The 57671-nt window shown below is 42.4% G+C and carries 51 protein-coding genes, 1 tRNA gene and 1 pseudogene (1 of these 53 running past the window's edge); 30 read left to right on the forward strand and 23 right to left on the reverse strand.

The annotated features are described in order from the left end of the window. On the reverse strand, positions 1–987 hold a 987-nt coding region (locus tag FMM05_RS19265), incomplete at its 3' end, for a hypothetical protein (protein ID WP_221932289.1). 468 nt (positions 988–1455) lie between these two features. Between FMM05_RS19265 and FMM05_RS19270 the strand changes: the two genes are divergently transcribed. Beyond that, complete coding sequence (locus FMM05_RS19270) at positions 1456–1893, forward strand: hypothetical protein (RefSeq protein ID WP_143375059.1); 438 nt, start codon at positions 1456–1458, stop codon at positions 1891–1893. An 11-nt stretch (positions 1894–1904) separates the two neighbouring features. On the opposite strand, the gene mobC is transcribed toward FMM05_RS19270, so the two are convergent. From mobC to FMM05_RS19290, 4 genes are all read right to left on the reverse strand, one after another. Further along, on the reverse strand, positions 1905–3890 hold the full coding sequence (gene mobC, locus FMM05_RS19275) for a conjugal transfer protein MobC (RefSeq protein ID WP_143375060.1): 1986 nt from the start codon (positions 3888–3890) through the stop codon (positions 1905–1907). A 16-nt stretch (positions 3891–3906) separates the two neighbouring features. Further along, positions 3907–5193 carry a relaxase/mobilization nuclease domain-containing protein gene (locus FMM05_RS19280; protein WP_143375061.1) on the reverse strand — a complete coding sequence of 429 codons (1287 nt, stop codon included), beginning with the start codon at positions 5191–5193 and terminating at the stop codon, positions 3907–3909. Next, a complete protein-coding gene (locus tag FMM05_RS19285) occupies positions 5181–5570 on the reverse strand; it encodes a plasmid mobilization protein (RefSeq protein ID WP_143375062.1) in 390 nt (129 codons plus the stop codon). Before FMM05_RS19285 ends, FMM05_RS19280 begins: the two co-directional genes overlap by 13 nt. 200 nt (positions 5571–5770) lie before the next feature. After that, a complete protein-coding gene (locus FMM05_RS19290; protein ID WP_143375063.1) occupies positions 5771–6709 on the reverse strand; it encodes a toprim domain-containing protein in 939 nt (312 codons plus the stop codon). Between the two features lie 156 nt (positions 6710–6865). Here FMM05_RS19290 and FMM05_RS19295 point away from each other — a divergent pair, with 156 nt between their 5' ends. From FMM05_RS19295 to FMM05_RS19305, 4 genes are all read left to right on the forward strand, one after another. Further along, positions 6866–7150: a hypothetical protein gene (locus tag FMM05_RS19295; RefSeq protein ID WP_143375064.1), complete on the forward strand. Its 285-nt coding sequence runs from the start codon at positions 6866–6868 to the stop codon at positions 7148–7150. A gap of 231 nt (positions 7151–7381) precedes the next feature. Continuing rightward, the gene (locus FMM05_RS19300; RefSeq protein ID WP_143375065.1) at positions 7382–8269 is read left to right on the forward strand and encodes a LytTR family transcriptional regulator DNA-binding domain-containing protein; all 888 of its coding nucleotides are present in this window, start codon (positions 7382–7384) and stop codon (positions 8267–8269) included. A 272-nt stretch (positions 8270–8541) separates the two neighbouring features. Next, on the forward strand, positions 8542–8718 hold the full coding sequence (locus tag FMM05_RS21050; RefSeq protein WP_185965635.1) for a hypothetical protein: 177 nt from the start codon (positions 8542–8544) through the stop codon (positions 8716–8718). A 453-nt stretch (positions 8719–9171) separates the two neighbouring features. After that, positions 9172–9483 (forward strand): hypothetical protein, encoded by a 312-nt coding sequence (locus FMM05_RS19305; RefSeq protein WP_143375066.1) that lies wholly within the window; start codon positions 9172–9174, stop codon positions 9481–9483. 43 nt (positions 9484–9526) lie between these two features. Here the strand turns inward: FMM05_RS19305 and FMM05_RS19310 are convergent, their stop codons facing one another. The 5 genes from FMM05_RS19310 to FMM05_RS19330 form a co-directional block, all read right to left on the reverse strand. Next, positions 9527–10864 carry a TlpA family protein disulfide reductase gene (locus FMM05_RS19310; protein ID WP_143375067.1) on the reverse strand — a complete coding sequence of 446 codons (1338 nt, stop codon included), beginning with the start codon at positions 10862–10864 and terminating at the stop codon, positions 9527–9529. 37 nt (positions 10865–10901) lie between these two features. Beyond that, positions 10902–12296, reverse strand: coding sequence for a RagB/SusD family nutrient uptake outer membrane protein (locus FMM05_RS19315; RefSeq protein ID WP_143375068.1), 1395 nt, complete (start codon positions 12294–12296; stop codon positions 10902–10904). A gap of 19 nt (positions 12297–12315) precedes the next feature. Further along, positions 12316–15807, reverse strand: a complete 3492-nt coding sequence (locus FMM05_RS19320; RefSeq protein ID WP_185965636.1) for a SusC/RagA family TonB-linked outer membrane protein — start codon at positions 15805–15807, stop codon at positions 12316–12318. A gap of 301 nt (positions 15808–16108) precedes the next feature. Beyond that, positions 16109–16489: a hypothetical protein gene (locus FMM05_RS19325; RefSeq protein WP_143375070.1), complete on the reverse strand. Its 381-nt coding sequence runs from the start codon at positions 16487–16489 to the stop codon at positions 16109–16111. A gap of 321 nt (positions 16490–16810) precedes the next feature. After that, on the reverse strand, positions 16811–17974 hold the full coding sequence (locus tag FMM05_RS19330) for a FecR family protein (protein ID WP_143375071.1): 1164 nt from the start codon (positions 17972–17974) through the stop codon (positions 16811–16813). Between the two features lie 1112 nt (positions 17975–19086). On the opposite strand from FMM05_RS19330, the gene FMM05_RS19335 reads away from it, so the two are divergent. After that, the gene (locus tag FMM05_RS19335; RefSeq protein ID WP_143375072.1) at positions 19087–19368 is read left to right on the forward strand and encodes a hypothetical protein; all 282 of its coding nucleotides are present in this window, start codon (positions 19087–19089) and stop codon (positions 19366–19368) included. A 108-nt stretch (positions 19369–19476) separates the two neighbouring features. Here FMM05_RS19335 and FMM05_RS19340 read toward each other — a convergent pair whose 3' ends face one another. Together FMM05_RS19340 and FMM05_RS19345 are read right to left on the reverse strand one after the other, a co-directional pair. Next, a complete protein-coding gene (locus FMM05_RS19340) occupies positions 19477–20082 on the reverse strand; it encodes an RNA polymerase sigma factor (protein ID WP_143375073.1) in 606 nt (201 codons plus the stop codon). 108 nt (positions 20083–20190) lie between these two features. Further along, positions 20191–20565 (reverse strand): hypothetical protein, encoded by a 375-nt coding sequence (locus FMM05_RS19345; protein ID WP_143375074.1) that lies wholly within the window; start codon positions 20563–20565, stop codon positions 20191–20193. Between the two features lie 146 nt (positions 20566–20711). Between FMM05_RS19345 and FMM05_RS19350 the strand changes: the two genes are divergently transcribed. The 3 genes from FMM05_RS19350 (at position 20712) to FMM05_RS19360 (ending at position 23662) form a co-directional block, all read left to right on the forward strand. Next, entirely contained in the window at positions 20712–21563 is an 852-nt protein-coding gene (locus tag FMM05_RS19350) for a LytTR family DNA-binding domain-containing protein (protein WP_143375075.1), read from the forward strand. 291 nt (positions 21564–21854) lie between these two features. Next, a complete protein-coding gene (locus tag FMM05_RS19355) occupies positions 21855–23111 on the forward strand; it encodes a hypothetical protein (RefSeq protein WP_143375076.1) in 1257 nt (418 codons plus the stop codon). Between the two features lie 8 nt (positions 23112–23119). Next, a complete protein-coding gene (locus FMM05_RS19360; protein ID WP_143375077.1) occupies positions 23120–23662 on the forward strand; it encodes a hypothetical protein in 543 nt (180 codons plus the stop codon). Between the two features lie 64 nt (positions 23663–23726). On the opposite strand, the gene FMM05_RS19365 is transcribed toward FMM05_RS19360, so the two are convergent. Beyond that, positions 23727–24122, reverse strand: coding sequence for a winged helix-turn-helix transcriptional regulator (locus FMM05_RS19365; protein ID WP_143375078.1), 396 nt, complete (start codon positions 24120–24122; stop codon positions 23727–23729). 131 nt (positions 24123–24253) lie between these two features. On the opposite strand from FMM05_RS19365, the gene FMM05_RS19370 reads away from it, so the two are divergent. Continuing rightward, complete coding sequence (locus tag FMM05_RS19370; RefSeq protein WP_143375079.1) at positions 24254–24694, forward strand: nuclear transport factor 2 family protein; 441 nt, start codon at positions 24254–24256, stop codon at positions 24692–24694. A 418-nt stretch (positions 24695–25112) separates the two neighbouring features. Here the strand turns inward: FMM05_RS19370 and FMM05_RS19375 are convergent, their stop codons facing one another. The 3 genes from FMM05_RS19375 to FMM05_RS19385 all read right to left on the reverse strand — a co-directional run bounded on the left by FMM05_RS19375 (position 25113) and on the right by FMM05_RS19385 (position 26362). Then, the gene (locus FMM05_RS19375) at positions 25113–25412 is read right to left on the reverse strand and encodes a hypothetical protein (RefSeq protein ID WP_143375080.1); all 300 of its coding nucleotides are present in this window, start codon (positions 25410–25412) and stop codon (positions 25113–25115) included. Positions 25413–25641: 229 nt separating this feature from the next. Continuing rightward, positions 25642–25920, reverse strand: coding sequence for a hypothetical protein (locus tag FMM05_RS19380; RefSeq protein ID WP_143375081.1), 279 nt, complete (start codon positions 25918–25920; stop codon positions 25642–25644). 214 nt (positions 25921–26134) lie between these two features. Next, complete coding sequence (locus tag FMM05_RS19385) at positions 26135–26362, reverse strand: hypothetical protein (protein ID WP_143375082.1); 228 nt, start codon at positions 26360–26362, stop codon at positions 26135–26137. 291 nt (positions 26363–26653) lie between these two features. Here FMM05_RS19385 and FMM05_RS19390 point away from each other — a divergent pair, with 291 nt between their 5' ends. From FMM05_RS19390 to FMM05_RS21315, 19 genes and pseudogenes are all read left to right on the forward strand, one after another. After that, entirely contained in the window at positions 26654–27124 is a 471-nt protein-coding gene (locus FMM05_RS19390) for a hypothetical protein (protein ID WP_143375083.1), read from the forward strand. Positions 27125–27319: 195 nt separating this feature from the next. Next, a complete protein-coding gene (locus tag FMM05_RS19395; RefSeq protein WP_143375119.1) occupies positions 27320–27610 on the forward strand; it encodes a DUF4134 domain-containing protein in 291 nt (96 codons plus the stop codon). 11 nt (positions 27611–27621) lie between these two features. Beyond that, positions 27622–28059, forward strand: coding sequence for a DUF1896 family protein (locus FMM05_RS19400; protein WP_143375084.1), 438 nt, complete (start codon positions 27622–27624; stop codon positions 28057–28059). Between the two features lie 26 nt (positions 28060–28085). Beyond that, a complete protein-coding gene (locus tag FMM05_RS19405) occupies positions 28086–33629 on the forward strand; it encodes a helicase-related protein (protein ID WP_143375085.1) in 5544 nt (1847 codons plus the stop codon). 19 nt (positions 33630–33648) lie between these two features. Beyond that, positions 33649–33975 carry a DUF4133 domain-containing protein gene (locus FMM05_RS19410; protein WP_143375086.1) on the forward strand — a complete coding sequence of 109 codons (327 nt, stop codon included), beginning with the start codon at positions 33649–33651 and terminating at the stop codon, positions 33973–33975. A gap of 22 nt (positions 33976–33997) precedes the next feature. Continuing rightward, positions 33998–36466 (forward strand): TraG family conjugative transposon ATPase, encoded by a 2469-nt coding sequence (locus FMM05_RS19415; protein WP_143375087.1) that lies wholly within the window; start codon positions 33998–34000, stop codon positions 36464–36466. A 9-nt stretch (positions 36467–36475) separates the two neighbouring features. Further along, on the forward strand, positions 36476–36865 hold the full coding sequence (locus FMM05_RS19420) for a hypothetical protein (RefSeq protein ID WP_143375088.1): 390 nt from the start codon (positions 36476–36478) through the stop codon (positions 36863–36865). 7 nt (positions 36866–36872) lie between these two features. Further along, complete coding sequence (locus tag FMM05_RS19425) at positions 36873–37553, forward strand: conjugal transfer protein TraI (RefSeq protein WP_143375089.1); 681 nt, start codon at positions 36873–36875, stop codon at positions 37551–37553. Positions 37554–37564: 11 nt separating this feature from the next. Beyond that, entirely contained in the window at positions 37565–38002 is a 438-nt protein-coding gene (locus FMM05_RS19430; protein WP_143375090.1) for a hypothetical protein, read from the forward strand. Continuing rightward, complete coding sequence (locus tag FMM05_RS19435; RefSeq protein WP_235894435.1) at positions 37999–38652, forward strand: hypothetical protein; 654 nt, start codon at positions 37999–38001, stop codon at positions 38650–38652. The genes FMM05_RS19430 and FMM05_RS19435 overlap by 4 nt, the downstream gene beginning before the upstream one ends. Further along, a complete protein-coding gene (locus tag FMM05_RS19440) occupies positions 38649–39287 on the forward strand; it encodes a TerB family tellurite resistance protein (protein WP_143375091.1) in 639 nt (212 codons plus the stop codon). The genes FMM05_RS19435 and FMM05_RS19440 overlap by 4 nt, the downstream gene beginning before the upstream one ends. Before the next feature lie 11 nt (positions 39288–39298). Beyond that, positions 39299–40480 (forward strand): conjugative transposon protein TraJ, encoded by a 1182-nt coding sequence (gene traJ / locus FMM05_RS19445; RefSeq protein ID WP_143375092.1) that lies wholly within the window; start codon positions 39299–39301, stop codon positions 40478–40480. 26 nt (positions 40481–40506) lie between these two features. Beyond that, positions 40507–41115: a conjugative transposon protein TraK gene (gene traK / locus FMM05_RS19450; protein ID WP_235894436.1), complete on the forward strand. Its 609-nt coding sequence runs from the start codon at positions 40507–40509 to the stop codon at positions 41113–41115. Positions 41116–41125: 10 nt separating this feature from the next. Continuing rightward, on the forward strand, positions 41126–41632 hold the full coding sequence (locus FMM05_RS19455) for a hypothetical protein (RefSeq protein WP_143375094.1): 507 nt from the start codon (positions 41126–41128) through the stop codon (positions 41630–41632). A 29-nt stretch (positions 41633–41661) separates the two neighbouring features. Next, complete coding sequence (gene traM, locus FMM05_RS19460) at positions 41662–42888, forward strand: conjugative transposon protein TraM (RefSeq protein ID WP_235894437.1); 1227 nt, start codon at positions 41662–41664, stop codon at positions 42886–42888. A gap of 20 nt (positions 42889–42908) precedes the next feature. Then, the gene (gene traN, locus FMM05_RS19465; RefSeq protein WP_143375096.1) at positions 42909–43742 is read left to right on the forward strand and encodes a conjugative transposon protein TraN; all 834 of its coding nucleotides are present in this window, start codon (positions 42909–42911) and stop codon (positions 43740–43742) included. Between the two features lie 10 nt (positions 43743–43752). Next, the gene (locus FMM05_RS19470; RefSeq protein ID WP_143375097.1) at positions 43753–44898 is read left to right on the forward strand and encodes a hypothetical protein; all 1146 of its coding nucleotides are present in this window, start codon (positions 43753–43755) and stop codon (positions 44896–44898) included. 3 nt (positions 44899–44901) lie between these two features. Further along, positions 44902–45186, forward strand: coding sequence for a hypothetical protein (locus FMM05_RS19475; protein WP_143374988.1), 285 nt, complete (start codon positions 44902–44904; stop codon positions 45184–45186). Between the two features lie 220 nt (positions 45187–45406). Beyond that, positions 45407–46195: pseudogene (locus tag FMM05_RS21315) on the forward strand (recombinase family protein); the annotation flags it as partial. Positions 46196–46920: 725 nt separating this feature from the next. On the opposite strand, the gene FMM05_RS19485 reads toward FMM05_RS21315, so the two are convergent. The 5 genes from FMM05_RS19485 to FMM05_RS19505 form a co-directional block, all read right to left on the reverse strand. Next, positions 46921–46994: transfer RNA gene (locus tag FMM05_RS19485), tRNA-Asp, on the reverse strand. A 624-nt stretch (positions 46995–47618) separates the two neighbouring features. Next, a complete protein-coding gene (locus FMM05_RS19490) occupies positions 47619–48596 on the reverse strand; it encodes an aldo/keto reductase (RefSeq protein WP_143375098.1) in 978 nt (325 codons plus the stop codon). Positions 48597–48634: 38 nt separating this feature from the next. Beyond that, the gene (locus FMM05_RS19495; RefSeq protein ID WP_143375099.1) at positions 48635–49480 is read right to left on the reverse strand and encodes an aldo/keto reductase; all 846 of its coding nucleotides are present in this window, start codon (positions 49478–49480) and stop codon (positions 48635–48637) included. Positions 49481–49547: 67 nt separating this feature from the next. Beyond that, on the reverse strand, positions 49548–50345 hold the full coding sequence (locus FMM05_RS19500) for a putative quinol monooxygenase (RefSeq protein WP_185965638.1): 798 nt from the start codon (positions 50343–50345) through the stop codon (positions 49548–49550). A 46-nt stretch (positions 50346–50391) separates the two neighbouring features. Continuing rightward, the gene (locus FMM05_RS19505; RefSeq protein ID WP_143375101.1) at positions 50392–50964 is read right to left on the reverse strand and encodes a TetR/AcrR family transcriptional regulator; all 573 of its coding nucleotides are present in this window, start codon (positions 50962–50964) and stop codon (positions 50392–50394) included. 241 nt (positions 50965–51205) lie between these two features. Here FMM05_RS19505 and FMM05_RS19510 point away from each other — a divergent pair, with 241 nt between their 5' ends. Continuing rightward, a complete protein-coding gene (locus FMM05_RS19510; RefSeq protein ID WP_143375102.1) occupies positions 51206–56053 on the forward strand; it encodes an ATP-binding protein in 4848 nt (1615 codons plus the stop codon). A gap of 209 nt (positions 56054–56262) precedes the next feature. On the opposite strand, the gene FMM05_RS19515 is transcribed toward FMM05_RS19510, so the two are convergent. Both FMM05_RS19515 and FMM05_RS19520 read right to left on the reverse strand, forming a co-directional pair. After that, on the reverse strand, positions 56263–57042 hold the full coding sequence (locus tag FMM05_RS19515; RefSeq protein WP_143375103.1) for a GIY-YIG nuclease family protein: 780 nt from the start codon (positions 57040–57042) through the stop codon (positions 56263–56265). Positions 57043–57133: 91 nt separating this feature from the next. Further along, positions 57134–57671, reverse strand: partial view of an AAA family ATPase gene (locus FMM05_RS19520; RefSeq protein WP_143375104.1) — the 3' end only. It continues 1805 nt past the right edge of the window; only the last 538 of its 2343 coding nucleotides appear in the window; its start codon lies off the right edge, out of view; it ends in the stop codon at positions 57134–57136.

The raw sequence follows: 57671 nt of genomic DNA on the forward strand, positions 1-57671 counted from the left end.
CGCCTGGGTTTGTGGATTTGGAGTTGTATGGTAGGTAAGTGCTTTTCTTGTCGTTACCTCCGTTACATCCTGGTAGGTAATTGAAAGTAATTGATTCCCATTATTGTCTTCGATGCTCGACAGATGAAAACTGCTGATATACGTTAAAGGATCTACCTGTTGCGGCTGTTCTGCATCACTATAAGCCCAACCCGTTGTGACATTCATAACAGTTTCAGTTGTAGTTTCAGGTGTTGTAAATATGTATTTATAACCTTTGTCATCATAGATCGTAAAACCCGTAAACACGTATGGTGTTGCGTTGTATTGACTGTGCGTATAGGCAAATTGAATTTGTAAAGCATTATCATTGTCAAGCTTTATAACCTCCAATTGATTGTTAGCCGTATTTTTTTTGATATAAAACCTGCCGGTATGCCCCATGAAGTTGTATTGGTATAGATCATGTTCACTATCAAATATCCCTTTTTCAAAAGCGCTCCATAGATACTGCGCTCTATCTGCCGCGGAAGCGGTGTTGTTCATCACCTGATAGTATTTATTGGGCGAGTTTGAAATATCATAATTATATATACCTACCCTGGGAGGAATAAAATCGTTGGCATTACCCGGACGGCAGATCTCGTCAGGCAGGCCTTTTACAGTCCTTGATACCGTTCCGCCGGCCAGCAGGTTCCATCCCAAGCCGGTGTATGCTGCCACCTCTTTCACAGCAATGGATGAGGGATGGTATTTTAAGGAAAGATTTAGCGCTATATCTTTAGATAAGGTTTCTATACTATAGAGTGGTATAGAAATATCCGGTATTCCAGTATAATTGTTTACAGGTACCTCTTCAAATTTCATAAGGGCAGCGACCGTAGGGGACGCTGGCGATATATTGGGCATTTCAGACGTTATAGAAGCTGTAGATCCACCACCTGTGGATAACTGGCTGAAGGCGTTCGTAAAACAAAATGCTACAAGAATTAAACAGAGTTTTTTCATGATAAAGGCGGTTAGGTATTAAATTTTTACACCAGCTTTTATATTAGCGTCGTATCAGGATTCAACTAATAAGTTCTTAAGATTGCAGATGTAATAGAGTAATGTCTGACTGGTTAAATCAAGACTATACTTCTTTGAGTCGAAAATTAGGGAAGATGTATATAATGGCAATACCCATTGATGGGGATTTTTTAAAGAATTATTAACAAGAATTTATATTGTATTAAATTCATAAAAATTAATTAAATAGGTAAAATTCGATGTAATATTTGAACAATTGAGTGGATTTTAACAACTATCAGCCTTTTTGTCTCTCTCTATCCTTATATTATGAATCATGCAAATTTCAAATTGTTAATAACTCTAAATTGTATCCAGTCGCATCGTTTGTCAAATGCTTAAAAATAACCACATATATATGTGTGTTTCTTCGTAATATATAAGCGTCCTTTCCTCTTTTAATTTTTTATGGAAGAGGAACTTTTTGAGATTATTATATTGGAACTTGATTACTTTATTATAGAAAGAGTAAGGGAGATGCGTATCAAACATAAACCGTACTTATCCATGCTTAAGCTCTCCCAGGAAATAGATCTTGGCGACAGTTACGTTAGCAGTGTCGAGAATTTGAAGTCAAGAGTTAAGTACAACATTAGGGCTCTTCATAAAATTGCTACCTTTTTTAAGCTAAGGTCATATAATGAACTCTTCCCCTCAAGAGTTTTAAAAAATGATATAGTACGAATGCGATTAAAAAAGTTACCTATTAAAAAAGGAAAACTAAACGTGAATGATGATGGAACAGTGGACAAAGCCTATGAAATAATATCAATTACTCCGCTTAACGAGAAGGAATTACAACTTTGGAAATCTAATAAGCTCGACTATCTAACCATCATTAAATAAGTCACTCAGTATTACTTTTTCTTAATTACAAGATGTGATTTCGCCGGATCATTAAGTAATGCCTCCATTTCAAACCGGATAATATAATGAATATCCTGTTTGATTTGAAGATAGTTTCGCTGGACGATGGTATTATCCAGCTTGCGAATTACTTCAATCTCTTTGTAATTGTCCTGCTCTTTTTTGAGTGCCGCGTGGTCATTCAATATCTCGCTATGAAAAGCTTTTAGCTCGATTTTTTCATCAGGATCATCAGCCACCATACCGACAAATTCACCGGAACTTAGGGCTGAAATTTTAGAGGGCGGGATAGCTGATTCCAGTTGCTTTGAGCGGCTGATGGAAGTATCGCCGCTATTGATCGAAAGGCTTTCCCTGTCCTGCATGATTTTACCAAAACGCTCCGACAATTGCTTGGCCGTGTCCCCGGTTACCTGACCACTTACAATATTGCCGGTAATATTCATTATAACATCAGCCTGCTCACGTCCGTAATCCTTGCGCAGCTGGCTGAAGTCCTGTATGCCTAAACAAGTAGAAACTTTGTTACTCCTTGCGGTTGCTATTAAGCTATCCATATTATTAAGATAAATGGTTGGGAACTCATCAAATATGAGGCTACTTTTTTGCCTGCCTTTTTTGTTGACAAGCTTTACCAGGCGCGTTACATATAGTGCTAGCACTGCTCCATAAATCTGTATTTTCTGCGGGTTGTTGCCCATACAAACGATCTTTGGGTCGTCAGGGTTATTAATATCTAAAGAAAAATCATTCCCTGATAATACATAATATAGTTGCGGCGAAGAAAGCCGAGCCATTGCCACTTTGGCTGAGGCAATTTGCCCCTCTAATTGCTCCATCACATCTGCGAGGTAAGCGTTTACAAACGGATTGATGAGTACTTCAATTTCCTTTTCTGTCCTGAGTAGGGTAAAGAGGCTATCGTAGTCCACCTGCATCAGTTCGATCACATGGGGCAGGGTACAGAACTCACCATCCTTGTAGCGCTTTAGATACCAAATTATTGCCGTTAGAAAGTTGATGGGTGATTCCACGAAGAAGTCGCCCTGTTTCTTTATCCATTCGCGGTTCAGGCCCATTAGTATAGTGCGCGCTGATTCCGCTGCGTCCGTAATATCGGTCATATCCGATGGCTCCAAGGGGTTACATCTGTGGGTACGCGATAAATCATCAAAATTGATGACATAAAATGATGGCACTTTCTTATATTTGTCTTTATTATTCAGCCATGTATTGTAGGCAATGCGCGAAAGGTCATCGAACTTAAAATCATAAATAAACATGGTAAATCCTTTGCGGATGTGCTGGGTAATAATGTGCCTGATCACAAAATAAGATTTACCGGAACCTGGGGTGCCCGATACCAAAATTCCCCTGAATGGATTGATGATGTTTATCCAGCTTTTTCTTTGCTTGTCCTTTAACATGTACTGCGCTGGCAGGTTGATTGAATATTCATTTTCCAAGAGGCGCTCTTCTTGGGGGAAAGTTTCATTTTCTTTGTTGAAAATATCCTTATTATTGAGCCTGTTCTTAATAATACGGGAAAGCAAGGTGCCACCGGTAAGAACAAGCAAGTAACCAATGCCGGTTAAGCACATATATACGATAGCGAGATAGTCTACTTCAAGCGCCATCTTCAGGGCAAGGTAACTGGCAAAGTATAAAAGCAGCCCGGTAAACACATAGGCAAATGCCGTCTTATGGTTCAGCTTTTCATCCTTACGACCTTTGGCACCCATTAAGGAAATGCACAAAAAGCCCAAGGCGATTAGCTTGGATTTATAAAAATTGGAAAGCAAGCCCGTCCTGTAGACATTGCCGAGCAGGCGGTCGCTAAACGTACTGGTCAGCCCCCAGTATTGAAAAGCTGTATAGCAAATGTAGTAGCAATGGATCACTAAGATCACAATGCTTATCAGGCGGGTCATATCCAATATCTTCCTCAGCGCCTGTTCGTTTTCTCCGGTTTGCATGGCCATAGCTTTAGATTTACAGGTTGTTATTATTACGTTTATTTTTCCTTCTCTTTTTCTTCTTGCCTTTTAATTGGTGCGGCAAGTAGTCCGGGATAAACTCAGGCTGCATCAATGCATCTAAAAGGTTAGCAGCACCTGTTGAAATTTCTTCGTCTTTGGTTTCTGCCGCACCGGCGCCAGCGTGCGGTTGTAACCCAGTTTGTGTAGGGACTGCTTGCCCCGGCAATTGCTGTCCCGGCAGTACTTCTTGTAGGCATCTTTCCGGAATAGCTTTAGCACTGTATTGCTTTCCGAGGGCGCTGCCATTGAATACACATTTAGTGGTATGGTCAACATAAGTGATACCATAGATCAGCCCAGATTCATTTTGACGTAGGGCAACATGGATCCCCTGCTTTTCAAGGGCACTAATAAAGCCTCTAAGGCTTGTCTTCCCACCAAGCAAAGCAACGTCGATAGCATTCTTGACCCTTCCTTTGTGGGGAATGCGCTTTACTTCGTTGCTGTTGTATTTTTCCTCCAAGCTTTTAAGAGTTGGCTTGTTGTAAAAAGCGCTGGCCTTGATAGGAACACCCACGGGTTTTCCACCCGAATCCAGGATATGGTAGACTAATCCGCCGGTCTTGAATATCCTTGATCCTTCGGTGCCACGGTCAGCCTGAACATTGTATTGTCGAAGCACGGCATTAAGCTCTGCAAGGCTGGTATATCTGTAATCTGCTACAATATTTTCCAGTACCAATTGAAGTGCTTTTTTTGATTCCACGCGTCCATAAGTAACCTTACCTATCGAAATAGGCTGGAGCTTATTTGCTGCGCTTTCCTTCTGCCCCTGGGCTGCAATAAGGCCAAAGCGCTGCTCAACTTCCCTGCGTGCTGGTTCTGATTTTTCTATACCGATATGATGCAGGCTAATTCGCTTGCTATCCGCTGTAATATTGGTGGTAACCAGGTGCAGGTGCGGATGCCCTGCATCGTGGTGCTGGTACACTAAAAATGGCTGGTTCCCAAAGCCCAGTTTCTCCATATAAGCCTCTGCAATTTGCATTAGTTTTTCTTTAGGCAAGTTGATTTCCGAGGGGTCAAAATTGAGTGAAATATGTACGCTGTTTACCTTTACATCGGGCCTCAATTCCATCTGCCAGAGCAGCCTGTTTAGCCGCATTGTGATAGTTGTTTTCTCAGGGTCAAAGGGATAATTTCCGGCACCAATTATTTCCGCTTTTCCTTCCTTAACCTTGTTCTCATTGTAGTTGAAAATGCGGTGGACGGAGCGCCCTGTTTTGACTACCGCAACCATGACTCAGATAGTTTTAGTATGTGCTCTTTTATGCTGTCGATCTTGTTGGAAAGTGTACGTTTTTCCACCTCAAAAACCATTAGCCAGTTCCTGAATTCCGGAAGCTCATCTATAGTGTGGAGGCGCTTGACTACCTGATTAAAATTGTTTCCGACTGCATTAAGTTCCTGTCGTAGCTTGCCCATCTCTGCTAAATAGTCATCCTTTGTGCCGTCGCGATAAACTGTTACTATGGGTTTATCAAATAAGCAGTGCCTCAAATAATCACTGAGGTTTTTGCAGGTAGAGGCATTTGACCTTCGCTCGATCTTTTGGTATTCCTCCGGGCTCATTCGGAAGATAATACGTTTTGTCCTGTTTGAATTTTCATTTTTCATCACATCATCATTTATCACATTTCAAACTCAAAAATCTATTCATCAGCCCCGCCCACGACTCCGGAGTAAAGGGCGGCAAGATATCCGGTGTATGACACCGGTTCATCTTGCCGTTTGCTGGTACAGGCAAACTGATTGCTTCCAGATTATCCCGGAAAGCTTAAAAAAATATCTGTTAGCTGTAAAAGCCCAATTGGTGGCTATAGTACATTTGGAGGTTTTTCAGACATAGGGCTGCCTGCTGTAATTTGGGAATGCTGGTACTTTTGCGCCTGCGGAGAATTAATAAGCCAGTCATTAAGATCGCCATAACCTTCATAAAGTCTGCTTTCATACTCATATTGCTTACCCCATTTGAGTGCCAGTTTAACAGCATTGTTGCCAGCGTCATCATTATCCAAAAAGAGGCTTACATTTTTATAGCTGTTTAATGTTGGATGGATAGCCTTTAAGAAGGCAAGGGAATTTAGTACAATATAATCGGCATCAATAAATTCATCTTTTGGGAGAATTACCATGAAAGATAAGAAGTCAAAAAAGCCCTCGAAGACCAATACGTTTTCTGCGCCGTTTTGAATGGTAGTAATTCCCTTTGGCGAGCTGCTTAATTTATGGTAAGTACTACGAATCTCACAGCCTCCGAGGTCGTTCTTAAAGCCGATGCCATACCATGTTTTTTCACTAAATTCATAACGTACTTCACAGCAAAACCGGGTTGCAATTTCGGAAGGGATTTTGCGCTGCTGAAGGTAAAGTTGCAGGGGCCATGAAGACAATAAAAAGCTGTCTAAAATTTTAATTTTTCCTAGATGCTCAGCACCTGATCTGACCGGCAGGATTCGTTGCTGTTGAAAGGAAAAATCACCGGATAGTTTTACCAGTGCATCTGCGACGCTGCACTCCCAAAACAGCACACCAAAATCTACAAGGTTACCGCCCTTGCCGATGCCGTGGTCATACCACCTGTTGAGTGCCGAGTTGATTTTAAAAGATGGCGTCCTTTCCTCACGTAATGGTGAGTGGTACCAATGATCATTACGGATGATCTTAACCGGTTCAAAACCTAAATGGGACAGGCAATGTACCATGTCCATTTCTTTGGCTTCTCTTATCGTAAGCCGCTTTTTCCTGAATTCCATAACCGCACATTTTCACTTTCACATTCAGTTCTCATAAGCAAAAGTAAAGCGGTCTTTTCGATTTTACCCATCATGGTCGAATTTCGATTAGGTTGCGTGTTTACAGGCTCGCTACTTTTGTACAGTTATTTATTGTTCAATTAAACACGTGTAATTATGACGGCAAATGTAGTGGCCCAGGTATTCGATACGATATTGAGTACTCCTGGAATGAATGATGTAGTGAAGATCGACCTTAAGATTTCACGAAAAGATGTATTGCTCCTTAACGCAATTATTGAAAAGGGATTATCCGATAAAGGAGATGATAAGATCGGGATACTGGCAAATGTTCCTGCTGATGATTTACAGAAGCTAAAATCACTTGCCGATGAGGCTCTTCAAAAGGCGGGTTTGGTAGAACTTAGCCAAAGGCTAAGCGAGCTTGATAGTGCAAAGTAATCCTGATCTCTAACAGGCTGCACATTGCAGCCTGTTATTAATGATTTGACCGATTGAACATACCCTTTATCCGATTTAAGCGCAATTGTTTTTATAAAATACTATGTGTGCATATATTTATTATCCAAATATCTATCACTGTAATAATTAACCAGGCCGCTTTACCCTTGCTTCGATATTTTCGTCTGCTCTCTTATTTTCGTCGGTAAGCGCAAAAAGTAACGTTCGCTTATGGAAAATGTAGATTACAAAAACAAACCTTTTCTTGTAATGGCTGCTATTGCAGCGGCCATCTATAGTTGCCTTCACGGTCGTTGGTCGGAAATAGATATTGCTATCAGATCTTGGCGCTTTTATTTCGCCTTGATAATTAGCTTGTTCATTGCCCTGGTACTTGTCTTTTTCGTGCACAATACATCAATTCGCCTCGATGCAAAGTACAGCTGGCGTAACCACTTTTTAGAAAGAGTATCCTACCAAATCTGCCTTGGTATATTTGTAGCAGCGTTTATTGACTTTTTGTTTATTAGCGTGTATTTCCTGGCAATCGGACAAAACGTATGGTACAATGGCTATTTCCGCTCTGGCCTGCCCGTTGTTATGATTTTGCTGTTTTTATTAAATTGTTATTATTGGATACACTACCTGATGCTGACGTCAAAGAGCAAAGAATTTTCCAGCTCTTCTGAAGAGAAACAAACGGAGGAAATGCCATCCGAGGATAATAGCTATGTAGAACCTCTGCTTGAAGGTGTTTATAGGGGCCAGAGCTTTTGTTACCGGGTATCGAGAGATGTGCTTTATTTTTATCGGGAGGAAAAATTCGTACGCTTTGTGACGATGTACGATGACAATTTACCACTTGCAATAACCATCGAAAGTTTAGCAGATAAATATGCGGAAGCAGGTATATATCAGGTTAGTCGAGGGGTATTAATTAACTGTCGCATCATAGAAGGTTATCAATCAGAATCGCGCGATAAACTGACAATTATCATCCAGCAACAATATCTATCACTGATCCAAAATTTAAGTCCCGACTTTTTTTCAGTTACGAAAAAGTACATCGAGAGCTTTAAAAAACAATTCGGGGAAAATAAAGCAGGTAAACAACAGTAAAAATGGTTGAATTAGCGCAGATATAGATGTTTTTTCGCATCCATTGCATATGTTTTGTAACGGATTTATTTGTCTTTTGCTTGAAAGGTCATGTTGACTGGTATCTTTTTACCGACAACTGGCACCCCGTTAAAATTTGTGCTTGTTTAGAATTAAAATATTGCCATACATTTGACATACCGACAATTACAGCGTTTCAAGACTTTGAACCTGAACACTCAACAGCATTTCTTCTATCAATAAACTAATCTGATATTGAAAAAAGTGGTGGTATGTATACTAAATGCGAAGCTAAAGGTAAAGCAGTTTTTCCATCAGCAGAGGAAGCCCGGAATCTGATGTACCATTGGAGGCAGCCTTGTAGGGATAAAGTCAGCGGCTTTACGTATGAAGCACCGCAGGGGCAGGCCTGCACAAAAAAGAATTTATCCTTGCCCATACTGCAATAGTTACCAGCTGACCAGTTGGACGCTGGACAGGTTCTATAAATACAAACCGATCATTATCAGAAACAATGCAGTTATTATGGCTTGATGGGGCATTTCTATGCTGCCATTGTAAAACGTAACGGTTAGAGAAAAAAGCAGCACAACAAATGCTGCTCCGTTATAACCGAAGGATGTCCAATAAAGTATGTTTACAGCAGGTAGGCCAATCTGCAAGTAATTTTTAAGAAGGGTTATCTAGGCCGGATATATCCTTCTTCGGGGCAGGCTTTTGAGGACAAAAATATCATAGCAATTTTCATTTACTGAGCACGATTGTAATGGGGATACATTCTGCTTTACACATTTACCTCCCCAATTGGCGACGCCAGGACAACAGGTTGAGTGCATAAACAAGGTTTACTGCCTTGTACTTTATTCCCTGGCTCTGCAAACCTAATTTTTAAAATTTTCAACATGAAAAATTCTTACAAATTTGCCTTAGGGCTGCTGGTTGCAGTCCTTGCAATAGGATTCAGCGCATTTAAAAATAACGAGCAGCCGGAAAAAAAGAAAGTTTTTGCGAACTACACTTTTGTGCATTCCGCTGCAAACAACAACAATGCGCGAACACAGTTTACTTATGATCCTACACCGGGAGGTTGCAGTACTTCGTCAAACACTTGCAGGGGTGTCTGGTCACAGTCTGAAGCACCGGAAGAAGGGGATAACCCAGCTGCTGATGCTGTGTTTGTATCTCCTACTACTGGGACATACCAACCAAATTAACAAATGCCTGGGTGATATATTTAAATATATCACCCAGGCTATTTTAATATCTATTTTTCACAATTAAGATGTCTAATGGACGCTCTGCCTCAATTACTTTCAAACCATATTTTGCAAGTTTTTTGTTAAGTTCAATTTTATCTGACATTTTGCAGTTCAAATCAAGATCGACTTTTCCTTTGTAATTAGTTTCATTTATTATACTACGCCCTGAACCCTGCCAGAAATAAGTTAACTGGTTTTTGAACCATCCCAAAGTCCGATTGCGTTGCTTATAGGTATAAGCATCATGCTCTTCAACGGGTTTCCCACCCAAAGTTTTTAATTTGGTACTATCAGTCATAATTAGAATATCACATACAACAGGCCTTTTTTCCAGCTCTATTTTTATCCCAAGCGGCTTTGCAAAATAACGGTCAAGGTCATCTTTTAATAAACTGACTTTCTCATCCCAGGTTTTAATGTTCTTCCACACCAGTTCATAGCAGTAACCATTTTCTTTTAACCATTCGCCATATCCTTCATCTGTAAAGGTTACCTTGTTTTTTATGGAATCATCTACTTCTATAGCATACCTATCTTTATTATAGAAGTCCATTGTATTAGGTTTAACAGTTATACCGTAAAGGAATTGGTAAAGGCCAAGGATAGATGTATTCGTAGATACAAAGTGGGTTGAATTATTCCACCCCTGGCCGATTACATTTGGCAAATACTTCGTCGCAACAGATTGTATCATCAGTTTATTCGTATCTAATAAAGTCAACTCCACATTGTTACTATCCCGTTCAATAAAAGGCATACCAAGTATAAAAACCTGCTTCGACCGATCCAGTATTTTTTCCCTGGCACCAATGACATTCTTTACGTTTAATGCCTCACCTCTCAGGACTTTTTTGATATTTTCGGAAGTCACCTGGTCCTGTTCCGTTGTAGCGATCACTTTACCCTCCGGATTAATCCAAACATAATATGGGATAAACATGTGCGGGAAATAATTATGTAGTATTTTATCGCCTATTACTGAGGGGATGACAACATGCTTATTCTTACGTAATTTTTCAAGAAAGGGACCAGCCAGGTATTGCCTCTGGGTCGTCACCGGCAAGAACTGGACTTTGCCCTCAAACACTTTCTGAAGTGAGTCGGTTTTAGGTAGCATGTAAACACAAGGGCTGCACCATGTTGCCCAAAAATCAAGGATTAGCAATTTGCCCTTGAAATCCGATAAGTTCGCCGTTGTCTTTTTATAATTAATAATGTTAGTAAGGGCGATGTCAGGAACCTGATCGCCGATGGAAAGCGGTTTTATCTGTGCCAAGCCACCGCGGGCGTCAAGGCAAATTAATATAGCAAGAATAATTGTATATCGAATTTTCATTTGTTTAATCTTAATTAGTTACGGTAATTGAATAATATTAACGGGCATTTTGTGGCATCCCTGTAAGCAGGATTTCATCAGGAGGAATGGGAAACACGTATTTTGGATCATTTGGTGCCAACACGTATTGCGTGCCATTTACGCTTCGAGTTAGTATCAACGCAAAGCGGCTTTCTTTATTTAAGCGTTTCAGATCATACCATCGAAGCCCACGATAAACAAGTTCCTTTCGTCTTTCTGAAAGAATTTTCCTCAAGGCATCGGTGCTATCGGTTGCCGTATATGGAATAAAAGTTCCTGTTTTCCATCTTTTGACCAGTAAGGTGTTTAAGTCTTCAAGAGCGGCTTGAACATTATCCTGACGGGCATAGCACTCGGCTCTAATCAGATAGAGTTCGTCGGTTGCCAACCCGCCAAAAAGCGAATTATCACCGGTATAAGAAGCATTCCAGGTCACGAGGCCTGAGGCATCTTTGAAATATATTACCTTTCGAAGGTCATTGTCACTATAGCTGTTATACAAGCCGTTATCTGCGATAAGTAGCGGTGCGTTATTATCAAATGCGGAATAGCTTGCTAATGCGTGATGATAGACTATTTCGGTATTAAAGCGTGATATCGGGTTAGTCGCAGACGGATCTAAACTATTATAATCAAGCAACCCGTTGTTTAATAACAAGGACTGATTTGCAAAAGCCAAAGCATTATCATATTGTCCACTATTAAGGTAAACACGGCTAAGCAGGGCATAAACGGCACACTTACCTGGCCTTGTTAGATAGGCAGGCAGTTCAGGAAGCAAGTCTTTAGCTTTCATCAGGTCACTTACGATTTGGTCGTAGCATTGCTGTACCGAAGCCCTTTCAGAAGTGACATCCACATCGGAAGTAAGGCGTAATGGTATTCCCAAGTCGCTTGTTGCGGTTTGCGGGTCATAAGCCTTGCTGAACTCCAGGATAAGATTAAAGAAATCATAGGCGCGGTAAAATAGTGCGGTGCCTTTTATATTTTTCCATGCTTCCTGACTTTGCAAATCCGTAGATATTTTTGAGAAGCCATCCAAAACGATGTTGGCGTACAAGATACGTTTGTAAGCATTGTTCCAATCGAAACTGGATTCCCCTGCAAAAATGTTAGTAGACCAAATATAAGCGTTGCGCTCCTGCACGTTTTGAAGGCCTTGCAGGTTATCCTCCAAAATAGTGAAGTCACCAGCTCCAACCTCGGGTAAGCTAGGCTGGTTGAGGTTAAAAAGATAGCTGGCCGTGTTGTTGTCGAGGATAGCCTGAAAATCCTGAACTGTTTCAGGTATTACCAGGGCTTTATCAGGCTTGGCATCAAGCCATGTTTTTTTACATGAAACCTGAATGAAAGCAAAAATAGTTATCAAAATGGCTGTATATATATGAGCGGTAAGTCGTGATTTTTTCATATTTATGTTATCAGGATGATTAAAAGTCAGCTTTAAGGCCTAATGAAAACGTTTTTTGGGCTGGCGTTCCGGTTGGATAATCCGGGTCGAGATTAAGCTTATTGGCTCGCCAGATTATTCCCAAATTATTCGCATAGGCATAGAGTTGCAGGTTTTGTACCGGCAACCATTTTAGCCGCTTTTGAGAAAGATCGTAGCTTAGGCTAACATCCTGTAAACGAATATTATCGCCTTTTTCCACTGTCGCCTCAGATAAATTGTAGAAAGTGTCCCGGTCAGGGTCAGCCGGATAAATCATTGATGGAACATTGCTAAGTGATTCATCCCCTGTTTTTTGCCACCTCGATGCAAATTCCCTGTTCCCGCCAATCCAGTTGCTGAATAGTCCATAATAGCTTAGCGAGCTCCTTCTGAAATAATAACTAAATCTGTAAGTAATGTTAACAGAAAGGCTTAGGTTTTTATAGCTGAACCTATTATTAAATCCTCCAAAGAATTGTGGTCTTGCTGATCCGTTGTAAACTAGCTCATTTGCTGAAAGTGGATTGTTTAGAGAAAAATAATCGGTACTAATACCTCCATTTAAATATCCCTGGGGATTTCCCGTTGCTGGATCAAGCCCCGCCCACTTATAACTCCAAAGGCCGTATACCGGTTTCCCTACTATTGGATAAATAGTTGGGTTAGACCCATCCGCCGATGTCAGCTGTGAAACGATAATCGGCGCTGTATATTTGGTAACCCGATCAGTCGCGTGGCTAAATATAAGTGAACTATTCCAGGAAAACATGCTGTTTACAATCCTTGAGTTAAGCTGAATGTCAATACCGTGTCCTTTCATATCAGCATAATTCCCCCTGAAGACGGTTTGTCCCGTGCTTGGCGCTACAGAGGCATCACCAATCAGGTCGGTACCATTCTTAAAAAAGTACTCTATGCTACCTGTAAGCACATCGTTCTTCAACGCAAAGTCGATCCCGAAATTTGCTATTCCAGCCTTCTCCCATTTTAAATTGGGGTTGCCTATATTACTTATATCGGCCTGAATAAGATTGGTATAATCACTATTGACCAGGTATCTGGAAGTTGTGACACCGGTAACATTCCGGTTTAAGTTTCCATTATAGCCATAGCTCGCCCTTAATTGCAGGGTAGGCAACCATGTGAGGTGATAAAACTTTTCATGGTCAATAGCCCATTTTCCCCCAGCCGACCATAAGGGGACGGATTTTTGATTTGTATTAACCCCAAAGTAATTAGAACCATCCACACGGCCACTTAATGATATGGTGTACTTATCGCTATATGTATATACGGCGTTGCCAAAATAAGAACGTACCCTGTCCAGCACACCGGTAACGCCCGCAAGGCTTGGGATTAGTGCAGTGCTGCTACCTGGGTTTATAGTGTAGGGTGTTGCAAAATTGACATTGGTAAATACAGCAGTGTTATCATTATAACCATATAGGCGTGCACTTGTGTTCCCATCGGTCTTTGTCTCATTTTGTTCTAATCCGCCAATCGCTGACAGGCTGTGTTTTTGCCATGAATGTGCATAATTAACCTGTCCACGAAGGTTGTACGCTGAAACTGTCGTTAGGGATTGGCCTAGGATACCTCCTAAAGGAATATTATAACCAACGACTTTGCCAGCGTTTAAAATTGAGTAACGGTTAATCAAGTTCCGTGTAAAGAACGTCTGTTGGCTTTCGAAGTCGCGGTAATTTGAAGTATAGTTCTCATATTGTAATTTACCCTCCACACTTAAGCCTTTCAATAGGGTATATTTAATTGCGGGGCTGAGCCTGATATCCTCATTTTTAGTCGTTTTATCAGACAGTCCTAAATCATTTAAAGGTGCATATGTCCAATCCAAGAATCCTTTCTCAGGCGCTGATTGTATATAACTGGTTCTGTATGATTTTACTATATTTAGGGGAGTACCGTTTACATCAGCCAGTTGCGCGTATGGATACACGCTGGAGTAAAGCCCACCGGTGTTAAGGCTACTTGCAGTATTATCCGTTTGCGTTTTGGACTTTATATAATTTATACCGGTAGTTACCTCCAGGTTTTTAATGGGTCTAAAAACCAATATAGAATTGACTGTTGTACGGTTATAATTATTGTATTTAAGGTTTTGCAGATTTTTGTCATATCCAGCGGATAAATAGTAATTTGTCTGCTGGCTGCCACCGCTCAAGTTTACGGCATACTGCTGTTTGATGGCATTACGGTAGAGATATTTAGACATATCATTCCTGATGTCATTTTTCCTCAATACATCAATTTGTCTTGTAGCCTCTATAACAGATAGGGTTCCTGCCCGTTGTAATGCTAGTATTTCGACTACAGGAGTTACCGGGCGGTACGTACTTGTGTTCCTCAGGTCAGCATTGTATTTTCCATTGCTGAACAGAAACTGCTCCATGTCTACAAAATCCGAAGGGGTCATCTGGGATGGATTGTATAAAAGGTCAGGTTTTTCGGCAACTGTTACATTAGAATTAAGTGTAACTTTTAAGGGTTGATTTAACCTGCCTTTTTTTGTCGTTAATACTACAACACCATTGCCTGCCCTAACTCCCCAAATGGAGGCAGCGGCTGCATCTTTTAAAATCGTGACCGATTCAATGTCATTTGGATTTATATTATTAATGTCCCCACTATAAGGAAAATTGTCTACAACAATTAATGGTTGATCATTAGCAAAAATTGTGCTTCTGCCACGGATATTTATATCCAAGCGGCCTGATTGCGTATTATTCGTATTTGAGTTAAAGAGCAAACCGTTAGTGATGCCATCTAATTTGCTGAGGACATCTGTAGCAACTCTGGATTCATACATACGCTTATTAGGCTGGGCAAAGGAACCGGTTGTTCTTTCTTTTGGGATTGTTTGGTAACCTGTTGAAACAACATTAACTGATTCTAATTCCGCAATGTTTGATCTTAGCACAATCCTAAGCTGACTTTCACTTATATCGCTAACTGGCACTTCAGTCGTAACATACCCAATATAGGTAACTACTAACACCGCATCTTCACTTACGCCTTTCATTTCAAATTCGCCATCATCATTAGCAGTCACGGCAACATTGGTTCCTTTTATCTTTATCACTGCCCCGGGTAAGGCCCGGCCTGCTGTGTCGGTAACACGTCCTTTTATATTTAATGGTATATTGAGAAAGCTTTTAATCTTTTGTTTTACGGTCGTTTCCCTGGGCTTTACGATTATCGTGTTATCTACAACTTCATAGGTTAAGGGTTGATTTGAAAAACAGCGGTCCAGTACATCTGTAAGTTCACCATCCTGAATGTTTATGCTGACAGGGTTTGTGTGTTTTAGCAGTTCGTCCTTGTAAAAAAAGCTGTAACCGCTTTGCTTTTCAATTTGCCGGAAAATCTTGCCCAGCGATGCATTTCGTTCGTTAAGGGTAATGGTTTGCGCATAAACGGAGGCAGACACTTTAAAACAGGCCAGAAAGATAAGAAGTAAAATAATCTTCATAATCAAGAGTGTTTTAATAAGCCGCCCCCGGTAGGAGTGCGTAAAAATTTGCATACTTTTGTTTAGTTAGGGTTAATAGTTAAATCGTTAGAAGGATTTTATCTGGTTCGCCAGAGTTGCCCAACGTTAGGCCGGTTAGTGTTGGAAGCACTCTCCGGCCCTTTTTTTATTGGGCACTTACACTTATTGCGGTTCCGTTTCTGTTACCACAATTGTGAGAATAAGCTATATGCTTTTATTAGTAGTACGCTCGTACATAAAAAAACACACAGCTATATTGAATAATAAAAATCAGGACTGTTTATGAACGGTATTCAACTTTAAAGGTGAGCGAACCTATTGTTTCCAATGCGCCGGAACTATTGGTTGAAGTTATTAGTGAATCTTGCGATACCACCCATTTATTCGAAGGATCAATTGGCTCCACGCCGACAGATAGGGTAATTGTCAGCTTCGCCCTAAAAGCCACGGAACATTGCGTGCCAAAATATTTTGCAGCATGGTCATTAATACCCGTAACATAAGTTGTCTGAGCGGCGGTTAATGAAAAATTATCCTTGATCCAGTCCTTAAAATCAGCTTCTACCAAATCTGCCTGTGCATTAAGCAGGCTTGTAGATAGAGCATATAATTCAGTTGTTTTGGCGGTTACCCCGGCTGGGGTGAATGGTTGTAATGGCATAATTCTGATTTTTAAAGTTGTGTTATAAGTATTTAAATTTGAGTAATGGGCATAGCATAGGCTTGCCACGGTTTTGTAGCTAAATTTTATAGATAATGGATGAATTGCTCCTGATGAATTTCAGAAAGCCTTCGCAGATGTTTTAGGTTGGTGAAGAGAGTGGCTTCATTTCGTGTTAGGGTTAATAGTAATTTGTTAGAAGGATTTTTTTTGCTCATTTTAGAGCCCCAATGCCGGGCCGGAACTATTGGAAGTAATCCCAGCCCTTATTGGGCATTAACTAAACTTGATCTTATTATTTGAGCATAGGCAATTTGGTTATTAGGGTTTTACAATTAGTTTATGATCTTCGATACTGGCATGTATACCGCTTGATGCCAGAATTTTTACAAGGCTCGATAGATTGGATTTGCGTGAAATACCACCCGTAAACAATTCATGGTTTACCTCGCCTTGGTAAATTACTTCTACATTGTACCACCTGCTGATGGTACGCATCATAGTTGGGATATCTGTATTTTTAAAATAAGTGCGGCCATTTTTCCAGGCTATGGTAGCATCCGTGTCAGCTTGCTGTACTTTTATATCCTGCTGCACTACAGCTTGCTGTCCCGGTTTAATGATCTTGTAGCTTTTTCCATTGCTGACTTTTACAGAGCCTTCCAATAATGTCGTACTCGTACCTGCTTCATTAGAGTATGCCATGATATTAAAATGCGTTCCCAATACCTCCACGGTCTGTTTTGCCGTTTTTACCCGAAAAGGCTGAACTTTATTACGGACAACTTCAAAATAGGCTTCACCTGTTAGTTCGACATCTCGCTTCTTAAGTGAGCTGAAAGAGGTAGGATACTTCAAAGACGAGGCGGCATTCAGCCAAACCTTGGTTCCGTCAGGAAGTACTACCTGGTATTCGCCACCTTTTGGTGTTTCAATGGTATTGTATTGAAGGGTAGCTGACTTACCTACGTTGGTATATATTACCTGTCCATCTGCTGTTTTGGAAATTGTGGTACCCGATTGTTTTGCAATAGAGCCATTCTTTATGCTATTCAAATCTACCTTACTGCCATCGCTAAGTGTAAGAGTGGCAACACTACCGCCCGGAGCGATGTCATTTCGATTTTTTACAACTACTTCATTTCCCTGCTTTTTTGACCGCATCACCAACATGAGCCCAACAAAGGACAGCCCCAATAGTATCATTGCGGCAATAGAAATGGCAGGGAGTAATTTTCTGATCCTGCTTACTGGTCTTGTCCTGCTAAAGATTTTCTTTTGCAGGCTGGAATCAATATCACCGATAAGACCCTCATGATCGTTAAGCATGTTTTCTTTAGATAACTCCTCGCTTATCAGTTCCATTAAGATACCCTTGTCCTCAGAAATATTAAAATGGTCAAGTAACTCATTTAACTCTTCTTCAGATATCTGACTTGTCAGGTACTTATCAAATAGGGCCCGAACACGCTCGTTTCTTTCCAAATCTCCTTTTATTGGTAATACGCTAATGAAAAGAAAAACTCACAGTGCAGTCAACAAAAAATTATATGATAAAAAAAAGATGTGTAACCGGCCCCGGCATTAGTAGACTTAATCAACAATTAATAAGCAATCCATCTTTGTTAATTAAAAATTAAATATATTTACACCTGTTTATTAGCAATTGCAATCGGGAGCATTTTTGGGGAAACGAGCCTGCCTTATGGCAGGCTCGTTATTTATATACATCCCGCAATTTCGGGATGGGCCCCTGTTATCCATAAAAAAATGTTAATTCCTCTGTAGATAAATTGACAAATAGCTAAATTTAAGTCGCTGTCTACATCGCAGGCATGAATTTCTTTAGGTATTTTAATAATCTTTTTTAGTTAAGTTAATTGGATGGGTATTTTTGGGAGATTTACTTATCCGCTACTCTTAAAAGCCCCTTCAGTGGGGATTTTATATTTTGATAAATTATCAAATTGACCGGACAATAGTTTATCCTGCGAACTTGATCTACAGAAAAGTTAATATAGCTGGTATTCATTTGTTTCATGGCTACCTCAAAGTTATAAGGTTAAATGCAAAAGAGGGCGGATGATCTATGGTTATTATAACAAATCAAAGCATCTTAAAATTTTATTGACAAATTGCGTATTGTACCGAAAGAGCTTACTTTTTTCGTAGATCGATATTTTTTCCCCTTTCAGGTATTCATCGATTAATTTTGCGAGGTCACTTTTAAGATGGTTGGCGATCTCAGACTTTGCCTTTAATTGTAAGGAAACCTCTTTGTACTGCGTTATGTAGCCCAGCCTGATACTAAATAATTCAGTAGCTAATGATTTGTATTCCTCCATTTTATTATTTTAAATTAAAGTAGTTAATCGCGCGCAATCACAGGGTATGTACAGCAATGGTTTATCAACAACATTATCAATCATTCTAAAATTTGACATCCCAAAAAACATTCAATGACGCTATATGTCTTTAAAACATTGAACGATAGAATTTTATGTAATTCTTAATTGCTGAAAAGTGTGGAAAAACCGTAAAAGAAAAATTTTCAGGCGTAGTACTTTTGTAGAATATACATTACAAAACACCTACATATGCCAGTTTTTACAAAATCGTCGTTACACTACACCTACAAGTGGCCAAAAGAAAGTTTTTCAGAACCGACATCTTTAGACGGCGATGTAATAGAGTTGGATAATGGCTACCACGTCCTGAATTTTATCAACGTATTTTTTGAAAAGAAAGGATTGACAAGTATGATAACTTTCGTAAGGTTAGAATTTATGCTCCATGAGAAGATCCCCCGTACATTGAAGGCACGTAAAGAAATTACCAGCTGGATCCTTAAGCATTGGAACCGCGAGTTTTATGGTTAAATTAGAGATGCAACAAATCTATTGCTTTTAAAATTCGGTTTAAGAAAATTGCATAGTGCTCCATTCACGCACAATAATGGGCCCTTGAAGGGGCTATTACAATTTTATTCACAAATCCCTACAAATAACAGACGCTATTAGTGCGACGGCAACACCCGAGCGGGACTGGCGTAAAAAATATTCCTTTAAAAACAGGTTGGCGCGGTGCATGTGGTTGTTGATCGTACCGGGTGTGATGTTTAATATGCGGCCTGCCTCTTCATAACTTTTTTCTTCCAGCTTGCAAAGTGTAAACACCTTTTGCTGTTGGGGTGATAAAAGACTAATTGCTTTATTAAGCGCGGCTTGGTTTTCCTTGCTGAATATCTGCTTTTCAATATGCTCATACGAGCTTACAGTCGCTGCTATCAGATGCTCGTGTAATTTTTTATCCCTGCTTATCTTGCGAAAAAAATCGTAAGACATATTTTGGGCTATCTTATATAGGAACGCGTTAAGCGGTTGGGTAGTGTCGATCCTGCCACGTTGTTCCCATACTTTGAGGAAAAGGTTTTGCAGGAGTTCTTCAGCTAGTTCACGCGATTTCAGCAGCCGAAGGGCGTTAGCGATCATCCTGGACTTATACAAGTGATAGATCTGTTCAAATGCCGCATGGTCACCTTCCTTTAATCTTTCGAGCAGGTACAGTTCATCATGTAAGGGCACTAATTTCATCCGATCAATATGTCAATAGTATTAAGCGATGGTTAAATATAATAAAATTTCAAAAAAAAGAGGCACTAACAGTTTGTTTGTGCCTCTTTTTAATTTATTTCCAATGCTTTACTGGTATGCGATGGTAAATTCAAGCTCGCCGATTACCTCATTAACCCCGCCGGTGCTGTAGGCTCCTTTAAGGCATTTTATAAAACGAAAGAATTTACTGCCGACAGTGCCGTCGCCACTCGTGCTAAGCTTGATGGAGTGGCGCTTGCGTACGCTGTCCGATGTTGCATTTGTCAATTCGGTAAGGAACGTGCCATTTAAACCTGAAAGGTAAGCAGCCTGGTCGGTGGTCAGGGTAAAGTTATCGTCTACCCAATCTTTAAACGAGCTTTGGATCAGGTTAGCCTGCGCGTTAAGTTGTGTTTGGTTAAGTGCATATAGCTCTGCTACTTTAGCTGCCATACCATCGGGAGTGAAAAGTTCTTGTGCCATAAGTGTAAATGTTGATGTAGTACAATAATACTTGTTTGGGCATGGATGTTCAATGGGTACTTTATTAATTGACAGTTTAATTATAATTGCTTTTAATGATAGTATTAAATTCGGCTTATCAAAGATGAAGCGCAAAGTGTAGTGGTTTGGAAATAAAATATAACGACGGATATTTTAGGTTGGTTCTTGCGGCGATAGCCGCACACATCATTGTTATGTACAATGTAGAAAAGGGTTTCTTTGAAGCGCTTTTTACCCTGTCTTATATTAGGGGATTTATCGGAAGCTGGGTTATTGCATTACTTCTTATCCAGTATGTACACTTTGTAACCCTGCGCCTTGATAAAAAGTACGACTGGCACGATAATACCTTACTGCGTTTTTTATGGCAAACGCTCCTTGCATTTGCAGCTCCTGCATTTTTGGCGTTCCTCTTGGCCGCTATGTTCTTTTGGATCTTTGACCGCAATATCTTTCACACCAGCTACCTAAGCCAGGATTACACCTTGGTGATCTTTATGATACTGGTCATCAACATTTATTACTTTGGGCTGCATTCCTTCCTTTTGCACCGGCAGGTCACCCGCAATGTAAACCGCGCGACAGAAAGCCCCTCCCGCGAAATACTTATTGTCGATACACCCACGCGCTCCATTCCCGTTAAACTGGATACCGTTGCCTATTTTTTCATTTTAGGTGGTACTGTATTCATGCGCACCTTTGATATGCCATCCCTTGGACAAAGCTACCAGATTGGCATTCCTTTAAAGAATTTGGAGGATATACTGGATAAAAGATTGTTTTTCCGTATCAACAGAAGGATGATTGTTAACTTTAATGCCTGTACTTCCTATAAACAGGGCAGAAACAAAACATTGGAGCTCATTGTAGCCCCGGTATTGTATGAAACCGGCACCAAAATACCTGCCGAGCATGAGCGGCTCACCCATGTCAGTGAAGACCGGGTAGTATCTTTTAAATTATGGATGGACCGATAAAGCAAGGTTTATAAATATTTGCATAGTGCGGCATACAATGGCTGTCCTGAACGCTGGTCAGCTGTTTTTACAACACAAAAACACCCAAAAAGGCGGTTGGCAAATGTGCCCAGTCCCCCAAATTACCACCTGAGTTCCCTCATAAGAATATTGGTTTCCACCTAACCGGGATTGAATCCCCTGAACTCCCAACGATAAAAACCGCGTTTTCAACGACTTTAAGGCGGTTTATGCTTTTGTTATTTCCAGTGGGCTTAATATTTCTTATGGAAATTTTAAAATGCATTATTTATGGAAACTACCAACACATCACCTGCTATGGTTTTATCCGATATACGCCAATATCCCTTAGAAGCCCTTGACCTGATGATCACAGTAACACTGAACCCGGCAAAATCAAATATCGCAGCTATTACCGCTGAGCAAGCCGAAACTATTTGCAACGAACTGGATATGGAAAAGAACAGACTCCAGCTCCTTATTAAAACCCAGGTCTTCAGTATGGCTAAAAGAAATGAAGTGGAACTGCTGGTCAAACGGTACCACGGGGAACTGGACAGTCTATTAGATCAGAGCCTGCAACACCGTAAAAACATCCCGGCCAAAAATGCGCACCTGCGCAGTATCTATACTACACTTACCGATTGCCTGGACAGCCTGCTCTTATTTATTGAAAACAGGTTTGCCACTTATCTTGGGATGGACGAGCGGGTACCGGCGACTTATTTGTCAACTGCTATTAAGGACGTCCGCAAGGCCTTGTATGTACTAAAAGGGAAAATCAATTTGCGGCCCGTGCTGCAACCCGTTGCCGGTGTGGTACTCAGAAGCCTTGACAACTTCAGCGCCCAGCCCAAAAGGCTTTACGAGCCGACCTTCCGGAAAGTCATTTACCATCGAGAGCTTGTCAGGGAGTTGCTTAAACTCAATTGGGATGCCGATACCGATGCCCTGGCACATGAACTTTGTGAACTCCTGATATGCATGAACTTTAACAGTAAAGCATTTATCAAGTTCCTTATTAAGACAATGGAGCGAAAAGTGAGCGAATGTGAAAATACGGTCGATAAGATAGATACATTGCTCTTTTGGCATAAGGCCTTTAACCAGCTGCACTCTAAACCTGGCCTGAAATACAATCCCAATTACCATGACCTGGAAACCGTAATAAGCAACTGGTTCATACAGGAAATCAGGTATTATGAGAAAAAACTTCAATGGTCTTCCGTAACTTTACAGGAACCTGAAGAAGATAAAAAGGCACCGAAGCAACAGAAAAAGGTATTGCAGAAAGTGCTGGTACAACTATCGTCTGACCAGGCGGGACTTATATTTCGGGCAGCGGATGAACTTCGGATCATCGTGGCACGTTCGCTCAGTGAGGTGTTCAGGTCCATTGCGCCGCACCTCTCAACGCCCTACAGTGAAACTGTGTCCTATGAGGGAATGAGGGTGCAATCATACGTTGCAGAACAGCGGGATAAGGAAATTGCTATTGAAACGCTGGAACGTATTATTGAAAGAATAAAAGAGTTTAACGTTAAATAAGATCAACTATGAAATCACTATCATTTTTTCTGCTACTGGCAGGGATACTGCTTACCGGATGCGGGTCAAAAGAATTATCCAAAGATGAAGCCATACAGCTTTTAAAGAAAGAGAAGGGTTATCCTCGTGCGATAGACCGCTCCATCTTTTGCAGGGATCAGGGCCATGCCAAAATGGTTTTTGCTGCCGGACTTGAAAAAAGCGGGATGGTTACCATCAACGAGGGACTTTCATTAAGGGACGTAATTGCGAAGGAGCCAATCATTAAATTCACGGACAAGGCAAAACCTTACCTGTTGCCGACAACTGAAGAAGACAGCAAGGACAAAATCCAACGCGTAAAACTTGCAGAGGAGGAAATCGTCGAGGTTACTTCTATTATATCTGACAAGGATAGTAAAACTGTCACTGTCAACTACACTACCCATTATTCAAACCTTACGCCTTTTGCTGTTTTGGCAACAACAAAACTCGATGTTACGACAAAGGAAAATACCGCCACTTTTGCCCTTTCTGATGAAAATGGATGGATATTGCAAAAGCGCAATTAGCGTTCTAAAAATGAATTATTGCAAAATAGTTTGCCGTTTCGTAGCTGTGCGAAACGGCAATATTTTAAGATTTGGAAGCTTGTGAGGCTGAGATATCGCTTTTTATCTTCTCACGGTGCTGCATACCCCATCGGGTCATTGACCCAACAACTTCTTCGAGTGTGCGGCTGTAAGGCAGTAATTCGTATTCAATGGTCACAGGATAACCTACTGCGACCTTCTTTATAATAAATCCGTTCATCTCCAACTCCTTTAATTCACTCGAAAGAACCCTGGCTGAGATACCTGTAACATGCCTTTGAAGTTCAGAAAAGCGTGTATTACCCCTCGCCATGGCAATGATGATCATTAGTTTCCACTTGCCGCCGATAGCATAAAGTGCATCACTGACAGCGGCCATTATTCTTACACACTCGTCTGTAAATTCCTTGTTTACCTGTGTTTGTTCATTGGTATCCATAAGTTATATCGTTTATATTATCAGCTAACCTTTAGGTAACTACTAATAAATTGTAAGCAAATATAACCTAATCTTGCAACATAAAAACAACCCTTGATAGCGAAAAGCCATCATTAAATAAAGAAGAAATTATGACACTGGAAGTTTTAAAGACCAAACAAGAATTAAGGGATCTGATCGATGATTATGCCTACTTGAGTGATGAGAAAAAGATCTCGGAAGTTATGGACCTGTTCACAACAGATATCAACTACAAAGTTTTTATGGGGGGCGTAATGGTAGCCGATGTTTCAGGGAGGGAGAATATGGAAAAGGATTTTAACGGCCATGCATCGCTTGTTAAAACCTATTTTACAATGAATGGGCAAAGCACGGTACAGATAGATGGAGATACTGCATCAGGTGTATCTTTTTCCCAAATTAAAATGATCAGGGATAATGGTGGAAAAGATGTATTGACTGATTACAGCGTCAGGTATGATGACAAGTATGTTTTCCAAAACGGGAAATGGCTAATCAGGGAACGCGTAGGCAACTTTATCATTGTAGAAGCGAGAACCCTTACCGTTTAATGTTCATTTAATCAAATGGATATAGTAACTCTTAAGGGGAACACATTTGTACATTAATGAGAATGCCCCAAGTTGGGGCATTCAAATGGCTATTTTTAAGTCATCACAAATTAATTAAAAGCACATTTTATTGTATCTATCCCTGCGAGGGGCGCAAAAGTAGTATAAAAGTTTATTGCTATTACATAAATTAACACCGTCATATAATTTGCTGTAGCCTTTCCTTGTAGAATTAACTTCCGTTGTTTCGAACAGTGCCACTAAGACCGCCACGGTGGAGTCTACTACGCATTACACGAACCTTAAGCTTTTCGCTGTTCTTGCAACAACAAAACTAGACGTACTTTAAAAGGAAAATAATGCCACATTTGCACTTTCCGATGAGAATGGATGGATCTTGCAGACAAAGCGCTAATGCCTATAAATTTTGCTTTGGAGGGATCTTATGGGTAATAATAGGATAATTGGGATAAGTATAGGAAGAATTTTCACAGAATAAGATGCCTTCGGCAGTGAGCTTTGCAAGCGGGTTATAGTCAGGGCCTTTCAGTTCAACAAAGTTCTCGGATTCCAGTTGTCTAACCACCATTAATAAATCATTATTTCCCTTTGTAAAGATATGTGCGCTCACAAGCACTTTGGTCAGAGAACAAAATTCCTCCCGGTGGAACTCATACAGTTCCTTTAGTATCAGGTCTGCTATCGTTAAACGCTCCACCGATGAATAATTTTACGGTTAACCACAAAAGTAGATAAATAGAGCTTTGGCAATTAAAAATGAGCCATGAAATACCAAAGGCAAAATGGTATTTGGCATATTAATAACGAAGTTGGGTAATAATAATGTGATAATGATACTCCCTGTACCATGGAAAAGGCTGGCTAGTTTTAAGCCAGCCTTTTTTTATTAAAAACACCGTGCCATTGGTTAATCGCACTAGGACGCTCTATTCTTCTTCCATTTTCCAGTTTCTCCTTACAAAGTATAGTAGGTCTTTTTTATTATTAATACTATCAACTGTCACATGATGGAGCAACCGTTCAATCCGATGTAAATTACCATCCGTAGCTTCAAATTTGTATTTATCAATAATATACAAGCAGAATGAAAGCACTTCATACCTATTCTGCTTGTTGACCGTAAGCGCATCTTTCTTAAATTCGGGATTTTCCTCTCCCAAATCATAACCAGAATAGCGTAGGTTATTTATAGCAAAGTCTCCCATTACTATTATTATTATTATTTGAAATTTTACTGTTGTGAATTCCGCTTTGTAAATATACACACGACAGTTAAACAGGCTTAGATTTTAGTAATAAACAGATGTTAAATTTTTGCAGGTGGTATTTACTAAATAGCGTATCCAGCGCCTCGCTCTGTTTTTTCTTTGTTAGGCCATTGTAAAATACTACGAGCAAAAATAGTCGAAAGTTTTTTTCTTACTTATCCGGCAGGTACTTCTCTAAATGTATTCCGTGTTTAAACGGCAAATGGCCTGTTATCATGAGTGTAATAGGATCATAGAGGATCTCGACATAAAAATTATCCAGGGCATATAAATGGTATATATACTTGCTACTACTATATAATGCAATGTGCACCCCTTTGTCAAAAACTATTTGGTAGCGGCTTTCTTCATCCAATATCAGAAATTCATATATTTTCATAAATAGGCGGCTCTATCGTAGGGTAGTGTAAAAGTAGCCAACAAAGAATAGCCGATTGCATCCGTTGAAGGATTTTTTTCAACTAAACTTCATATTTTTCATACCCATATAATTTTTTTTGCCCTTCAAACCCCCTGATTTTACTCGGGTTACAAGGGTTACAAAAGGGTTACAATAAAAAGTTGTAATTGCCCCGCTTTCCCTTACGCCCTTACTTTGCTCTCAGAAATCAGTTAAACAACCCGCTCTTAATGAATGGGTTGATTGTGAAACGATAAAAAATGAGCGCATATGTTTACCAACATTTCTTGGTCAGAGTACCTCGGTGGTGCAGCCATAGTATCAGGGATCTATTACTGCTTTGTCGGGATCAGGTATTATACCGGTGACCTTAAAAACCTGTTGTCAGGCAAAGTCAAAAAACAGGTTCAACCGGTATTCCCTACCGGCCATGCAACAATGATGGAACAGGAAAGAACCACGACCAGCCAATCGTATGAAAAGGCTGATGACGACGATGAATTTGCAGAGGTAGAGCACCTGATCGGCAGGCTCAATACCATCATCGCCGATGCCCCTAAAAGAAATGCTGATAAGCAGGAATTTAAAAAGTACCTGCATCTGGTTTTGGCTGAATACCCCAATGTCAGAAAATCACCATTACGCTCTTCGGTCAATGAACTGATCGTATCGGAGTGTGAAAAATATGGCGCTGTTACCCTCACAGAAAATGAGGTGGACCTATTGTGGGACGCAGATTAACAGCCCTAAAGCGGAGTGCGCTTCCCTGTCCAGCCCGGTGCGAAAGGCGAATGTGACAAGGATGAGTGGGCCCTGCGACGGCGAAGCCCTCCGCTTTTTTATCCTACCGGAATTCTTTAATACAAACTTTAAAACGTGTGAGTTATGAAATCGTGCAACAGGAAAACGAGAAAGTTCGCCCTGAAGGGGGCAGCTATGGCCTTTACCGTCATAGCCATTACCGCCATCACAGGCAGCGCTTTTGCGCAGGATGGCATTGAGGGCATTGAAGAAGCGAACCAAAAGGTGCGCAGTTATTTTGCCGCAGGCACTAACCTTATGTACGCCGTGGGCGCAATCCTTGGTCTGATCGGCGCTGTCAAGGTTTACCAAAAATGGAATGCGGGCGACCAGGATACCGGAAAGGTGGCAGCAGCCTGGTTTGGCAGCTGTATCTTTTTAGTGGTGGTTGCCACAGTGATCCAATCTTTCTTCGGCATCTCTTAAAAAAATCAACTATGCAAAGCCAGCTAAAAGAAAAGTTGTGGGCATACATCGTGCACAACAACCCTGATTTGATGATAACCCTCCAGGAGGATTATTCGGTTACCAAATACCTCGAAGAGAAAATCAGCAATATCCTGCCCATGGCTGAAGCCTTCCTCGCTGAGGGCAAGCCACAGTACGCCATTGAGGAACTGTGCCTGAATGCAATGACCGAAGGATTGAAACCCTCAAAGTTCCTGTACATCCGCTCGGTCATCGAAGAAGAATTCCCGGATGATTTTGAGCGGCTTAAGGAAAATGGCGTGCTGACCCACGAGGTAGTCAACCTCATAGCGGTGTGCAAAGAGGTTTTTGAGGCTTTTGATTTTAAGGAAGAGAACCAGGACAACCGCCATCTGCGGTATGCCGTGATCGCGCAGGTACACGACTACCTGCTATCAAGCCAGTAGAAGAGAGTAAATGAAAATGCAGGGTTATGGCTTATAATGTTTCCCATAAACTAGAAGGTAATATCCGCGCGGTCAAGATCGCCATGAATTACCAAAAAGGCCTGCCGGTATCCGCTGAGGATGTGGGCACCTTGCATGGGTATGCCGGTTTTGGGGGCATTAAAGCCATCCTGTATCCTTATGGCAGCACCGATGACTGGAAGGCGAATGGAGCGACTAAAGAAGATTTGAAGCTGCATACCGAAATGATGCGGCTGCATGACCTTCTAAAAGAGAACTACAGAGCGCAAGAGTACAAAGAGATCATTGCATCGCTCAGGAATAGTGTGCTGACTGCTTTCTATACTCCGGAAGTGGTGCCGAAGGTGGTGTATGAAGTGCTCAAGCAACAAGGCATAGCACCTAAGAGGTTGTATGAACCCTCAGCGGGTTCAGGGGTATTTATTAGTGAGGCGGTAAAGGCATTCCCAAATGTAGAGCAAATCACTGCCGTCGAGAAAGATAAACTCACCGGACTGGTGCTCTCGGCAGTCAACAGTAAATTGCCAGTGCCTGCCACTACCCAAATTTCAGGCTTCGAGGAGGCTCCTGTGAAAGACAACGGTACTCACGATCTTGTCGTAAGCAACATCCCGTTTGGAAACTTTTCTGTATTTGACCCGGCGTACCCTGACAAAGACCTCTCAGGTAAGATCCACAATTATTTTTTTGCCAAGGGGTTGGACAAGCTGGCCGATGGCGGGCTCTTGGCATACCTGACCACAGACGCTTTTTTAAACAGCCCTTCCAACCAGGGGGCAAGGCAATACCTTTTTGAAAGGGCAGATTTTGTAGGTATGGCGGTAATGCCCGATAACCTAATGAAGGAAACAGGGAATACGGAAGCGCCCAGCCATTTATTGATCGTTCAAAAAAATAGCGGTAAAGAGAAATTAAGCTGGGAAGAAGACTTCCTGAACACTGTTGAGGAACGTGAAAATGAATTTGGCCGCTATCCTAAGAATTATTTTATCGCTATAAGCGAGCACGACGTCGTTATCGGCAACAGGCAAATGGCGGGTACTAACCAGTATGGGCGTGCTACAGAAGTGATATGGCAGGATGGCCCAATGGAAGGTATTGCCGCTGTTTTAAAGGCAAGCCTTGATAATCAGTTCCAAAACCGTTTCAACAAGGAACGGTTCTTACTGGCGCAGGGCTATAAACCGGAATTGCCAAAGGAGGAAATTAAAAAGCTGACCTACCTGCCGATGCCGGAGAGCAAATCGCCTACGGAGTCGGTACAACTGGGGCTGTTTGATACAGCGCCTGCGGAAAGCATTAACAGGGCACTGGCCTATGTGAACCCGATGGATGAAGGGGTTGTACAGAAAAACACCGCCCGCATTATCAGTACCATAAGGACAACGGATAATCCCTTGCATGAGAACGTGGTGCTCTTAACGGCAAAGCAGCAAAAGACCAATCGTTTCCTGTACAAGCTCTATTCCAATGTAAGAGAGATCGATGGCCTTTCAGCCGATTGGATGGATGCAAGGCTGCTCGGCCACGAGCTTAGCATACTTTCAAGCCGGTTACGAAATTTCGGACATACCTACAGGTATGATGGCGACCGCACACTGGAGGGCATGTTCAGCCTGGAACGTAAGGAGATCACCCCTTTTGAAGCACTAAAACCTTTTTACAAAGAAGGCACCCTGGTGCTGCACTTAGGGCAGGTTGGTACGATCAAAGAACCTGATGCAGAATTTAAGCAGGCAGTATTCCAGCCGCTTAGCCTGCCGGGCAATACTGTTTTCTATGAGCGGTATACCACCTTGCGCGACAGTTACCTTGAACTTTCCGCCAGGGAAATAAGTGGTGAGGCTATTCCGGCGAACGACCGCGCGTCGCTGAGCGCCTTGTATGATGAATTTACGGCGCGTTATGGACTGCTTAACCTTGCCGCTAACCGAAAGCGCATATTGGAAGATACCGCCTTTGGGCTTGTGACGCTATCCTCATTGGAGCGCAAAGAAGGGGAACGTTTTGTCAAATCGGATATCCTTACCGGTTCTGTTCAAAAGGCCAAGGAACGCTTTGTAACGGAAGACCCTGTAGAAGCGCTGGCGCATAGCCTAAACGATACAGGCAAAGTGGACCTTGATTTCATACAGGCTGCTATGGGAATCAGCGAGGCTGAGGCGATCAACAGGCTTGGGAACCACATTTATCTCAGTGCTGCAAATGATTCGTGGGAGACGGAAGATAAATACCTGAGTGGAAATGTGGTGGAGAAACTTGAGCAGGCAAAAATTAAATCGGAGGCTGAGCCCTCGAACCCGCAGTACGAGCGAAGCATGCAGGCACTGGAAAAAGTACAGCCGGAGCGAATCCCTTTTGAATTACTCGATTTTAATCTTGGGGAGCGCTGGATACCCACTGATTACTACCAGCGGTTTGCAACTGAACTTTTTGAGCAGGACACCTCCATTAACTACTTCCCGTCGCTGGATACTTTCAAAGTAACGACTGGGCATAATACTAAAGTAGACAGGGAATTCTCAGTCACTCCTAAGAACGGGCGTATTACCTATGGCTATACCATACTGGAACATGCCCTGGAAAACACGACTCCCTTCTTTACCTATGAGGTGTCTCTTGCTGGTGGGAAAACGGCCCGTTTGCCTGATAATGATGCCATCCAATTGGCACACCAAAAAATCGAACAGATCCGCGATGGCTTTGTGAACTGGCTGAAAGAACTGCCGGCAGACGAAAAGAAGCACATTGAGAATCTTTACAATGACACGTTCAATTGTTATGTGCTTCGGGAATATGACGGCAGCCACCTGAATTTTCCGGGGTTGGACAAAAAAGCCCTCGGTATTGATGATCTCTACAGCTCTCAAAAGAATGCGGCGTGGCGTATTATCCAGAATCGTGGGGCACTCGTTGACCATGAAGTAGGGCTTGGAAAAACCCTCACAATGATTGTAGCTGCGCAGGAGATGAAAAGGCTGAAGACCATCCATAAGCCGATGATCATTGCCTTAAAGGCCAACGTAGACCAAATTGCTGAAACGTATCGCAAAGCTTATCCGGCGGCTAAGATACTGGCTCCGGGCCAAAATGATTTTACGCCTTCAGAGCGCGTCCGGTTATTGCATGAGATCAAAAATAATAACTGGGATTGTATCATCCTGACCCATGACCAGTTCGGTAAGATACCGCAGTCACCGGAGGTACAAAAGTCGATACTACAAAGCGAGTTGGAAAACATTGACCTTGACCTGGATACCTTAAAAGATCTTGGCGGGGATATCTCCAAAAAAATGCTGAAAGGGCTTGAAATACGAAAGAACAACCTGGAAGGCAAATTAAAAGGGCTGTTAAAAGATATTGAGGAAAAAAAAGATACAGGCATCAACTTTAAAGATATGGGCATCGACCACCTGTTCGTGGATGAGAGCCATAAATTTAAGAACCTGACCTTTACCACAAGGCATAACCGTGTAGCGGGATTGGGCAATATGGAAGGAAGCCAAAAGGCGCTGAACATGCTTTTTGCCGTTCGGACCTTACAGGAAAAATTCGATGCTGACCTGTGTGTTACCTTTTTATCGGGCACACCCATATCCAACAGCCTGACGGAAATGTACCTGATCTTCAAGTACCAAAGGCCAAGGGAACTGGCACGCCAGAAGATTGAAAACTTTGATGCCTGGGCAGCGGTGTTCGCTAAAAAAACGACGGATTTTGAGTTCAGCGTATCCAATGAGATTGTAGCCAAAGAACGGTTCCGACATTTTATTAAAGTACCGGAACTGGCAATGTTCTATAATGAGATCACCGATTATAAGACCGCCAAGCACATTAACCTTGACAAGCCTGAATTGCAGGAAACACTGGTAAATATAAAACCGAGTGAGCAGCAGCAGGAGTTTATCAAAAACCTGATGGCTTTTGCCAAAACGGGTAATGCAGAATTAATTGGCCGCGCGAAGCTGACACCAAAAGAAGACTTAGGGCGAATGCTCATCGCTACCAACTATGCTAAGAAAATGGCGGCTGACCTTAGGCTTATTGATGAGCGCAGGTACGGCGACCATCCCGATAATAAGGTCAACACAGCGGCCAGGAACATTGCCCGGATTTTTGAGGAAAGCACAAAGCATAAGGGAACGCAGATAGTCTTTTCGGATATCGGTACACCAAAGCCTGCGGGCTTTAATATGTATGATGCCCTGAAGGAAAAACTGGTACGGGACTTTAATATTCCGGCTAATCAGATCACCTACATCCATGACTGGACGGACAAGCGCAAGCCGGAGCTCTTTAGAAAGATGAACCGGGGTGAGATCCGTATCCTCTTGGGCAGTACGGAAAAAGCAGGAACCGGCCTTAATGTGCAGGAGCGTGTGGTTGCGATGCACCACCTGGATATCCCATGGCGGCCTTCCGACCTTGGGCAGCGCAACGGGCGCGGCGGCAGGCAGGGCAACAAAGTGGCAAAGGAACACTATGATAACAAGGTGCAGAATTTCATCTACGCCACCGAACAGTCACTTGACAATTACAAGTTCAACCTGCTCAAAAACAAGGAAACCTTCATCGCGCAGATGAAAAACTGTGAACTGAATGTACGTACCATAGACGAGGGTTCCATTGATGAGAAGAGCGGCATGAACTTCTCTGAATACATCGCCATCCTCTCAGGGGATACTTCGCTTTTAGAGAAAAGCAAGCTGGAGAAAAAGGTTGCCGTTATGGAGAGCCTTAAAACAGTACACTTCCGTGAGGTAAGCCGCAATCGCTACGGGCTGGAGAACATGCAGAATGAGCGGCATAGCACGAGCGCCACATTGGAAAAGCTGACGGGCGATGCTGAAGTTTATAGAAGCAGGCTTCAGTTTACGGATGATGGCGCTAAGGCAAATCCTATCCAGCTGAGCGGGCTTAAGAGCGCTGATGCCGAGGTAATCGGCAAGCACATCATCGGCCTTTACAGGGATTGGCTACCACCTGCCGGGGGGCAGGAACAAAAGATCGGTAGCCTGTATGGCTTTGACCTGTATATTAAAAGGAAGCAGGAAACCTATGAAGTAAATGGCAGCTATGAGTACCGCTATTCCAATAGCTTTTTCGCCCAAAGGGAGGCAGAGGGCATCCGGTACACCTTCAATGATGGCCTGCCCAATATTGATAATCCCAAACTGGCAGCCAGGCATTTTTTAAATGCTATTGACCGTGTGGAAAGCCTTAAAGATAAGTACCAAGGGAAATTAAACGAGCTCGACAGGGAAATACCCAAGGTGGAAAAGCTGCTGCAAAAGCCTTTTGCACAGGAAAAAGAACTGGAGCAGATGAAAAGTGAATTGGCGGGGCTGGAAAGGCAGATCAGTATAAAGATACAGGAAAACCAGCTTAAGCAGGCGCAGGAGCATTTGGGTGAAGCGGTAATTGAAAATGATGTGACCATAGTTCAAATCCCAAATGCTACCACTCAGGCGGCAGCCCGTGGCCCGACGGCAGGGGAAGTTTCAGAAAAGCAGGAGCCGGAACGAATCAAAAGCAGGATGCGATTATAAAAACTAAAAAAAGTAAATCATGGCAAACAGTGTCTATCAGATCAACAAAGGGATAAATGCCTCAATAGAATTTAAGGGGCTCAAAGCACAATACATCTGGTATTTGGGCGGTGGTGTAGTAGCCCTTATGATCGTCTTTGCGGCAATGTACCTAATCGGGCTGCCATCCTTTGTCTGCATCGGGATCATCCTTTTAGCCGGGACGGGATTGGTTATGAAGGTGTATGGCATGAGCAATAAGTACGGCGAACACGGCCTGATGAAAGCGCTTGCCCGAAAACAGGTGCCCAAGGTGCTGCGCTCACGCAGCAGGGTCATTTTTATAACGGGTAAGGAACAGAAATAATAACAAGGTAAATAATAGTGAGATGGAAAAATTGCTGGATGAATTATTACCGATCATGGATGTGCAGCACGACTGCATCCTGAGTAAGATGGGCGATGTGACTGTCGTCTTTAAAGCGGACCTGCCCGAGATATTTACGCTCTCGGATCAGGAATATGAAGCCTTTCACCAGGGGTGGGTTAAGGCCATAAAGGTGCTTCCAAAATACAGCGTACTGCACAAGCAGGATTGGTTTTTGGACAGCAGTTACCGCCCCGACTTTACAAAGGACGATACCAGCTTTTTGAGCCGCAGCAGCGAGCGTTTCTTTAATGAGCGCCCATACCTGGCGCACAGCTGCTATATCATGCTAACCAAAAAGCCGGAGAACAGGAAAACAGCAACATCGCTGTTTTCAAGCCTTTTAAAAAGGAGCATCGTGCCGGAAGAAACCCTGAAGCCGCAACCCTTGCAGGACTTTTTGGGTAGCACGGGACAGTTTAAGCGTATTATTGAAGACAGCGGTTTTGTGAAGCTGACACGCTTAACTGAGAATGAGCTAAGGAGCCACAGCCGCAGGCTTGGGCTGATCGAACAGTATTGCTACCTTTCGGAGAAGAACGACAGTTTCCTGATCAATGATATCAGCTTTGACCAGGGGTTGCAGGTTGGCGATAAGCATTGCCAGCTCTACACATTAGCCGATGCGCAGGATTTGCCGTCCTTATGTGGCAGCCGCATCAATTATGATAAGTATTCGACCGATAAGACCAAGTTCAGCGTAGGTTTTGCCAGCACGCTTGGGCAGCTACTGTCCTGCAACCACATCTATAACCAATACATTTTTATAGAAGATGCCCAAAAGACCATCCAAAAGCTGGAAAGCAAACGCCTGCGTTTACAGTCACTCTCGGCCTACAGCCGTGAGAACATGATTGCCCGCGATGCGACCAATGATTTTCTGAACGAGGCCATTGGGCAGCAACGCCTTCCGGTCAAGGCGCATTTTAATGTATTGGTATGGACCAATAATAAAGAAGTGCTAAAAGACCTGAAAAACAAAGTGTCTTCGGCGCTGGCCCAAATGGACGCGGTTGCCAAGCAGGAAACCGTCGGCGCCCCGCAGATCTTCTGGGCGGGCATCCCCGGTAATGCTGCCGACTTCCCGATGAACGACACCTTCGATACGTTTGCTGAACAGGCGACCTGCTTTTTGAATTTAGAAACAGGCTACCGCACCTCGCTCAGCCCTGTGGGCATCCGTATGGGCGACCGGTTGACCGGCAAGCCAGTCCATGTGGATATCAGCGATGAACCTATGACAATGGGCATTTGCACTAACAGGAACAAGTTCATTTTAGGGCCTTCGGGCAGCGGCAAGTCCTTTTTTACAAACCACATGGTACGCAGCTACTATGAGCAAGGGACGCATGTAGTCCTGGTGGATGTCGGTCACAGTTACAAGGGGCTGTGCGATATGGTGCGTGGTTATTATTTTACCTATAGCGAGAAGAACCCTATCCGGTTCAACCCCTTTTTCATCGGTGCGGGCGACAGCCTGGATACCGAAAAGAAGGAAAGCATTAAAACCCTGCTTCTTGCCTTATGGAAAAAGGATGATGAGAATTTTAAGCGCAGTGAATACGTCGCGCTGTCCAATGCCATCAGCGGCTATTATGATCACCTGGGTAGAAATGCTACTGTCTTTGCAGGCTTTGATAGCTTTTATGAGTTCCTGCGGGATGAGTACACCAAAGTCCTTACTGGTGACCGGGTAAAGGAAAAGGATTTTGATATTGATAATTTCCTGTATGTGCTCAGGCCGTATTACAAGGGCGGTGAATTTGATTACCTGCTCAATGCCACCGAGAACCTGAACCTTTTGCAGGAACGCTTCATAGTCTTTGAGCTGGATGAGATAAAGGAGCACCCGATCCTCTTCCCGGTAGTGACCATCATTATCATGGAAGTCTTCATTAACAAGATGCGCAAACTCAAAGGCATCCGTAAAATGATCTTAATTGAAGAGGCCTGGAAAGCGCTGATGAAGGAGGGCTTCGCGGAGTACATAAAATATTTGTTTAAGACCGTAAGGAAATTCTTCGGGGAGGCCATTGTCGTGACCCAGGAAGTGGAAGACATTATTTCCTCTCCGGTGGTAAAGCAGGCCATCATTAATAACAGCGATTGCAAGATCCTGCTGGACCAATCAAAGTACCAAAACAAGTTCGACCAGATACAGGAGCTGCTGGGCCTGACTGATAAGGAAAAAGCCCTGGTGCTTTCGGTCAACAAGGCAAATGACCCCACTAAAAAATACAAGGAAGTATTCATCAGCCTTGGCGGGATGCTCTCGCGGGTGTACCGCACCGAAGTCAGCCTTGAGGAATACATAGCCTACACTACTGAGCAGACCGAAAAAGTAAAGCTTATGGAATATACGGCCCAATTTGGCGGCGACATTCAAAAAGGCATCATGGCAATGGCCGAAGCAGTACGAAGTAAAACCTAAAAATTACAGATGATGAAAGAGCAAAGTTTATGGCGCAAGATCCAAAGCGTTCTGCTGATAGCCAGAGCGTATTCGCGCCAGCACGCCCAGAGCCTCGCAGCGCTGGAAGAAGTGTATATCAAACACTGCCCTAAACAGGATTGCCGGGAAGAGACAACATCCACGTTAAGTATTAGCCGCTTTGGCAGCGTGTTCAAAGTTCATCAAAAGTCCTACCTGTATGAGGAGCTGGTGAAAGAAGAAACATGGATGGCGACTTACGGCTGGCAGTCCAGCGGGCATCTGATTGAAATTGGGGGTGACCGGTACCTTATTTTCGATCCCCTGCACAAGGTAGCCTATCTTGAAGACAGTAGCGATTTGAAAAGCACAACACTCAATTTCTATAACCAAATATAGTACAGCCATGAAAGGATATATAAAAATAGTACTCCTGGCTCTGTGCATCTGGTTGGCGGTGCCAGCGCAGAAGGCACAGGCGCAGATACCGGGGCTTGACCTGATCACGGGGGCGGTAAAAAGGGTTGTAAAGGCAATGGACCTTAAAATACAGCGGATGCAGAACAAGACCATCTGGCTGCAAAATGCGCAGAAGACCTTAGAGAATGCACTCTCAAAGTTGAAGCTTGATGAGATCGCCGACTGGACCGAAAAGCAGAAAGAACAGTACGCCAAATACTACGAGGAGCTGGCAAAGGTAAAAGCCATCATCAGTTACTACCAGCGCATCCGCGACATTACCCAAAAGCAGATACGCCTGGTCAATGAATATAACAGGGCATGGAACATCCTGAGGCAGGACAGCCATTTTACAAGTCAGGAAATTGATTACATGGCACGAGTTTATACGGGGATATTAGAAGAAAGCATGAAAAATATCGACCAGATAACCCTGGTAGTGGAATCGTTCGCTACTACGATGAGCGATGCCAAGCGCTTAGAGATAATTAACGAGGCCGCCGACCGTGTGGATGAGAACTACAGCGACCTTACCCTCTTTAACAGCCAGAATGCAATACTGAGCTTGCAACGCTCGAAAGATGCCAGTGAAGCCCAGGTAGTAAAGAAGATTTACGGTTTACCCTAAAGCAAATAGTTATGGCAGCATTTACAGCTCATGATCTTGCTACACTATTTGAAGATAAAGGTTACACCGGGCTCACGCAGTTCTATTCTCCCTCATTTGAGTTCACCGATAGCCTTAAGGCCGGTTTGGAGCGGGTTCAAAAGGAATTTGCCGGTCAGGCCAGCCCCAATATGTTCAGTTTGTCTTCCTATCCGGTATGGGAGCAGCAAGGAAGTCCTTACGTATCCAGCTATGTTTCATGCAGCTATAAAGACGAACAATTCAGCATCAGGCTTTTAGACCTCGGTTATAACAGGGGCACCTATAATGGGGAACTATCCCGACAACTGCTAAAGGCACCTGCGGCCGAAGATATTCCCGATAAACAGCATTTGAGCGAAACGCTCAATAATTTAACGGGAGTTGGTACCGAATTAAAGAGAAGAAACAATAAAAAGCATAAGTTATGAAAGCATTTTTGTTTACATGTATTGCCGTGATGACTCTTGATGTTGCCCACGGCCAAACCTGGAGCGAATGGTTCAGCCAGAACAGTACCCAAAAGAAATACCTGCTGCAACAGATCGCCGCCCTGAAGGTATATACGGAATATGCCCAAAAGGGCTACAAGATCGCCAAAGAAGGCCTTACTACCATTGGCGATTTCACGGGCGGTGAGTTTAACCTGCACGGGGTGTTTATTAATTCACTTAAAATTGTCAACCCCGAGGTAAGGAACTATGCGAAAGTCGCCGATATCATCGCCCTACAGGTAAAGATCGTTCAGGACTATAACAGGACACGCAGCTCGCTAACGGCGAGCGATACCTTTCATGGCGATGAACTGGATTACATTAACCGCGCCTTTGGCAGGATGCTCGATGACAGCGAAGCCGTCCTTGATGAGCTTATCGCGGTCACAACCGACAATCAATTGGAGATGAAGGACGATGAGCGCATGGCACGTATTGATGCCCTCTACCTGGCGATGCAAGATAACTACCGATTCTGCAAGGGCTTTGGGAATGAGGCAAAAGCAATGGCGGTAGCAAGGATGAGGGAAAAGAACGATGCTTTAACCGGCCGCGCAATCCAAGGTATTCAAAACCCACAGCCATGAAAAAGACACTATTGATCATATTGTTTGCGCTATTGGGAATAGCGCCGATACAAAGGGCATCTGCCCAATCACAGGAGGTACAGCAACTGCTGCTCAATATCGAAAAGCTCACCCAGTTCAAGGCCATCCTTTCCGATATGAAAAAAGGCTACCAGATACTAAGCGGCGGTTACAATACCATTAAAGACATATCACAGGGGAATTTCAGCTTGCATAAAACTTTTCTCGATGGGCTGATGCAGGTAAGCCCAACAGTGAGGAATTACCGCAAGGTAGCAGAGATCATCGACTACCAGGTAACCCTGGTCAGGGAATACCGCTCGGCTTACGACCGCTTCAGGCAGGGAGATACCTTTAACAGTGAGGAAATTGGTTATATCGCCGGTGTCTACGATAACCTTTTTAAAAAAAGCCTTCGTAACCTGGATGAATTGCTGCTGGTTGTCACTGCCGGGCAGGCAAGGATGAGCGACGATGAGCGCCTTGCAGCTATCGACCGCATCCATTTTGAGATGCAGGACAAGTTAATGTTCCTGCGCAGCTTCAATAATAACACTTCGGTGCTGGCACTTGGGCGGGCAAAAGAGCACAACGATGCACTGACGGTTAAAAAACTACATGGTATAAACGAATAAACACCAGCATTATGATACACTTTAAAAAAGCTGCCTTACCGGCAGCAATAGCATTGCTATTGCCTTTTTTAGGGCATGCGCAGACAATGGCAGAGGAGATCGGTGGCATGCACGGGGTACTGGAACAGCTCTATGATGAGATGATCCCCCTTTGCAGCCAGCTCATCTCTACCGGGCAGGGGCTGGCGGGTTTTGCCGCGATGTGGTACATCGCCTCAAGGGTATGGAGGCACCTGGCCAGCGCCGAACCCATTGATTTCTATCCGCTCTTCCGTCCCTTTGTGCTTGGATTCTGTGTTTTGATGTTCCCTTCAGTACTTGGGCTTATCAACGGGGTAATGAAACCGACCGTTACAGCTACGGCAGCTATGGTAGAAGGTTCCAATGAGGCCATTGCCCGTTTACTGGCTGAAAAAGAAGAGGCCATCCAAGAGACCGATACATGGAAAATGTATGTAGGTGCGGACGGTGATGGCGACCGTGACCGCTGGTATAAATACACCCATGACGATGCCGACCCTGCGGGGGAAGGGATACTGGAGGGCATCGGAAACGATGTGCGCTTTGCAATGGCAAAAATGTCGTATAGCTTCCGCAATTCGGTAAAGGAGTGGATGAGCGAGGTCTTGCAGGTACTCTTTCAGGCGGCTGCTCTTTGCGTCGATACCCTGCGAACTTTCCAGCTTATCGTCATGGCAATACTCGGCCCGCTTGTCTTTGGCCTTGCAGTCTTCGATGGCTTTCAGCACACGCTCACGGCATGGCTTGCACGGTACATTAATATCTTCCTGTGGCTACCTGTTGCCAATATCTTCGGAGCCATCATAGGCCGCGTACAGGAAAAAATGCTGGAGATTGACCTCTCACAGATCCAGCAGGAAGGCGATACGTTTTTTAGCCGGACCGATGTGGCCTACCTCATCTTTATGATCATCGGCATTATCGGATATTTTACAGTTCCATCCGTTGCCAATTACATCGTCCACGCAGGCGGTGGCGGTGCCTTGCAGCAAAAGACCACGATGATTTTTAATTCTTCCTCGCAATCTACTGTGCAGAGTGCCAGCACCGCCTCACAAATGGCTGGCGGGGCAGTAATGGATGGTGCCAAGGCGATCTATAACAAAGTATCGGGTAGCAGCCCGGATGCTTCCGATAGCCACATGGGGAGCAAATTAAAAGGCAATTCTTAAAGAAAGGAGAAATCATGTTCACGAAAATGAAAAATATTGACTCGACCGCAAGGCACTTAAAAGCCTTCAGCATTGTGGTTGTAGTAAGCTGCTGTGTGATCTGCTGCTTTGCCCTTTGGAAAAGTTTCAGCCTGGTGGCAGAGATGCAATCCAAGGTCTACATACTGGCTAATGGTAAAGCACTTGAAGCGTATGCCTCTGGCAGGAAAGATAATATACCCGTTGAAGCAAAAGACCACGTTAAGGCGTTCCACCAGCTATTTTTTACCCTCGACCCCGATGATAAGGCAATTGCATCGAGCATTGCAAAAGCACTTTACCTGGCAGATGCCAGTGCCAAGCGGGCGTATGACGACCTGAAGGAGAACGGCTATTATGCCGGGCTGATCTCAGGGAATGTAAACCAGACTATAACGGTGGACAGTGTTTCGGTCGATATCAACGAATACCCTTACAGGTTCAGATGCTACGCCACCCAAAATATTACGCGGCCAACAAGCATCACACAGCGCAGCCTTGTAACCGAAGGTGCGCTGCGTAATGTATCGCGCAGCGATAATAACCCGCATGGCTTTCTGATCGAGCGTTGGAATATCATTGAGAACCGTGACCTGAAAACCACCGCAAGGCATTAACAACACAATAATGAAACTATTTAAAAGTAAAAAAGGGAACACCGATGAACCTTCTAAAGGCATCATTGCAGAAAAGCTTATTACCATCTACAACAAGCTGCAATCGGGCTGGGCCGGGTGGATGTCCCAGCGCACGAGTGCCTTGTCAAAGAGGGATTGGGTGATCTCGCTGGCCTGCTTCGTGCTTTTGATGGGTGGCTACAGCACTTATCTCGTGATAAGCGGCTTTACCAGTACAAGCGCGGTCATCTCTAATAATGTAAGCAACATCCGTAAGCCAGCCTATACAGGCCAGATGGAGGAAACGCAAAATGCAGGCGCTCCGCTATCGGATGCTGAACATGCCCGTATCGTAGGGTTCCGAAAATACATGGACAGCTTACAGGCTGACCCTTCGGGTAAAAAGGTTTACGACAGCATCCTGCAAAAACGCCCAGGCCTTATGGACAGCCTTAGCCAGATTGAAAACTACTATCAACAATTTAAAAATAAACGATCATGGAAAACAAAGAAATAACACCAAAAATGCAGCGTCAGCGCAAATTCATGCTGGCCCTGCCGGTACTTGTGCTGCCATTTTTAACCCTGATTTTCTGGGCGCTTGGTGGTGGAAAGATGGAAGCGGCGGACGCTAAGGCTGCTGTTAAGGCAGGCTTCAACCTGAACCTGCCCGATGCCAACCTGAAAGAGGATAAGGCGATGGACAAGATGAGCTACTATGATATGGCAATGCAGGATTCCACCAAACTCAAAGCACAGGAGAAAATTGACCCGAATTTTAAAAAGATGGAAGGAACTGCGATGGTAGGAAATCCATACGGTGCTGCCGGGCTCAACACATCGCTATCCGGTAATGGCTCGCCCAACGATCCCAATACGGAGAATATCTACCGAAAACTGGAACTGCTCAATAAAGAACTAAATAAACCCGTGGCTTCAGGTGCGGCAAGTTCTGATTATTCCCCTTCGCCAAGGCCAGGCACTTCGGTAGGCACAGCTGATGTAGACCGCCTTGAAAAAATGATGCAGTCCATGAGCCAGCCCGATATGGAAGATCCTGAAATGAAGCAGATAAACGCCATGCTGGAGAAGGTACTGGATGTACAGCACCCCGAGCGTGTGAAGGAACGGCTTAAGGAAAACGCACAATCTCAAAAGACACAGGCCCTTTCCGTGTCGGCAGGTAAGGGCAACGAAGAAGCTTCATTGTTAGATAACACCGTAGCGGTACAGGCATCCATGAACGGTTTCTATTCCCTTGACGACAGCACTGGGGCACAAGTAGCGCAGAATGCGATTCCTGCCGTAGTCCACGAAACGCAAACCCTTGTCAGCGGCTCAATAGTGAAACTGCGCCTGCAAAGTGATATCCATGTAAGTGGAGTGCTGATCCCCAAAGACAGCTTCATATTTGGTACGGCGTCCCTGAGCGGTGAAAGGCTGAGTATTGAGATTACTACCCTTCGTTACGGGAACTCGATATTCCCCGTAGACCTCGCTGTTTTTGATATGGACGGTTTGGACGGCATCCATATTCCCGGTGCCATTACGCGCGATGTGGCTGCGCAGTCAGCCGACCGTAGCGTACAGGGCATTGGCCTGACATCACTTGACCCGACCTGGCAGGCGCAGGCGGCAAGCGCGGGGGTTGAAACCGCAAAAACGCTATTCAGCAAAAAGGTAAAGCTTATCAAAGTCACCGTGAAAGCAGGCTACCAGGTACTGCTACGTGATGGCAAGCAAAAGCAGGCAACCATCGAAGTAACTAAGTAATCATTTAAAAATCCATTTTTATGAAAACGAAAATCAGCATTTTAATAATGGCGCTATCCTTATTTGTTGGCATCATTAGCGCCAGTGCGCAGCAGGCACAACCACAAATAATAACGCCCTATCAATTAGGAATCACGTATTCCAAGACAACCAATATCGTTTTCCCACAGCCCATAATCAGCGTAGACCGTGGCAGCAGGGATGTATTGGCGCAAAAAGCAAAAGGCGTAGAAAATATATTGCAGGTAAAGGCGGCCAGGGACAGCTTCCCGGAAACCAACCTTACGGTGGTAACCGCCGATGGGAAGCTCAATTCATTTATAGTGAACTATAGCAGGCAACCGGCGCAGCTTAATCTTTTCTTAGCAAGCGCGACTTCAGGCAATGACATTTCCCTTTCCCCTGAACATTACAATGCAGCAGAGATACAGAAGTATGCAAAAGCCGCACGCTATTCAAAAGACAAGGGGAAAGTGATACGTGATAGTAAAGCGGGTATTGAATTTAGTGTAGAAGGTTTTTTTATCGGTGGTGATATAATCTATTGCAGGGTAAACATTGAAAACCGTACCAACATTGGCTACGATATTGACCAGTTACGCTTTTTTATACGCGACCAGCAAAAAGCCAAACGTACTGCCACGCAGGAAATTGAAATAACACCGGTGCATATCGAAAATAATTCAGCAACAATTAAAGCACAGTCGCAGCGAACCCTTGTCTTTGCGCTGCCCAAATTCACCATCCCGGATAAAAAGTATCTGGCTGTACAGCTCGTTGAAAAGAATGGAGGCAGGCAACTGGAGGTGCATGTCAAAAACCGGCAACTTATAAAGGCAAGGCTATTACCATAAATACACTCCCATGAAAATAGCGCTTGAAGGTTACAACACGATAATGGAAGGCTTAGCCGAGCTTCATACCGAAGGCTACGCTTACATAGCATACGATCCGGCTTTCCCACTGACAGATGTAAGGGAACTCAATGCATTTGACAACAGTTACGATGCGGTAGAGTACTGCCATGAGATGCGCACCGATGTGGACTTTTTTGAATATGAATCCATTTGGCCGCTGTACCGCGCAATGGAAAACGGTTTGGAGGATAGCAATCTTTCGGATGTACAGGATGGTATGGTTGACCTCTCGGCACTCTTAAAAGCCTATTATAACATCGAATCAGAAACTATTAAACATAAAAATAACATGGATATGAACCAGAAAAATTTGGATTATCTGACCGATCAGATAAAGTACACAGGATTTGGCGAGGGATTCGCTGATGTGTTAAAGGAAAAGATCGCTACCGGCGATAAGGAGTTTAAGATCGACCACAGTGCAAAATTCGGTAATGATACCGTAGAGGCTACACTGAATTTTAGCAAGTCGAAGCAAAGCGACATGTATTTTTTTAATTCCTACAATGCAAGCCTGCAAAAGGAAGGCAGCGCAGAAAAGCTGGAACAAACCTTCTATATCAACAGGGGCAGTAACATCACTTTTAAGGAGGCTTACAACCTTATGGAAGGAAGAGCGGTGCACAAAGAGCTGCAAAATAAAGCGGAAGAAAAGTATAATTCCTGGGTGCAGCTCGACTTCAAACACAGCGACGAAAATGGCAACTTCCGCATCAAGAAATTCAGTGAAAACTATGGCTACGATATGGAAGCTGCGCTCTCCAAACATCCCATCAAAGAACTGCAACGCGATGATTTTAAGGACAGCCTTATGGACAGCCTGAAGAAAGGCAATGTACAGCTGGTAACCTTTCAAGTGGATGGCAAAGAGCAAAAACATTATGTGGAAGCCAATCCGCAGTTCAAAACGGTCAACGTGTACGACAGTGACATGCAGCGATTGGGCAGCCGCGAGGCAAGAGCTCAAAACCAATCGCAGGGCGAAAGCCAGGACAATAAAAAGGCCAACAAAGCAGAGGTTAAAGATGCAGAAGTCGTTGGCGAGGGTGCTAATGCCGAGAAGGCCAGGAAAACAAAAGGTCAGAAAGTTTAAGTCATGGACAGGTCAAAGCCTTTATCGGACTTCTTTACTGCCATCGAAAAAGATGGCCGTATTGGTACAACGCATATCAGCGTTTATGCTGCTTTGCTCAAGTACCGTCTCGATAAAGGCTTTGCCAATCCTATTCAGGTATTCGGGCGGGATATAATGCAGATTGCTAAGATAACATGGCCGAATACATTTTACAGATGCGTTCGTGATCTGAATGACTATGGATATTTAAAATACACTCCTTCCTTTAACCGGAACCAAGGGAGTAGTATTTATTTCCACGAATAAATAATAATCAAACCAAGCGAAAGAATTTAATTGCGACAGGGCCGCACAGGGCTTTTTGTTGCTTAAAAGAACAGGAGGTGGAGAATGGAAAGTGATGTAGAAAATACTGTGAATCAGCCTGTAAACACTGAAAATAATGACTGTAATTATTCCTTATCTGAGATGAAATTGCTAAATTTGATAGCAGAGATAGTAGTTAATTTATCAATTCGAGAGAGTTATGAAAAAGGCGATTAGATACCTTCGATTTAGCGATAGAAAACAGAGCAACGGATCAATCGAAAGGCAAGAATTATATACCGGGCAATGGATAAAAAACAATGAGGTTGAGTTGGTAGATACATTTATTGACAGGGGTTACAGCGCAAAGACATTTGATCGTCCCGATTTTAAAAAGCTTCAGGATTTTATAGCCAAGCATCATAAGAGAGTGGATTACCTTATAGTAGACCAATTAGACCGCTTTAGCAGAAACGCAAGCGAGGCGATGGGATATGTGAAGAAATTACAGCAGACTTATAGTATACAAATTGTAAGCGTAACAGAAGGGATAACCTTTGATTACGATACCCCTGGCAGTTTCTTCCGAGCTGGCCTTCAGCTTTTGTTAGCTGAGGAAGATAATATAAACAGGAGCATTAAAGTAAGGGGCGGCATTTACACGGCTAAAGCGAAAGAGGGTAGGTATATATACAAAAATCCGCCGTTCGGCTATTACAAGATCGGAGAACGCAAGGAAAGGCGTCTGGAGATAAATGACACCGAAGCATCTATCGTGGAATTTATTTTTAATTCTTACCTTAAAGACGTTCCCATTTACCTTATAGCTGAACAGGCAAAAGAGAGAGGATTCAAGAGGTCTGGTAACGTTGCTGTCCAACGCATCTTAAGTTACCCATTGTATGCCGGTATGCAGTATGTAGAGCCTTTTAAAGATTATCCAGGAGGCTTGTTTCCTGCAAGTCATGATCCTATTATTGATTTAGCAACTTGGGAACAAACACAGCGAAAACTTAGAAAGCCTGAAAAGGAGAAAGTGGTAGTGAGTGATGAGATGCCTCTCCGTGGTGTATTGAAGTGCTCTTGCGGGAAGCCTTTAACTGGGGCACCTTCAAGAGGAAAGCTTGGCAGATACTATTATTACTACAAGTGTAATAAGACGACCCATCTTAATTTAAGTGCGGTTAAAGCGCACGATCAGTTACGCCAGGTATTCGGTTTAATGAGTATGCCTGACAAGGCAATAGCAGTAATAAGAAATGGGGCAGACCAGCTTTTCGAGAAAAAGATGGTGGATGATAAAAAATTGTTAGAAGAAAAGAAGAAAGAATTTGCTGCTGAAGAAGCAAAGCTGTTTTCAATCGAAGAGAAATGGATCACAAACAAGATAACTCATGATACTTATGAAAGATGGTTTTCTTCTATAAATAATAATAGAATAAGCCTGAAGGCCTCAATTGAGAGGCTTAGCGGTAATCAGGACAAAACCTATAAAATCCTCCAAAAGAACTTAGATAAGCTTTCCGATCTTGAGTTTGTTTATGAAAAAACCAATACATTGGAGAAACAAGAGCTTGTAAGGCTGGGGTTCGAGCAAAATCTTTACTATCAGGAGGGCATGTATCGAACCCCTACCATGATTGATTTATTATCTCATAACTCACAGATAATGAAGGAGAAAGGGCTGCTTATATATGAAAAAAAGCGGGAGAATTTTTCAATTCCCCCGCTTAGCGGTCTGGACGGGACTCGAACCCGCGACCCCATGCGTGACAGGCATGTATTCTAACCAACTGAACTACCAAACCAGTGCTTTATTGCGGGTGCAAATATACATTGTATTTTTACTTTTGCACTATGTTTTTAAAAAAAAATAACAGCTGTTAAAATTAAAAAAGCCCTCCAAACAAATGGAAAGCTTTTCATTGGTCTAACTACTAAACCAACCACGCCAGGCGTGGCATAAACAACACAACTATCTTAAATATTGTGGCAAAAAAAGCCCCGCTAATGCAGGGCTTTTTTGCTTACTGGCGGACTGGGCGGGGTCACAATCGAACCCTTAATCCCATTTCTAACGTTTTTAGAAAGCTTAAAATTCGCGTAGGAATTTAAGAAACTTAAAAGTCAGAACCTATATTGTAAGCCAACCTTACTTAGGAATGGCATGAATTATTATTTCATAAAGAACTTGCGGCTGCAAATATATGTTATTATTTAATTATACCTAAACTTTTAGTTGTTATTTTAATACGCGATTTTAGGGAAATGATATCATTCCTTCTTTCAGAAGGTTCCCTAACTAGATCAATGCACAACGTATCGAAGTTTCAGGAAGATTTAGAATATAATCGACTTATAACTACATTAAAAACCCCATTCAACTTATGTCGAATGGGGTTTTGATGTAAATAGATTGCAGGATGAGCACCTTAACGCCCAATCGATGACATAGACACCTCTTCATATCGTTCACCCACGGCTGGCGTAAGATTATTCAATTTCTTAAGCTGCGCATCGCTAAGTTCTAACACATCAGCAGCCGCGTTCTCTTCCATACGGTCTACGCGCTTAGTGCCCGGGATCGGGGCTATGTCTTCACCCTGGGCAAGCAACCATGCCAGTGCTATCTGACTTGGTTTAGCGCCTTCCTCAGCGGCTATCGACTCAACCTCTTTCACGATCTGTAAGTTCTTTGCGAAATTTTCGCCAGTGAACCTCGGATTTTTTTTACGCCAGTCATCATCGCCAATCTGATCAAGGGATTTGATCTGTCCTGTGAGGAAGCCGCGACCTAAGGGCGAGTAAGGGACCAACCCGATTCCTAATTCTCGTAACAAGGGCAAAATCTCCGCCTCAGGATCACGGACCCAGAGGGAGTACTCACTTTGCAGCGCTGTAATTGGGTGTATGGCATGTGCACGGCGAATGGTAGCTGCGCCCGCTTCAGACAGCCCTATGTAGCGGATCTTCCCTTCTTTTACCAGATCGGCGAGAGCGCCGATTGTCTCTTCAATAGGCGTACTAGGGTCAACCCGATGCTGATAGTATAGATCGATATGATCCGTTTGCAAACGTCTTAGCGAACCTTCTACGGCAATACGAATGTTTGATGGCTTGCTGTCTATCGCATTCGCACCACTATTGCCATGTGAGATCAGGCCGAATTTAGTGGCGAGAACCACTTGGTCTCTTTTGCCTTTTAGAGCTTTACCTACTAGTTCTTCATTACTATAAGGCCCATATATTTCAGCTGTGTCTATCAATGTAACACCAAGTTCTATTGCCCGGTGAACGGTTTTGATGGATTCTGATTCATTGGCTTCTCCCATGGTATAGTAAGCTGACATACCCATTGCGCCAAGACCAATACGGGCTACTTCGAGCTCTCCGATTTTAACGTGTTTCATATTTTCGTTGTTTGTAGATTAATAATTTCCAGACTAGCTTAAAAGGTCAGTTTGGTCAGCCAGTCTGCTGTCTCTGCATCGCGATGATCAAAAAAGACACTTTTGCCGGTGTCCAGCGTGGCGATAGCATCCATGTCCATTTGGGCCAGTTCAAAATCAAAGATATTGAGATTTTCGATCATTCGTTCTTGGCGTACTGACTTCGGGATCACACCGATACCTTGTTGCACCAACCAGCGCAGGGTAACCTGGGCAACAGACTTGCCATACTTATGACCTATGCCGGTCACTACTTCATTACTGAAGATCTCATTTTTACCTTCTGCAAAGGACGCCCAGGATTGTGTAATAATATTCTTCTTCTTTAGCAATTCGTGCTCCGATGCTCTCTGATAGAAAGGATTAATCTCTATCTGGTTTACTGCCGGAACTACCTCGTTATGTGCGATCAGGTCGACCACGCGATCCGGAAAAAAGTTACTGATGCCAATGGCGCGGATCTTACCTTCTTTGTACAGTTCTTCCATGGCACGCCACGAGCCATAATAATCACCCATCGACTGATGTAAGAGATAAAGGTCCAGGTACTCCAGTTGTAATTCCTTCAGCGACTTTTCGAAAGCTATTTTCGTCTTCTCGTAACCGGCATCCTGTACCCAAAGCTTGGTTGTAATAAATAGTTCTTCCCTGGCTACACCACTTTTTTTGATGGCATTACCCACAGCGGATTCGTTTAGGTAGAGCGCCGCGGTGTCTATTAGACGATAGCCCGCTTTAATAGCGGTCAGCACTGTTTGTTCGCATTCGTTCAGGTCCGGTATCTGGAATACGCCTAATCCTACAAGAGGCATTTCTACGCCGTTGTTTAATTTAATTGTTTGCATGTTGTTTATGTATATGAATAGTTATTTCAGATGAGATATCTTCAGTTAAGTATGACTGATCTATGATTTATTCAGATATATCTTTTACGATATAACGGGTGTCCATTGGGTCGGATACAAACAGGCCTTCTAAAGCGGCCGTCAACCGTTTGATGTGGTATTGTTTTAATTGTGCCTCGTGGTCAGCCTGGCTTTGCCAACCCTCTACTAGCACGAACTTATTCGGGTTGTCCGCAAAACCATAAAGATTAATTTCCAGGTTGCCCTTGGCACTTCGGGACCGAGAAGCGACCCCGGCCATGACATCAATAAAGGTTTTCCTCTTTTCCGGCTTTACATCGAAGAGCACGATCACATGGCGTGCGGTTTCAGGACGATCCGTGGTTTTGGAGACTACGGCAGGTACCTCGTCTAACACTTGAAGTGTAGTCGATTTTGCTTCGCCCGTCAACGACTGCTGAATGACCGTAATGGCATCTTTAAAGTAGCTTTGCTCTTTGTGATAATTATAGGCAGCTTTGTTTTTAAAACGCTCAAACCATATGGGCTTTAATTTCCCGTCCTCGGGTTGGTATAAGCTAAAGGATAGGTTGCCTTTTTCCTTCCTCGAATGGGCGATGTTGTTTTGCACAGCCCCGACAAAGTCGCTCCACTTATCTTCTCTGACCTCACCGAAAAAACCTAGTTCCTGAAAGGTTTCCTGACCTTCGTTAGCAGTGATCGAATCGGACTTCCTTGTTATCTGTTGTTTTCGATTGCCATTAAAGGCAAGAGTTTGCAGTATGAGCAGAACGCCAACAAGTAAAAGGCTACCCACTAAAGGTGCTCGGAGTAGGGCAATGTTATTTATTGTTTTAACTTTCATATACATTTATATTAAACCTATCATTCCACAATGGGGTAAAAAAATATCACTTGATCGTTCCTATTAAAATTTCAGTCGTTTGCTTGGTTAATTTAGCATCAGCAAACAGTATATGCGTATTGTAAATAGACACCAGACCAGATACTAAGAAGTGCGCCAATGCACGCGGCTCTTTATCTGTTAAAAGTGAACCGTCCGCTTTTGCCTGCTTTAATAATTTTTCAAAAAGTCCAACAGCTTTCAGTGTCTGCTTTTGCAGTAGTTCGCTTACTTCTTTGTCGGCCAAAGCCAGTTCAAAAACGGAATTAGTGAACAGGCAATTATTGTCCTGCACTGCCGATTCAAAAACAGAATAGATCACATTCCTGATCGCTTCTAATGGTTGTTCGCTTTTACTGGCGGCCTGGCTGTATTGCTTATCCTTCTTTTGAATATAGTTGGTCAGGGATTTTAAAAAAAGATCGTGCTTATTACCATAGGCTAGATACAAGCTGCTCCGGTTGATCTGCATGGTGTCCACCAGGTCATTCATGGTTGTTGCATTGTACCCTTTCTTCCAGAAAAGGTCCCTCGCTGTCTTCAGCTTCTCGTCATAATCAAATTCTTTGTTCCTTGGCATAGGTACAAAAGTATAATATTAAACCTATCGTTCCAAATTTAATTAACCAATTCAAAACGTGCGAACCGACTCTTATTATTATTTAGCTAGCTGTATTGCACCGGTTAAAAAAATCAAACTCTTTATTAAAATAGATGAGAAAATATGAAGAATGTTCAAATCCTACTTCCAATAAACTTCGGAAAGTTTTTAGTGCTTTTAACAATTTACTTTTGTAATATTGATTTATACAACCTTTCACATGATAATTAATCCTTTCAATCCTGTCTCAACAAGCGGCATTGGGTCTAAACTTGAACATTACGTACAAACGTCATACCTGGCGTCAATGGTTTTGGGAACCCCAGTTCCGTTTACTGACAATTTATTGATTAGTGAACTTTTATTTCAGGCGAAGCATGTTGGCGAGACGGATGATCTTATTGTACATTTAACTAAAAGCACCACTAATTACAAACATTACCTACAAGCTAAAAAGGGGTTTGAAATCAACAAAAATGAAACCTTCGATAAAGTTATTAAGGCCGCTTATGATGATTTTGAAAATACAGGGTTTTCCCAAAAGCATGATAAATTTATTGTTTTTACTGACACACTGTCGAAAACTGACGCCGATGATGCATTAACGATGCTCGAATGGGCGAGGTTCAGCAAATCGGCGACAGATTTCTCCCAAAAATTGAGCCTGAATAAAGCCAAGACCAATAAATATAATTACTTCAAAGACTCCCTTAATACCGCTGCCGGCAAGACACTTACTCAAGACGAAATATGGCATTTTCTGAAATGTTTTTATATTAAGACAAATGATTATTTGTCTTCGGGCAGCAAGGATGTTGATGTGCTTAAATGGTTTATCAAACCCTATATAAAGCCAGGAAACACGCCCGAGCAGGCACTTTATAAGCTTATAGACTTTATTGTAACCAGCAATCAGCATGGGGCATCGCTGAATGTAGCGGGCGTCCCGGAGGAAATAAAGGATATATTTGATTTAACCCTAACAGATAAGATAGGACCGGAACTTAAGGAACTTTTTAAGAAAAGTAATGGCTTGATAGACGCCATTGATAATACCATTGATGATTTTCACTTATCCCGCGATAACTATATAGATCAAATTAATGAAGCGATAAATCAAAGCGGTTTCGTGGTACTAACCGGGGACGGCGGTGTAGGGAAATCAGCGATCATCAAGGAATATTTAAACATAGCTTATCATAATGGAACCGGATTTATCAGTATCAAAGCAGATATACTTGATAAATCGACGCTTGCTCAGGCAATGTCCGAAATTGGTTTGCACATTGATATGGAAACCATTATTGCACAATGGATACATCTTCCCCGGTTAATTATCTACATTGATAGCTTTGAGAAATTATATGAAAGTAACTATTCCGAGGCTTTTATCGAACTGCTAAAGAAAATAAAGGGTAAATCAAATATTACCATTCTAGCCACCTGTAGAACCTATGCGTTTGAAACATTAAGGAAGAAATTCAAGGTCCTTTCTTCTGAAATTATCAATATCCCCGTCCACCCATTAACAAAAGAGGAATTAGAGGAAGTCGAAAAAGCAAAACCACAGCTCCAAAAACTCATTCAGAACCCTAAGCTCCACAAAGTTTTATCCTTGCCATATTATTTGGATCAGGCTTTACGCTTAACGGAAGCCTTAACTGAAACAGATAATATTTCAGAAAGTGATTTTAAAAACGCAGTATGGGAGCAGGGAGTCGAAAAGAAAGGCACCGGCCGTACCGGACATAGCAAAAAGCGAGGGCTTGTTTTTTCAAAGATAATCTTGAAAAGAGCATTCGAAAAACGATCGTTTATAGCCTGTGAAGAAGCAGACCTGGAAATTGCCGAGGAATTGTTCAACGAGGGACTATTAGTAAAACACCCCAAAAACGAAAGCTACGCGCCGAAACACGACATTCTGGAAGACATCGTTATTGGGAAATTCTTAGATAAGGCATTCGATGAAAAAGTTAGCACAAAAGCTTTTATAGAATCCATTGACACGAATCCAGTGATGCGAAGAGGCTTACGTGCCTGGATTCAGGATGTAGTGTTGGCAAGGCCGGACGAGGGAAAGATCTTTTTAAAGGAAACTTTTGAATTATATACGGGTAATGCTTCGATCATTGACGAATTATTGGTTGGCATACTTGGCTCCGAAGATTGTTATACCTTATTAATCACCAATCAGGAATTAATACTGGCAAATGACTTAAGGCTGTTCTACAGGTTGTTTCATTTGCTAAAGGTTGCCTATACTATGCCTTATTTTGGAGATCCGAAAAGGAATATCAAATCTATAGGGCCGGGGTGGAATGCCTTGGTTGATTTTCTAAATAGCCATTATGCTAAAAATACCGATGGATTTGACATCATCGTTTTAGACTTGTTTAAACACTGGATCTTGCAGTTCGAAATCGATGAGGAACTCCCTGGTTCAGCACAAAATATCGCTCATTTTTGTTTATCTCAATTAAAGTCATTAACGACAACGGGATCTATACTGAATATCAAAGAGGTACTGGAAGTCCTGTTTTTTGTTATACCGGCGGTGGTAGAGGAGATGCGCGAGTTCTTTCAAAAAGCTGTGGAAACAGTTAAGGCGAAAGCCACGCCAACGGACTTTCCCATAAATTTTTATCGCAAGTTAAATGAGATGTTACTCATTGAAACCTATAAGTGCATAAAGGTTTACAAGTACTTTCCCGATGAAATAATAGTACTCGCAAAAATCGAATGGTATAGCGATAAAATGCCACGTGACTACAGCAGCGATTACCAGGAATCTAGCTTTGGGTTAACCAGCTATCTTTATAAATATTTTAATGCCAGTGCTTTTCAGACCCCACTCAGATACTTGCTGAAATATCATTTTGAAACTGCGTTGGATTTTGTAATTGAGCTGACGAACAGGGGCATGGAATTTTATGTTCGGTCTGATTATGCAAAAGATGTAGCGGAAATTCTGACAACTTTAAATGACGGTACCGTTATAAAACAATTGGGTAATGAAAGCTTATTTTCAGCATATCGCGGAAGCGGCCCCATACCAGACCTTGTACAATCCATCCTGATGGCGTTGGAAGCTGCTTTACTTGAAAAGGCAGCTCAGGGCGAAGACCTCTCGCCGTTATTTTTGCATGCGCTCAAATCTTCACATTCCGTTGTGTTAACCGGTGTATTTATATCAATAGGTATCGCTTATCCTTTTTCAATGGGTCGGGAAGTTGATGCGTTATTAAAAGTCAAGGCTTTTTTTAGATGGGATTTGACCAGGTATTCGACTGATTTTTCGGGCTTTAACAGTTCTGCAATCGGGAACGATCATTACTATACCACGGAACGTATTATTTCCAATCAACTTAAACAGCGAAAGGAACATCTTGAAACATTAGTCGCGAAGCTGCAACTGTACAGGTTCGCTGATATTTCGGCTATTATTGATATCCATTTGCAAGCAGCTAATCCGAAAGATCAATTGTGGAAGTTGGCATTGTTAAGGATGGATATGAGGAATACCGAGCCCGAGTTAATTGAAGAGGATGAAACTCAAAAAATAGCTTTTATTCCCAAACCGCTTCCTTCAGATATCCAAAAGATGCTTGATGAAAGTAACAAAGACCAGCATCATGATACCAACGCCATCTCCATATTCCTATATGGTGAAAAGTTATTTAAGGGAGAACTTGGTGAAACGCCTTCGGTAGATGAGTGGAGAGAAAACTATCAAAAGCTAGTAGCTATCGACTTCTCGAAAGTAGCCATGTTCAGGTCCCCCGACATCAGTTTTGCCACAGGGGGGATCAAATATTTCTCAGATGAACTATTACCTGAAGAAATGGAATTCTGTGTTAAAATCGTCTTTACCCAATATCAGCAAGGGGTAGCTAATTTGATGGAAGGAAATCGTCAAGGATTTGTCTTAGCTGAAGCCAAAAGCGTCTATAATATTCTGCCTAAATTGTTATCTCCTGAATTCAAAGATTTTGTTGACCAGCAACAGATAAAAGAAGGCATTCTTGATCTGTTGTTATTGGGGCATCATGATCAAAAGACGGAATTGATTGCAGGAATAAAAAACTGGCTCTGGGAATTAGACCATGAATTTGCTATAAAGTGCTTTCAGACGTGTCTTAAAAATTCGATAAGTGAAAGTGTTTCCAATCAATTGCATCAGATCGATCCGCCGCCGGCTGATCGTGTTAAAATTATGGAACAGCTTATCGATGATATTATCAATCTGCCAGACATTACACCGGATAAATTATCAATATTGGCTGTTAACAAATATAAGCTCATTGAAGCGCTTGAACTTTTGCCATTTGACATTCTTGCCGGTGAATATTATTCGTTTCTTGAAACTGTTATTCTTCAGTTATCATATATTAAAGACTTAGAGGATTACGACGAGCACGAATTTGTGAGCAAATTGGAGTTGCTGATCAGTTACTTTTTGCTTTCCGGCACGAATGAAAACACATCCAAAACGGTATATCTATTATTGCTAATAACCTCAAAAACTCATTTTAAATTTATCGTAAAAATCTTCGACTGGGTAATTGCAATAGGCCATGATCGAAATTATTCTGAGACATTATGGGATCATTTATTTACAATTTGGTATATTATCACTTCAAAAGAGCCTAAAATTGGCTTTATCCAAATCGTATTATTAAATTCGCTTAAGTACCTGGAAACTGCCAACAAGTTACCGATCGTTGGTAGCAACCGGGTACTGCATGAAACTATTATCTCCAATACGGGTATGGCCGATAGCAATATTATTTCAAGTGTTTTTAAATTGTTATCAGGAATTGGCAGCACTTATCAGCCCGATAGTCTGAAATGGTTAATGGCAAGTATCCCGACTTATGATAACTATATAGCTATTCTTAATGTTCAGACCATATCTTACGTTGAAAAATATATTATTCAACTTTATGAAAATCACATAGGACATATAAAAATCAACAAGGATTTGCTCAATTATTATATTATGCTTTTAAATGTATTAGTTGCATTTGGGTCGCGAGAAGCTTTCAGAATCCGTGATATAATTATATAGGATTATGGTACAGTAAGGCATAAATAAGTAACTTCATTGTTTAAAAGTATAAACATCATGTAGTAATTTCCGCATTTTCCAATGTTGTCTAACTTTTGAGAACTGGTTAGCGGATTTGAGCATGTCGCATGTCACTCGTCCCTTGTAAATTAAAATCATCGTGGAATTAAACAACAGCAATATTATTTTTGCCTTTCTCTTTCTCCACGTTAGACTGAGTCCATAAATTTTTCAATTTCTATTAGGTCTGCTAAAGAAAGCCTAAACCACTCGCCCCGGATACGCTTATCCTTAAAGATAATATGTAGTTTCTTTTCTATATTTTGTTCGCAACACCACATTGCGATACGATGAACACTTGGTTCTTTTGAATGAAGCGTTCGTTCTCTATAAACTGGATTATTACTTCTGCCAATCTTAATAAGTCCAGTATCATTATTAACCATCAGATAAACATGTTCCTTTCCCTTTTCAATAGGTTTATTAGCGATTTTGTTAAAAAAATCAACATAAAACTCTTTTTGATTAATGAAATCAATTTTAACTATACCTCTGGGCGACGGACTTACCATTACAGCACTCTGCCCCTTGAACTGCCTTAATTCTAAGCTAGTGACAGTAAATATTCCCCGCTTTTCTAAAAAACCTCTAAGTTTATTTTGAAAAGTATTAAAGGCGATTAACGCGTTTACTTCCTTATAGTCATCGGCAAGCAATACACAGAACCGTAACAATAGTTGATAATACTGAGGGTCCCTTACCTGCAACTGAATGATGTCACCTTTCAATAGGCCTTTTCCATTAATGTAAAACATTTCAACTGATAAACCATGGCGATCATCAAAAAAACGTACACCATAACAATGGTGCTCAATTCCGATTAACACATTATTTATCGGCCCATTGTCTTCCTTATCGAATTTCAGAATATCTTCCTTTTTAAGGGTAAAACAAGATGCATGAAACTTGTCCTCTATAGTTATATCCATATCTCCCTAATTATATTTGATGGGCAGTTTATGAGCGAAAACTCCTGTTGTTTCAAAATAGTGCTACCTGTTATCAGGTATTTCACTAGTATCATTCGCCATAGAAAATTCTTTGAACCTTGATAGTATTACAATTGAAATGGAACTTTTGAAATTTATAAGAAAGGTAGCTTGCTATATCATCTTCATGTGTAGACATTATTATTTGATAATCAGAAAAGTCATGTCTCATAAGTTCAATGAAGGAATGGATGTTAATATCATCCAACGTTTGAACTGGGTCATCAATGGCTAAAAATTTAAAGTGGTTGGCTGTTTCATATACTTTGTTTAAAGCAAGGCAAAACGCAATTGAGACTACAGCTAGTTGTCCGGAACTTAGATGATGTATGATATCATGATCCGATTCATCATCAGTTAAGAACTTTATGCGGCTGGTATTTTCCTGCATGTCAATGAAAATTCCAAGGCCTTGTTGATAATTTTGAAGGATCTTGCCAGAATATAAGTAGAATGGGATTTTAATTTTTTCTATCATTTCCATCTTATATCGTTTTATAGACAGGGAAAGTGATGATTTAATCCTTGAAGTTTTGACTTCTAACTCTTTGAACTTCACTAAGCGTTCA

It is taken from the genome of Flavobacterium zepuense (assembly GCF_007097145.1).
Lineage (GTDB): Bacteria > Bacteroidota > Bacteroidia > Flavobacteriales > Flavobacteriaceae > Flavobacterium > Flavobacterium zepuense.

Bases quoted from the DNA above. Each gene is read 5' to 3' on its own strand.
- FMM05_RS19320 (WP_185965636.1), bottom strand. From the start codon at position 15,807: ATGAAGATTATTTTACTTCTTATCTTTCTGGCCTGTTTTAAAGTGTCT.
- FMM05_RS19430 (WP_143375090.1), top strand. From the start codon at position 37,565: ATGGCAGCATTTACAGCTCATGATCTTGCTACACTATTTGAAGATAAA.
- FMM05_RS19455 (WP_143375094.1), top strand. From the start codon at position 41,126: ATGAAACTATTTAAAAGTAAAAAAGGGAACACCGATGAACCTTCTAAA.
- traM (WP_235894437.1), top strand. From the start codon at position 41,662: ATGCTGGCCCTGCCGGTACTTGTGCTGCCATTTTTAACCCTGATTTTC.
- traJ (WP_143375092.1), top strand. From the start codon at position 39,299: ATGATACACTTTAAAAAAGCTGCCTTACCGGCAGCAATAGCATTGCTA.
- FMM05_RS19310 (WP_143375067.1), bottom strand. From the start codon at position 10,864: ATGAAAATTCGATATACAATTATTCTTGCTATATTAATTTGCCTTGAC.
- FMM05_RS19400 (WP_143375084.1), top strand. From the start codon at position 27,622: ATGCAAAGCCAGCTAAAAGAAAAGTTGTGGGCATACATCGTGCACAAC.
- mobC (WP_143375060.1), bottom strand. From the start codon at position 3,890: ATGCAAACCGGAGAAAACGAACAGGCGCTGAGGAAGATATTGGATATG.
- FMM05_RS19270 (WP_143375059.1), top strand. From the start codon at position 1,456: ATGGAAGAGGAACTTTTTGAGATTATTATATTGGAACTTGATTACTTT.
- FMM05_RS19405 (WP_143375085.1), top strand. From the start codon at position 28,086: ATGGCTTATAATGTTTCCCATAAACTAGAAGGTAATATCCGCGCGGTC.
- FMM05_RS19380 (WP_143375081.1), bottom strand. From the start codon at position 25,920: ATGGGAGACTTTGCTATAAATAACCTACGCTATTCTGGTTATGATTTG.
- FMM05_RS19355 (WP_143375076.1), top strand. From the start codon at position 21,855: ATGGAAACTACCAACACATCACCTGCTATGGTTTTATCCGATATACGC.
- FMM05_RS19425 (WP_143375089.1), top strand. From the start codon at position 36,873: ATGAAAGGATATATAAAAATAGTACTCCTGGCTCTGTGCATCTGGTTG.
- FMM05_RS19280 (WP_143375061.1), bottom strand. From the start codon at position 5,193: ATGGTTGCGGTAGTCAAAACAGGGCGCTCCGTCCACCGCATTTTCAAC.
- FMM05_RS19295 (WP_143375064.1), top strand. From the start codon at position 6,866: ATGACGGCAAATGTAGTGGCCCAGGTATTCGATACGATATTGAGTACT.
- FMM05_RS19415 (WP_143375087.1), top strand. From the start codon at position 33,998: ATGGAAAAATTGCTGGATGAATTATTACCGATCATGGATGTGCAGCAC.
- FMM05_RS19305 (WP_143375066.1), top strand. From the start codon at position 9,172: ATGAAAAATTCTTACAAATTTGCCTTAGGGCTGCTGGTTGCAGTCCTT.
- FMM05_RS19420 (WP_143375088.1), top strand. From the start codon at position 36,476: ATGATGAAAGAGCAAAGTTTATGGCGCAAGATCCAAAGCGTTCTGCTG.
- FMM05_RS19435 (WP_235894435.1), top strand. From the start codon at position 37,999: ATGAAAGCATTTTTGTTTACATGTATTGCCGTGATGACTCTTGATGTT.
- FMM05_RS19315 (WP_143375068.1), bottom strand. From the start codon at position 12,296: ATGAAAAAATCACGACTTACCGCTCATATATATACAGCCATTTTGATA.
- FMM05_RS19285 (WP_143375062.1), bottom strand. From the start codon at position 5,570: ATGAAAAATGAAAATTCAAACAGGACAAAACGTATTATCTTCCGAATG.
- FMM05_RS19395 (WP_143375119.1), top strand. From the start codon at position 27,320: ATGGCCTTTACCGTCATAGCCATTACCGCCATCACAGGCAGCGCTTTT.
- FMM05_RS19515 (WP_143375103.1), bottom strand. From the start codon at position 57,042: ATGGATATAACTATAGAGGACAAGTTTCATGCATCTTGTTTTACCCTT.
- FMM05_RS19410 (WP_143375086.1), top strand. From the start codon at position 33,649: ATGGCAAACAGTGTCTATCAGATCAACAAAGGGATAAATGCCTCAATA.
- FMM05_RS19335 (WP_143375072.1), top strand. From the start codon at position 19,087: ATGCCAGTTTTTACAAAATCGTCGTTACACTACACCTACAAGTGGCCA.
- FMM05_RS19365 (WP_143375078.1), bottom strand. From the start codon at position 24,122: ATGGATACCAATGAACAAACACAGGTAAACAAGGAATTTACAGACGAG.
- FMM05_RS19370 (WP_143375079.1), top strand. From the start codon at position 24,254: ATGACACTGGAAGTTTTAAAGACCAAACAAGAATTAAGGGATCTGATC.
- FMM05_RS19470 (WP_143375097.1), top strand. From the start codon at position 43,753: ATGAAAATAGCGCTTGAAGGTTACAACACGATAATGGAAGGCTTAGCC.
- FMM05_RS19475 (WP_143374988.1), top strand. From the start codon at position 44,902: ATGGACAGGTCAAAGCCTTTATCGGACTTCTTTACTGCCATCGAAAAA.
- traN (WP_143375096.1), top strand. From the start codon at position 42,909: ATGAAAACGAAAATCAGCATTTTAATAATGGCGCTATCCTTATTTGTT.
- FMM05_RS19490 (WP_143375098.1), bottom strand. From the start codon at position 48,596: ATGAAACACGTTAAAATCGGAGAGCTCGAAGTAGCCCGTATTGGTCTT.
- FMM05_RS19325 (WP_143375070.1), bottom strand. From the start codon at position 16,489: ATGCCATTACAACCATTCACCCCAGCCGGGGTAACCGCCAAAACAACT.
- FMM05_RS19385 (WP_143375082.1), bottom strand. From the start codon at position 26,362: ATGAAAATATATGAATTTCTGATATTGGATGAAGAAAGCCGCTACCAA.
- FMM05_RS19345 (WP_143375074.1), bottom strand. From the start codon at position 20,565: ATGGCACAAGAACTTTTCACTCCCGATGGTATGGCAGCTAAAGTAGCA.
- FMM05_RS19500 (WP_185965638.1), bottom strand. From the start codon at position 50,345: ATGAAAGTTAAAACAATAAATAACATTGCCCTACTCCGAGCACCTTTA.
- traK (WP_235894436.1), top strand. From the start codon at position 40,507: ATGAAAAATATTGACTCGACCGCAAGGCACTTAAAAGCCTTCAGCATT.
- FMM05_RS19290 (WP_143375063.1), bottom strand. From the start codon at position 6,709: ATGGAATTCAGGAAAAAGCGGCTTACGATAAGAGAAGCCAAAGAAATG.
- FMM05_RS19390 (WP_143375083.1), top strand. From the start codon at position 26,654: ATGTTTACCAACATTTCTTGGTCAGAGTACCTCGGTGGTGCAGCCATA.
- FMM05_RS19505 (WP_143375101.1), bottom strand. From the start codon at position 50,964: ATGCCAAGGAACAAAGAATTTGATTATGACGAGAAGCTGAAGACAGCG.
- FMM05_RS21050 (WP_185965635.1), top strand. From the start codon at position 8,542: ATGTATACTAAATGCGAAGCTAAAGGTAAAGCAGTTTTTCCATCAGCA.
- FMM05_RS19360 (WP_143375077.1), top strand. From the start codon at position 23,120: ATGAAATCACTATCATTTTTTCTGCTACTGGCAGGGATACTGCTTACC.
- FMM05_RS19495 (WP_143375099.1), bottom strand. From the start codon at position 49,480: ATGCAAACAATTAAATTAAACAACGGCGTAGAAATGCCTCTTGTAGGA.
- FMM05_RS19510 (WP_143375102.1), top strand. From the start codon at position 51,206: ATGATAATTAATCCTTTCAATCCTGTCTCAACAAGCGGCATTGGGTCT.
- FMM05_RS19440 (WP_143375091.1), top strand. From the start codon at position 38,649: ATGAAAAAGACACTATTGATCATATTGTTTGCGCTATTGGGAATAGCG.
- FMM05_RS19300 (WP_143375065.1), top strand. From the start codon at position 7,382: ATGGAAAATGTAGATTACAAAAACAAACCTTTTCTTGTAATGGCTGCT.
- FMM05_RS19340 (WP_143375073.1), bottom strand. From the start codon at position 20,082: ATGAAATTAGTGCCCTTACATGATGAACTGTACCTGCTCGAAAGATTA.